Origin of the sequence: Metapseudomonas cellulosilytica (assembly GCF_049334135.1) — a bacterium.
Classification (GTDB): domain Bacteria; phylum Pseudomonadota; class Gammaproteobacteria; order Pseudomonadales; family Pseudomonadaceae; genus Metapseudomonas.
This window is the reverse complement of the sequence record NZ_JBHZGN010000027.1, coordinates 1-55825: the sequence shown is the minus strand read 5'-3', so window position 1 is coordinate 55825 and position 55825 is coordinate 1. Positions and strand designations below refer to the sequence as shown.

At 65.9% G+C, this 55825-nt stretch carries 51 protein-coding genes and 1 pseudogene; 27 read left to right on the top strand and 25 right to left on the bottom strand.

Translation table 11 applies throughout. The annotated features are described in order from the left end of the window. Nucleotides 1–426: 426 nt before the first annotated feature. The 6 genes from ACFW0H_RS25525 to ACFW0H_RS25500 form a co-directional block, all read right to left on the bottom strand. Nucleotides 427–1332: a hydroxymethylglutaryl-CoA lyase gene (locus ACFW0H_RS25525; RefSeq protein ID WP_422916645.1), complete on the bottom strand. Its 906-nt coding sequence runs from the start codon at nt 1330–1332 to the stop codon at nt 427–429. Between the two features lie 263 nt (nt 1333–1595). Beyond that, nucleotides 1596–3539 carry an acetyl/propionyl/methylcrotonyl-CoA carboxylase subunit alpha gene (locus ACFW0H_RS25520; RefSeq protein ID WP_422916644.1) on the bottom strand — a complete coding sequence of 648 codons (1944 nt, stop codon included), beginning with the start codon at nt 3537–3539 and terminating at the stop codon, nt 1596–1598. A 2-nt stretch (nt 3540–3541) separates the two neighbouring features. After that, on the bottom strand, nt 3542–4336 hold the full coding sequence (locus ACFW0H_RS25515) for a gamma-carboxygeranoyl-CoA hydratase (protein WP_422916643.1): 795 nt from the start codon (nt 4334–4336) through the stop codon (nt 3542–3544). A 92-nt stretch (nt 4337–4428) separates the two neighbouring features. Next, nucleotides 4429–6036 carry a carboxyl transferase domain-containing protein gene (locus tag ACFW0H_RS25510; protein WP_422916642.1) on the bottom strand — a complete coding sequence of 536 codons (1608 nt, stop codon included), beginning with the start codon at nt 6034–6036 and terminating at the stop codon, nt 4429–4431. 97 nt (nt 6037–6133) lie between these two features. Then, the gene (locus tag ACFW0H_RS25505; RefSeq protein ID WP_422916641.1) at nt 6134–7297 is read right to left on the bottom strand and encodes an isovaleryl-CoA dehydrogenase; all 1164 of its coding nucleotides are present in this window, start codon (nt 7295–7297) and stop codon (nt 6134–6136) included. 39 nt (nt 7298–7336) lie between these two features. After that, entirely contained in the window at nt 7337–7735 is a 399-nt protein-coding gene (locus ACFW0H_RS25500) for a MerR family transcriptional regulator (protein ID WP_422916640.1), read from the bottom strand. Between the two features lie 220 nt (nt 7736–7955). Between ACFW0H_RS25500 and ACFW0H_RS25495 the strand changes: the two genes are divergently transcribed. From ACFW0H_RS25495 to qhpG, 4 genes are all read left to right on the top strand, one after another. After that, nucleotides 7956–9863 (top strand): sigma-54-dependent Fis family transcriptional regulator, encoded by a 1908-nt coding sequence (locus ACFW0H_RS25495; protein WP_422916639.1) that lies wholly within the window; start codon nt 7956–7958, stop codon nt 9861–9863. Between the two features lie 153 nt (nt 9864–10016). Next, nucleotides 10017–11750 (top strand): ABC transporter ATP-binding protein, encoded by a 1734-nt coding sequence (locus tag ACFW0H_RS25490; protein ID WP_422916638.1) that lies wholly within the window; start codon nt 10017–10019, stop codon nt 11748–11750. Continuing rightward, nucleotides 11740–12414, top strand: a complete 675-nt coding sequence (gene qhpE / locus ACFW0H_RS25485; RefSeq protein WP_422916637.1) for a subtilisin-like serine protease QhpE — start codon at nt 11740–11742, stop codon at nt 12412–12414. Before ACFW0H_RS25490 ends, qhpE begins: the two co-directional genes overlap by 11 nt. Further along, nucleotides 12407–13696, top strand: coding sequence for a flavin-dependent monooxygenase QhpG (gene qhpG / locus ACFW0H_RS25480; RefSeq protein WP_422916636.1), 1290 nt, complete (start codon nt 12407–12409; stop codon nt 13694–13696). Before qhpE ends, qhpG begins: the two co-directional genes overlap by 8 nt. A gap of 28 nt (nt 13697–13724) precedes the next feature. Here qhpG and ACFW0H_RS25475 read toward each other — a convergent pair whose 3' ends face one another. From ACFW0H_RS25475 to ACFW0H_RS25465, 3 genes are all read right to left on the bottom strand, one after another. Then, a complete protein-coding gene (locus tag ACFW0H_RS25475; protein WP_422916635.1) occupies nt 13725–14084 on the bottom strand; it encodes an Mpo1-like protein in 360 nt (119 codons plus the stop codon). 88 nt (nt 14085–14172) lie between these two features. Further along, complete coding sequence (locus ACFW0H_RS25470) at nt 14173–15654, bottom strand: methyl-accepting chemotaxis protein (protein ID WP_422916634.1); 1482 nt, start codon at nt 15652–15654, stop codon at nt 14173–14175. 104 nt (nt 15655–15758) lie between these two features. Beyond that, nucleotides 15759–16565 carry a TatD family hydrolase gene (locus ACFW0H_RS25465; protein WP_422916633.1) on the bottom strand — a complete coding sequence of 269 codons (807 nt, stop codon included), beginning with the start codon at nt 16563–16565 and terminating at the stop codon, nt 15759–15761. 235 nt (nt 16566–16800) lie between these two features. Between ACFW0H_RS25465 and ACFW0H_RS25460 the strand changes: the two genes are divergently transcribed. Together ACFW0H_RS25460 and ACFW0H_RS25455 are read left to right on the top strand one after the other, a co-directional pair. Continuing rightward, the gene (locus tag ACFW0H_RS25460) at nt 16801–18222 is read left to right on the top strand and encodes an MltF family protein (RefSeq protein WP_422916632.1); all 1422 of its coding nucleotides are present in this window, start codon (nt 16801–16803) and stop codon (nt 18220–18222) included. Nucleotides 18223–18323: 101 nt separating this feature from the next. Then, a complete protein-coding gene (locus ACFW0H_RS25455; protein ID WP_422916631.1) occupies nt 18324–18758 on the top strand; it encodes a DoxX family protein in 435 nt (144 codons plus the stop codon). A gap of 45 nt (nt 18759–18803) precedes the next feature. Here ACFW0H_RS25455 and ACFW0H_RS25450 read toward each other — a convergent pair whose 3' ends face one another. From ACFW0H_RS25450 to thpR, 3 genes are all read right to left on the bottom strand, one after another. Then, a complete protein-coding gene (locus ACFW0H_RS25450) occupies nt 18804–19838 on the bottom strand; it encodes a lipase secretion chaperone (protein WP_422916630.1) in 1035 nt (344 codons plus the stop codon). A 54-nt stretch (nt 19839–19892) separates the two neighbouring features. Further along, complete coding sequence (locus ACFW0H_RS25445; protein ID WP_422916629.1) at nt 19893–20837, bottom strand: triacylglycerol lipase; 945 nt, start codon at nt 20835–20837, stop codon at nt 19893–19895. 209 nt (nt 20838–21046) lie between these two features. Next, complete coding sequence (gene thpR, locus ACFW0H_RS25440; protein ID WP_422916628.1) at nt 21047–21577, bottom strand: RNA 2',3'-cyclic phosphodiesterase; 531 nt, start codon at nt 21575–21577, stop codon at nt 21047–21049. Between the two features lie 197 nt (nt 21578–21774). Here thpR and ACFW0H_RS25435 point away from each other — a divergent pair, with 197 nt between their 5' ends. Next, nucleotides 21775–22083: a class I SAM-dependent methyltransferase gene (locus tag ACFW0H_RS25435; protein WP_422916627.1), complete on the top strand. Its 309-nt coding sequence runs from the start codon at nt 21775–21777 to the stop codon at nt 22081–22083. A gap of 54 nt (nt 22084–22137) precedes the next feature. Here ACFW0H_RS25435 and greB read toward each other — a convergent pair whose 3' ends face one another. Genes greB through ACFW0H_RS25420 form a run of 3 tightly spaced genes read right to left on the bottom strand, consistent with a single transcriptional unit; the run spans nt 22138 to nt 25857 of the window. After that, on the bottom strand, nt 22138–22635 hold the full coding sequence (greB, locus tag ACFW0H_RS25430) for a transcription elongation factor GreB (protein WP_422916626.1): 498 nt from the start codon (nt 22633–22635) through the stop codon (nt 22138–22140). Between the two features lie 34 nt (nt 22636–22669). Beyond that, nucleotides 22670–25174: an ABC transporter permease gene (locus tag ACFW0H_RS25425; protein ID WP_422916625.1), complete on the bottom strand. Its 2505-nt coding sequence runs from the start codon at nt 25172–25174 to the stop codon at nt 22670–22672. Further along, nucleotides 25174–25857, bottom strand: coding sequence for an ABC transporter ATP-binding protein (locus ACFW0H_RS25420; protein WP_422916624.1), 684 nt, complete (start codon nt 25855–25857; stop codon nt 25174–25176). Before ACFW0H_RS25420 ends, ACFW0H_RS25425 begins: the two co-directional genes overlap by 1 nt. 10 nt (nt 25858–25867) lie before the next feature. Here ACFW0H_RS25420 and ACFW0H_RS25415 point away from each other — a divergent pair, with 10 nt between their 5' ends. The 3 genes from ACFW0H_RS25415 to ACFW0H_RS25405 all read left to right on the top strand — a co-directional run bounded on the left by ACFW0H_RS25415 (nt 25868) and on the right by ACFW0H_RS25405 (nt 27847). Continuing rightward, entirely contained in the window at nt 25868–26473 is a 606-nt protein-coding gene (locus ACFW0H_RS25415; protein ID WP_422916623.1) for an arylesterase, read from the top strand. Nucleotides 26474–26529: 56 nt separating this feature from the next. Continuing rightward, entirely contained in the window at nt 26530–26811 is a 282-nt protein-coding gene (locus ACFW0H_RS25410) for a hypothetical protein (RefSeq protein WP_422916622.1), read from the top strand. Between the two features lie 73 nt (nt 26812–26884). Further along, nucleotides 26885–27847 (top strand): L,D-transpeptidase family protein, encoded by a 963-nt coding sequence (locus tag ACFW0H_RS25405; protein ID WP_422916621.1) that lies wholly within the window; start codon nt 26885–26887, stop codon nt 27845–27847. 197 nt (nt 27848–28044) lie between these two features. Here the strand turns inward: ACFW0H_RS25405 and oprI are convergent, their stop codons facing one another. Next, a complete protein-coding gene (gene oprI / locus ACFW0H_RS25400; RefSeq protein WP_003448337.1) occupies nt 28045–28296 on the bottom strand; it encodes an outer membrane lipoprotei OprI in 252 nt (83 codons plus the stop codon). Nucleotides 28297–28753: 457 nt separating this feature from the next. Here oprI and ACFW0H_RS25395 point away from each other — a divergent pair, with 457 nt between their 5' ends. Then, the gene (locus ACFW0H_RS25395) at nt 28754–30025 is read left to right on the top strand and encodes a hypothetical protein (RefSeq protein ID WP_422916620.1); all 1272 of its coding nucleotides are present in this window, start codon (nt 28754–28756) and stop codon (nt 30023–30025) included. 19 nt (nt 30026–30044) lie between these two features. Further along, nucleotides 30045–30329, top strand: a complete 285-nt coding sequence (locus ACFW0H_RS25390) for a GNAT family N-acetyltransferase (RefSeq protein ID WP_422916619.1) — start codon at nt 30045–30047, stop codon at nt 30327–30329. Nucleotides 30330–30387: 58 nt separating this feature from the next. Here the strand turns inward: ACFW0H_RS25390 and ACFW0H_RS25385 are convergent, their stop codons facing one another. Both ACFW0H_RS25385 and ACFW0H_RS25380 read right to left on the bottom strand, forming a co-directional pair. Then, nucleotides 30388–31464 carry a 3-deoxy-7-phosphoheptulonate synthase gene (locus ACFW0H_RS25385; RefSeq protein ID WP_422916618.1) on the bottom strand — a complete coding sequence of 359 codons (1077 nt, stop codon included), beginning with the start codon at nt 31462–31464 and terminating at the stop codon, nt 30388–30390. Nucleotides 31465–31631: 167 nt separating this feature from the next. Beyond that, nucleotides 31632–32042 (bottom strand): PilZ domain-containing protein, encoded by a 411-nt coding sequence (locus ACFW0H_RS25380; protein WP_422916617.1) that lies wholly within the window; start codon nt 32040–32042, stop codon nt 31632–31634. Here ACFW0H_RS25380 and ACFW0H_RS25375 point away from each other — a divergent pair. The 5 genes from ACFW0H_RS25375 to cysB all read left to right on the top strand — a co-directional run bounded on the left by ACFW0H_RS25375 (nt 32041) and on the right by cysB (nt 35939). Beyond that, entirely contained in the window at nt 32041–32427 is a 387-nt protein-coding gene (locus tag ACFW0H_RS25375) for a thioredoxin family protein (RefSeq protein WP_422916616.1), read from the top strand. The two genes, ACFW0H_RS25380 and ACFW0H_RS25375, sit on opposite strands and share 2 nt — an antisense overlap. Further along, nucleotides 32428–33381: a putative 2-dehydropantoate 2-reductase gene (locus ACFW0H_RS25370; protein ID WP_422916615.1), complete on the top strand. Its 954-nt coding sequence runs from the start codon at nt 32428–32430 to the stop codon at nt 33379–33381. Between the two features lie 13 nt (nt 33382–33394). Continuing rightward, nucleotides 33395–34300 (top strand): 5'-nucleotidase, encoded by a 906-nt coding sequence (locus ACFW0H_RS25365; protein WP_422916614.1) that lies wholly within the window; start codon nt 33395–33397, stop codon nt 34298–34300. A gap of 44 nt (nt 34301–34344) precedes the next feature. After that, the gene (locus ACFW0H_RS25360; RefSeq protein WP_422916613.1) at nt 34345–34845 is read left to right on the top strand and encodes a universal stress protein; all 501 of its coding nucleotides are present in this window, start codon (nt 34345–34347) and stop codon (nt 34843–34845) included. A gap of 119 nt (nt 34846–34964) precedes the next feature. Then, a complete protein-coding gene (gene cysB / locus ACFW0H_RS25355) occupies nt 34965–35939 on the top strand; it encodes an HTH-type transcriptional regulator CysB (RefSeq protein ID WP_422916612.1) in 975 nt (324 codons plus the stop codon). 155 nt (nt 35940–36094) lie between these two features. Here cysB and ACFW0H_RS25350 read toward each other — a convergent pair whose 3' ends face one another. Beyond that, complete coding sequence (locus ACFW0H_RS25350; protein ID WP_422916611.1) at nt 36095–36400, bottom strand: hypothetical protein; 306 nt, start codon at nt 36398–36400, stop codon at nt 36095–36097. 4 nt (nt 36401–36404) lie between these two features. Next, nucleotides 36405–37139: a phosphoadenylyl-sulfate reductase gene (locus ACFW0H_RS25345; RefSeq protein WP_422916610.1), complete on the bottom strand. Its 735-nt coding sequence runs from the start codon at nt 37137–37139 to the stop codon at nt 36405–36407. Nucleotides 37140–37332: 193 nt separating this feature from the next. On the opposite strand from ACFW0H_RS25345, the gene thrH reads away from it, so the two are divergent. Continuing rightward, a complete protein-coding gene (gene thrH / locus ACFW0H_RS25340) occupies nt 37333–37950 on the top strand; it encodes a bifunctional phosphoserine phosphatase/homoserine phosphotransferase ThrH (protein WP_422916609.1) in 618 nt (205 codons plus the stop codon). Between the two features lie 183 nt (nt 37951–38133). On the opposite strand, the gene pabB is transcribed toward thrH, so the two are convergent. Next, nucleotides 38134–39486, bottom strand: a complete 1353-nt coding sequence (pabB, locus tag ACFW0H_RS25335; protein ID WP_422916608.1) for an aminodeoxychorismate synthase component I — start codon at nt 39484–39486, stop codon at nt 38134–38136. A gap of 167 nt (nt 39487–39653) precedes the next feature. On the opposite strand from pabB, the gene ACFW0H_RS25330 reads away from it, so the two are divergent. From ACFW0H_RS25330 to ACFW0H_RS25295, 8 genes are all read left to right on the top strand, one after another. Next, on the top strand, nt 39654–42368 hold the full coding sequence (locus ACFW0H_RS25330; protein ID WP_422916607.1) for a LuxR C-terminal-related transcriptional regulator: 2715 nt from the start codon (nt 39654–39656) through the stop codon (nt 42366–42368). Next, the gene (locus ACFW0H_RS25325) at nt 42365–45076 is read left to right on the top strand and encodes a helix-turn-helix transcriptional regulator (protein ID WP_422916606.1); all 2712 of its coding nucleotides are present in this window, start codon (nt 42365–42367) and stop codon (nt 45074–45076) included. The genes ACFW0H_RS25330 and ACFW0H_RS25325 overlap by 4 nt, the downstream gene beginning before the upstream one ends. Before the next feature lie 230 nt (nt 45077–45306). Beyond that, on the top strand, nt 45307–45759 hold the full coding sequence (locus tag ACFW0H_RS25320; RefSeq protein ID WP_422916605.1) for a DUF6160 family protein: 453 nt from the start codon (nt 45307–45309) through the stop codon (nt 45757–45759). 86 nt (nt 45760–45845) lie between these two features. Continuing rightward, a complete protein-coding gene (locus tag ACFW0H_RS25315) occupies nt 45846–46607 on the top strand; it encodes a C39 family peptidase (RefSeq protein ID WP_422916604.1) in 762 nt (253 codons plus the stop codon). Between the two features lie 37 nt (nt 46608–46644). Beyond that, nucleotides 46645–47649, top strand: coding sequence for a transporter family protein (locus ACFW0H_RS25310; protein WP_422916603.1), 1005 nt, complete (start codon nt 46645–46647; stop codon nt 47647–47649). A gap of 24 nt (nt 47650–47673) precedes the next feature. Beyond that, the gene (locus tag ACFW0H_RS25305) at nt 47674–49260 is read left to right on the top strand and encodes an outer membrane protein transport protein (RefSeq protein ID WP_422916684.1); all 1587 of its coding nucleotides are present in this window, start codon (nt 47674–47676) and stop codon (nt 49258–49260) included. Next, a complete protein-coding gene (locus tag ACFW0H_RS25300; protein ID WP_422916602.1) occupies nt 49260–50414 on the top strand; it encodes a MalM family protein in 1155 nt (384 codons plus the stop codon). Before ACFW0H_RS25305 ends, ACFW0H_RS25300 begins: the two co-directional genes overlap by 1 nt. Nucleotides 50415–50675: 261 nt before the next feature. Further along, nucleotides 50676–51425: a class I SAM-dependent methyltransferase gene (locus ACFW0H_RS25295; RefSeq protein ID WP_422916601.1), complete on the top strand. Its 750-nt coding sequence runs from the start codon at nt 50676–50678 to the stop codon at nt 51423–51425. A 135-nt stretch (nt 51426–51560) separates the two neighbouring features. Here ACFW0H_RS25295 and ACFW0H_RS25290 read toward each other — a convergent pair whose 3' ends face one another. Continuing rightward, on the bottom strand, nt 51561–52229 hold the full coding sequence (locus ACFW0H_RS25290) for an SCO family protein (protein ID WP_422916600.1): 669 nt from the start codon (nt 52227–52229) through the stop codon (nt 51561–51563). Between the two features lie 37 nt (nt 52230–52266). Continuing rightward, a complete protein-coding gene (locus tag ACFW0H_RS25285; RefSeq protein ID WP_422916599.1) occupies nt 52267–54162 on the bottom strand; it encodes a multicopper oxidase family protein in 1896 nt (631 codons plus the stop codon). A 324-nt stretch (nt 54163–54486) separates the two neighbouring features. Between ACFW0H_RS25285 and ACFW0H_RS25280 the strand changes: the two genes are divergently transcribed. Then, complete coding sequence (locus tag ACFW0H_RS25280; RefSeq protein ID WP_422916598.1) at nt 54487–55197, top strand: lipoyl protein ligase domain-containing protein; 711 nt, start codon at nt 54487–54489, stop codon at nt 55195–55197. A gap of 157 nt (nt 55198–55354) precedes the next feature. On the opposite strand, the gene ACFW0H_RS25275 is transcribed toward ACFW0H_RS25280, so the two are convergent. Both ACFW0H_RS25275 and ACFW0H_RS25270 read right to left on the bottom strand, forming a co-directional pair. Continuing rightward, nucleotides 55355–55540 (bottom strand): hypothetical protein, encoded by a 186-nt coding sequence (locus tag ACFW0H_RS25275; RefSeq protein ID WP_422916597.1) that lies wholly within the window; start codon nt 55538–55540, stop codon nt 55355–55357. Nucleotides 55541–55719: 179 nt separating this feature from the next. After that, a pseudogene (locus ACFW0H_RS25270) lies at nt 55720–55825 on the bottom strand (IS110 family transposase); the annotation flags it as partial.

Sequence of the window (55825 nt, the reverse complement as noted above, 5' to 3'; positions counted from 1 at the left end):
AGGCAGCGCCGGCCGTGTTTCAAGAAGCGCCGGTAATCCCCAGGGAGCGGGGCCAGAGCCGGGAGAGTGTCTGGGAGGGCTGGGACGATTTGAAGGGGGTGTCCGTAGTTTCGGATCGTTCAGGGTGAAGACTTCATATCTTCAGAGTGTCGGAGGGCGGTATTCCGACGGCCTGGTCCGCCGGTCATGCCTTGAGGGTTGGGGGAAGGTGGGGCTGGCAGAGTGGGTTTGAGATTTCCACCCGGGATTTCCCTCTTCCGAACGCGGCCCGCCCCGGCCCCTCTCCCTGAAGAGGAGAGGGGTGACTCGCGCGTGATGCATTTGCGCTGGCCGGTAACTCGGAGCTGATTCGAGCTTTTTGATCCAAGGTTGCACGAAAAACTCCCCTCTCCCGCTTGCGGGAGAGGGGCCGGGGTGAGGGCTGCCTCAGCCCCGCTTCGCCAGAATGGCTCGCGCCACCCGCGAGCCATTTTCCTTGCCCAGCACCGTGCAAATGCGCTGCCCGGCGTCCACCAGCTTGTTCATGTCGATGCCGGTCTGGATACCCAGGCCATTGAGCAGGTAAAGCACGTCCTCGGTGGCGACGTTGCCGGTGGCGCCCTTGGCGTAGGGGCAGCCGCCGAGGCCGGCGACCGAGCTGTCGAACACGGCGATGCCTTCCAGCAGGCTGGCGTGGATATTGGCTACGGCCTGGCCGAAGGTGTCGTGGAAGTGGCCGGCGAGGCGGTCACGCGGCACGCGGGTGCCGACCACGTTGAACAGGTGGCGGGTGGCGCCGGCGGTGCCGGTGCCGATGGTGTCGCCCAGGGACACTTCGTAGCAGCCCATGGCGTAGAGCTCGGCGGCGACGGCGGCCACCTGTTCGGCGGGTACTTCGCCCTCGTAGGGGCAGCCCAGCACGCAGGAGACATAGCCGCGCACGCTGATGCCGTGGGCCTTGGCGGCTTCCATCACCGGTACGAAACGCGCCAGGCTCTCGGCGATGGAGCAGTTGATGTTCTTCTGCGAGAAGGACTCGGAGGCGGCGGCGAATACCGCCACTTCCTTCACCCCGGATTCCAGGGCGGCTTCGAAGCCCTTGAGGTTCGGTGCCAGGGCGGCGTAGGTGACGCCCGGCTTGCGCTGGATCTGCGCGAAGACTTCGGCGGAACCGGCCATCTGCGGCACCCACTTGGGCGAGACGAAGCTGCCCACCTCGATATAGCCGAGGCCGGCGGCGGTCAGGTCGTCCACCAGGCGCACCTTGTCGGCGACGCTGATGGGTTGTTTCTCGTTCTGCAGGCCGTCACGGGGGCCGACTTCGACCAGGCGGACCTTGCTGGGAATAGTCATTGCGTCATCTCTCGATTCGGGATGTTGGGCCTCGTTCCTCGGCGCCAACCTACGGAGGCACCACATAGGATGGGGCGGGCGGCGTTCCGCGAGTCCCGCGATACCCATCGCGGGCTTGATGGGTATCGCTCCGCTCCACCCATCCTACGGTGTCACCACGTCGCGTAGGGTGGATGTCGCTTTATACATCCACCATGGCGCCCGATGCGGACATCCATGGTGGACATGAAAAGCGATGTCCACGCTACGATGGTGCCAGCACTTCAGGCCTCTTCCAGCTCGACGAGGGCGGTGCCTTCGTTGACCAGCTCGCCTTCGCTGCAATACAGCGCCTTGACCACGCCGTCGTGGGGCGCGCGGATGCTGTGTTCCATCTTCATGGCTTCCAGCACCACCAGCGCGGTGCCGGCTTCGACCTTCTGCCCGGCCTCCACCAGGACACGCACGATACTGCCGTTCATCGGCGCCGTCAGCCCGCCGTGGTGGGCGTGGCTGGCTTCGACTTCTTCGATCGGGTCGACGCGGCCGACGCTGCGCAGCTCACCGTTCCATTCGAGATACAGGGTTTCGCCCCGGCGGATCGCCAGGTGCTGGCGGCGCAGGCCGTCCTGTTCCAGGGTGATGCGCTCGCCCAGCAGGCGGATGGGGCTGGCGGCGACGCCGCGCAGGCGTACTACCTGGCGTTCGTCGCCGCAGACCAAGTGCAGATCGGTCTCGCTGGGCAGACCGGCGCGCCAGCCGCTGTTGTGGTTCCAGAGCGAGTGCGGGTCGTCGCCGCGCACGCGCTCGGCTTCGCTCTGGCGGAAGGCCTCGCCGGCCACCTGCCAGAAGGCCTGGGGCAGGGCGGTCGGGGCGGGCAGCAGCTGTTCCTGGTGGCGGGCGATGAAACCGGTGTCCAGTTCGGCGTCGGCAAAGGCCGGGTGGGCCAGCACGCGACGGAGGAACGCCAGGTTGGTCTTGAAGCCGCCCACGGCGGTTTCGTCGAGCATGGCCAGCAGGCGCTGACGGGCTTCCTCGCGGGTTTCACCCCAGGCGATCAGTTTGGCCAGCATCGGGTCGTAGAAGGGAGACACCTCGTCGCCTTCGGCTACACCGCTGTCCACGCGGCGGCCGGGACCTGCCGAGGCTTCGCGGTAGAGGGCGAGACGGCCGCTGGCGGGCAGGAAGTCCTGTTCCGGGTCTTCGGCATAGAGGCGCACTTCGATGGCGTGGCCGATCAGCGGCACCTGCTCCTGGCTGATGGGCAGGGCTTCGCCACGGGCGACGCGGATCTGCCAGGCCACCAGGTCGAGGCCGGTGATGGCTTCGGTAACCGGGTGCTCCACCTGCAGGCGGGTGTTCATCTCCATGAAGAAGAAGTCACCGCGCTCGTCCAGCAGGAATTCCACGGTGCCGGCGCCCACGTAGCCAATGGCCTGGGCGGCGCGTACGGCAGCCTCGCCCATGGCGCGGCGCAGCTCCGGCGAGAGGCCGGGAGCGGGCGCTTCTTCCACCACTTTCTGGTGGCGACGCTGGATGGAGCAGTCGCGCTCGTTGAGGTACAGGCAGTTGCCGTGGCTGTCGGCGAATACCTGGATTTCCACGTGGCGCGGCTTGAGGACGTATTTTTCCACCAGCATGCGCGAGTCGCCAAAGGCGGACTGGGCTTCACGCTGGGCGGAGGCCAGGGCTTCGGCCAGTTCGGCTTCGCGCTCCACCACCTTCATGCCCTTGCCGCCACCACCGGCGGCGGCTTTCAGCAGGACCGGATAGCCGATGCGTTCGGCGGCGTCGCGGAAGGTTTCCAGGTCCTGGGCCTCGCCGTGGTAGCCGGGCACCAGGGGCACGCCGGCCGCTTCCATCAGCGCCTTGGCGGCGGACTTGCTGCCCATGGCGTCGATGGCGGTGGCCGGCGGGCCGAGGAAGATCAGTCCGGCGTCAGCGATGGCACGGGCGAAGCCGGCGTTTTCCGACAGGAAGCCATAGCCGGGGTGGATGGCCTGGGCGCCGCTGGCCTTGGCGGCGGCGATCAGCTTGTCCACCAGCAGGTAGCTTTCCGCCGGCTTGGCGCCGCCGAGGTCAACGGCGATGTCGGCTTCGCGCACATGGCGGGCATTGCGGTCGATGGCGCTGTGCACGGCGACGGTACGGATGCCCAGCGCCTTGGCGGTGCGCATCACGCGGCAGGCGATTTCGCCGCGGTTGGCGATCAGCAGGGTGGTGATCATTGTTATTGCTCCTGCCAGGACGGTTTGCGTTTTTCCAGGAAGGCACGCAGGCCCTCCTGACCTTCGGGGCTCACGCGGATACGGGCGATGGCGTTTTCGGTGTAGCGGCGCAGGTTGGGGGAGAGAACGCCGCTGCCGACTTCGCGCAGCAGGTCCTTGGTGGAATTCATGGCCTGCGGGCTGTTCTGCAGCAGGTTGGCGGTCCAGCTCTCCACGGCCTGATCCAGTTCCTCGGCCGGGTAGCACTCGGCGAGCAGGCCCAGTTCGCGGGCGCGCTCACCGCTGAAGCGCTCGGCGGTCAGGGCGTAGCGGCGTGCGGCGCGTTCGCCGAGGGCCTGGACCACGAAGGGGCTGATGACGGCCGGAAGCAGGCCGATGCGCACTTCGGACAGCGAGAACTGCGCGTCCACGGCGCCGATGGCCATGTCGCAGCAGCTGATCAGGCCCAGTGCGCCGCCGAAGGCTGCCCCCTGGACGACCGCGAGGGTCGGCACCTTGAGCTGGTAAAGGTTGTACATCAGCTCGGCCAGCTCGCGGGAGTCGTCGAGGTTGGCGTTGTAATCGAGCTGGGCGGATTCCTGCATCCAGGCCAGGTCCGCGCCGGCGGAGAAGTGCCGGCCACGGCCGCGCAGGACCAGGAACCGGGCATTGGTGGCAGCCTCGACGGTGTCCAGGGCGAGGATGAGCTCGCGGATCATCCCGGCGTTGAAAGCGTTGTTCTTTTCCGGACGGTTCAGCCAGAGGGTGGCGACGCCGTTGGCGGCGATGTCCAGTTGCAGGGTGGTGAAGTCGGTCATGGGATTTCCTAGCTGCAAGTTTCAAGCTGCAAGCTGCAAGTCCAGGGCCGCTGCCACTTGAAGCTTGCGGCTTGTAGCTTGCGGCTGTTCATTCACATGCGGAACACGCCGAAGCTGGTCCGCTCGATCGGGGCGTTGAGGCTGGCGGACAGGGCCAGGCCCAGCACGTCGCGGGTCTGCGCCGGGTCGATGACGCCGTCGTCCCACAGCCGCGCGCTGGAGTAGTAGGAATGCGCCTGGCGCTCGTACTGCTCGAGGATCGGCTGTTTGATGCGCGCCTCTTCCTCGGCGCTCAGACTGTGGCCGGCGCGTTCGCTCTGTTCGCGCTTGACCTGGGTGAGCACGCCGGCGGCCTGCTCGGCACCCATCACGCCGATGCGCGCGTTGGGCCACATCCACAGGAAGCGCGGGTCGTAGGCGCGGCCGCACATGCCGTAGTTACCGGCACCGAAGCTGCCGCCGATGATCACGGTGAACTTCGGCACCTTGGCGCAGGCCACCGCGGTCACCAGCTTGGCGCCGTGCTTGGCGATGCCGCCTTCCTCGTACTTCTTGCCGACCATGAAGCCGGTGATGTTCTGCAGGAACAGCAGCGGAATGCCGCGTTGGCAGGCCAGTTCGATGAAGTGCGCGCCTTTCTGCGCGGCCTCGGCGAAGAGGATGCCGTTGTTGGCGAGGATGGCGATGGGGTAGCCGTGAAGAAAGGCGAAGCCGCACACGAGGGTGGTGCCGAACAGCGCCTTGAACTCGTCGAACTCGGAGTCGTCCACCAGGCGGGCGATGACTTCGCGCACGTCGAACGGCTGCTTGGCATCCGCCGGGATCACGCCGTACAGCTCGTCTGCGGCGTAGCGCGGGGCGAGCGGGGTGCGCAGGTTCAGCTCGCCGGCCTTGCGCCAGTTGAGGTTGGCGATGCTGCGGCGGGCCAGCGCCAGGGCGTGCTCGTCGTTCTCGGCGTAGTGGTCGGCCACGCCCGAGGTCTTGCAATGTACATCGGCACCACCCAGCTCTTCGGCGGTCACCACCTCACCGGTGGCGGCCTTCACCAGCGGCGGGCCGGCGAGGAAGATGGTGGCCTGGTTGCGCACCATGATGGTTTCGTCGGACATCGCCGGTACGTAAGCGCCGCCGGCGGTGCAGGAGCCCATGACCACGGCTATCTGCGGGATGCCCATGGCGCTCATGTTGGCCTGGTTGAAGAAGATCCGGCCGAAGTGCTCACGGTCGGGGAACACATCTTCCTGGCGCGGCAGGTTGGCGCCGCCGGAGTCCACCAGGTAGATGCAGGGCAGGCGGTTCTCTCGGGCGATGGTCTGGGCACGCAGGTGCTTCTTCACGGTCAGCGGATAGTAGGAGCCGCCTTTCACCGTGGCGTCGTTGGCCACGATCATGCATTCCACGCCTTCCACGCGGCCGATGCCGGCCACCACGCCGGCGGCGGGCACGTCTTCGCCATAGACCTCATGGGCGGCCAACTGGCCGATTTCGAGGAAGGGCGAGCCCGGGTCCAGCAGGCGGTTGATGCGCTCGCGGGGCAGCAGCTTGCCGCGCGAGGTGTGGCGTTCCTGGGCCTTGGCGCCGCCGCCTTCGTGGATGCGGCCGAGCAGCGTATGCAGGGCGCCGACCTGTTCGAGCATCGCTGCGCTGTTGCGGGCGAACTCGGGGGAGCGGGTGTTGATCTGGGTGTGCAGGATGGCCATGAGACCTACTCCGTAGGGGCTGCAAGCTTCAAGCCGCAAGCTGCAAGAATGAGCACCTGGGGCTTCTGCTTGCAGCTTGAAGCTTGTGGCTTGTCGCTTACTTGGTTTCGTTGAACAGCTCGCGGCCGATCAGCATGCGGCGGATTTCGCTGGTGCCGGCGCCGATCTCGTAGAGCTTGGCGTCGCGCAGCAGGCGGCCGGCCGGGTACTCGTTGGTATAGCCATTGCCGCCGAGCAGCTGGATGGTGTCCAGGGCCAACTTGGTGGCCATCTCGGCGGTGTAGAGGATCACCGCGGCGGCGTCCTTGCGCGATTCCTCGCCGCGGTCGCAGGCCTTGGCCACGGTGTACAGGTAGGACTTGGAAGCGTTCATGCCGGCGTACATGTCGGCCAGCTTGCCCTGCACCAGCTGGAACTCGCCGATCGACTGCTTGAACTGCTGGCGCTCGTGCACGTAGGGCAGCACCACGTCCATGCAGGCGCTCATGATCCCGGTCGGGCCGCCGGAGAGCACGGTACGTTCGTAGTCCAGGCCGCTCATCAGCACAGCCACGCCACGGCCTTCGGCACCGAGGATGTTTTCCTCCGGCACCTCGACGTCTTCGAACACCAGTTCGCAGGTGTTGGAGCCGCGCATGCCCAGCTTGTCCAGCTTCTGGTGGCGGGAGAAGCCCTTGAAGTCGCGCTCGACGATGAAGGCGGTCATGCCGCGCGAACCGGCGTGGACGTCGGTCTTGGCGTAGATCACGTAGGTGTTGGCGTCGGGGCCGTTGGTGATCCACATCTTGTTGCCGTTGAGCACGTAGCGGTCGCCTTTCTTGTCGGCGCGCAGCTTCATCGACACCACGTCCGAGCCGGCGTTGGGCTCGCTCATGGCCAGCGCGCCGACGTGTTCGCCGGAGCACAGCTTGGGCAGGTACTTCTGCTTCTGCTCGTGGGTGCCGTTCTTGCGGATCTGGTTGAGGCACAGGTTGGAGTGGGCGCCGTAGGACAGGCCGACCGAGGCGGATGCGCGGCTGATCTCTTCCATCGCCACCACGTGAGCCAGGTAGCCCATGTTGGTGCCGCCGTACTCTTCTTCCACGGTCATGCCCAGCAGGCCCATGTCGCCGAACTTGCGCCACATGTCCATGGGGAACTCGTTATCGCGGTCGATCTGCGCGGCGCGCGGGGCCAGCTCGGCTTGAGCGAACTGATAGACGGAGTCGCGCAGCATGTCGATGGTCTCGCCGAGACCGAAATTGAGGGTGGGATAGCTCATCGTTACACCTGTGCTTGTCATTGTCGAAGGATGAGTGGGTCAGGCGCGGACGCCCTGTTTGCGTTCGGTTTCGGCCATCGCCGCCAGGCAGCGTTCCTCGGCCGTATCCAGTTCCAGTTGCATCTGCTGGATGTCCAGCAACTGCTGTTCAAGCTGCGCACGGCGCGCAGCGATCTTGTCCATGAAGGTCTGCAGCTGCTTGCGGTTGCCGCTGCTGGGGTCGTAGAGGTCAATCAGTTCCTTGCACTCGGCAAGGGAGAAACCGATGCGCTTGCCACGCAGGATGAGCTTCAGCGCCACCAGGTCCTTTGGGCTGTAGATGCGTTCCTGGCCACGGCGCTCGGGGCTGAGCATGCCTTGCTCCTCATAGAAGCGGATGGCGCGGGTGGTGACGTCCAGTTCGCGGGCCAGGTCGGAAATGCTGTAGGTGGTGGGCATGGTTGGGCTCGTCGCTGTGTTTACCTTTACGTTAACGTAAACCTGTGCCAACCTGACTGTCAACTACGCGCCGCAACGCCAGGCGACGGCCGGGATGGCGCGATACTTGCTGACTGCGCGGCGGTTGGCCCGCTCTTTACGGACGCGGGCCGGGGGTGTAGACATTCAGGGCGTGCGACTTGTCCGCCGGCCCATGCCGGGGCGCACGCTGGAGCGAGAGATGGCGCAAGACATTCGAATAAAAAACGCTACCGATCCCTTGCACGAATCGCGGCAGGCCCGCCTGAAGCTGGTCAGCGACGGCGAGTTGCCCCAAGGCGTGCTGCGGGACGAGATCGATGCCTCATGGCGGCGCAGCCTGGGCCACGGCCTGAATTGCCTGGAAGGCGAGCGGCTGGGCCTGGAGCAGGGCCATGACCTGCAACTGCTGCTGGACAGCAACCGCCTGCTGATCGACGCCGCCACCCCGGAACTGGAATACCTGGTCAGCCAGCAAGGCAAGGGTGGGCTGATCATCCTCGGCGACGCCCAGGCCAACGTGCTGGCCATCGAAGGCCAGACCGAGTTCCTCAAGCACTTCGGCCTGCGTGACCTCAAGCCCGGCAGCTGCTGGAGCGAAGCCATCCGTGGCACCAACGCCATCGGCACCGCGGTGGTCGAAGGCCGCCCGACCTTGATCAATTGCGGCGAGCATTACCTGGATCGCCTCAGCCCCTTTTCTTGCACGTCGGTGCCGCTGCGCGATCCCCAGGGCCGGGTGATGGGTGTGCTCGACTTGACCCGCCAGGGTGTCATGGCCCAGCCCCAGGACAACCTCGCCACCCTGATGCTGGCCGCCGGCAATATCGAGAGCCGCATGTTCGGCCTCTGCTACCCGGATCACCTGGTGCTGGCCTTCCACAGCCGGCCGCAATACCTCGGTAGCGCCTGGCATGGCCTGCTGGCGCTGAGCCTGGACGGCGAGGTGCTGGCCGCCAACGAGCGCGCCTGCGACCTGTTGCAGATCCGTCGTGAAGCCCTGGTGGGGCGGCGCTCCAGCGACCTGATCGGCGAGCGCTCGCCGCAGTTCATCGCCCGCCTGCTGCAGGGCGGGGTGAGCAGCGTGCAGACGGCCAAGGGCGAGTTCTTCTTCCGTGCGTTGCAGGTGCCGCGCCATACCAGCCTCGGGGGCGCCGTACCGACGGCCAAGGCGACCGCCACCCAGAAGCCCCAGGTGCTGGAGGAACTGGCCGGCCGCGACAGCCGCTTCGCCCGTGCCCTGCGCATGGCGCGCCAGGGCCTGGCCAACGAGCTGCCGGTGCTGCTGCTGGGCGAGACCGGCACCGGCAAGGAAGTGGTGGCCCGTGCCCTGCACCAGTCCAGTCCGCGCGCCGACAAGCCTTTCGTGGCGGTGAACTGTGCCGCCATCCCGGAGGGCCTGATCGAATCCGAGCTCTTCGGCTACCGCGAAGGCGCCTTCACCGGCTCGCGCCGGGGCGGCATGGTGGGGCGGCTGATGCAGGCCCACGGCGGCACCCTGTTCCTCGACGAAATCGGCGACATGCCGCTGAGCCTGCAGGCGCGGCTGCTGCGGGTGCTGCAGGAGCGCAAGGTGGCGCCCCTGGGGGCAGGGGAGGAGCAGGACATAGACGTGGCGGTGATTTGCGCCACTCACCGCGACCTCAAGCGCCTGGTGCAGGACAAGCACTTTCGCGAGGACCTCTACTACCGCATCAACGGCGTCAGCCTGCGCCTGCCGGCCCTGCGCGAGCGCGACGATCTGGCCGGCATGATCGGCAGCGTGCTGCACAAGTTCGGCGCCACCAACGTGAGCCTCGACAAGGACCTCGCCGAGCTGCTTTCCGGCTATGACTGGCCCGGCAATATCCGCCAGCTGGAGATGGTGCTGCGTTCGGCCCTGGCGATGCGCGATGAGGGAGAGCAAGTGCTCGGCCTGGATCACCTCACCGACAGCCTGCTGGACGAGCTGACCGCCAGCTGCCGCCAGCCCGGCAGCATCCGCGAGAACGAACTGGAGCTGATCCGCAGCTCCCTCGACCGTCACCAGGGCAACGTTTCGGCCGCCGCCGATTCCCTCGGCATCAGCCGCGCGACCCTGTACCGCAAGCTGAAGCAGTTGCGGGGATGAGCCTGTTCCCTGAAGGGGCGAAATTTCCTTGTAGGGGCGAATTCATTCGCCAAGGGCAACGCAGTTGCCCCAGACGTCCACGGGCAGCCCTTCGGGCTGCTTGGCGAATGAATTCGCCCCTACAGTGTTCCGGTTTTTCCTGGCAGTGATTTGATGACCCGCCTCTTCCTCAAGCTGGTGGAATCCAGCGACCCCGAGCTGCTGCGCCGTGCCCTGGCCTGGCTCTACGGCTTCGTCCGCCCGCACTGGCGCGCCATCGGCCTGTTGCTCGGCTTGTCCCTCGGCGCCTCCTTGTTGGTGCTGGCCCAGCCCTGGCTGACCAAGACCCTGATCGACGACGGCCTGCTGGCCAGGGACTTCGGCAGGCTGGTGCAGGTGGCCGTGGCCATGATCCTGGTAGGCCTCCTCGGCACCGTGCTGTCCGGCATCAACCGCTACCTGCACACCCGGCTCTCCGGGCGCATCCTCTTCGCCCTGCGCGATGACCTCTACCGTCACCTGCAGCAACTCTCGCCGGCGTTTTACGGGCGCAAGCGCATCGGCGACATCCTCTCCCGGCTGGATGGCGACGTGGCGGAGATCCAGCGCTTCGCCGTGGACTCGCTGTTCTCCGCCGTGTCCAGCGTGATTGGCCTGATCGGTGCGGTGACCCTGATGCTGCTGCTGTCCTGGCAGCTCTCGCTACTGCTGGCGCTCTTGATCCCCATCGAGGTGCTCTGGCTGCGCTGGATGCGGCGCAAGGTCGAGCGCGAAGTGCGCAGCCTGCGCGAGCGCTCGGCGGACGTCTCGTCCTTCCTCGTCGAAACCCTGCCGGCGATGAAGTTCATCCAGGCCGCCGGAGCGCAACAGCGCGAGTCCCTCCGCCTGGAAGGGCTGGGGCAGGGGTACATGAGCCAGTTGCTCAAGTTGCAGGTCACCGAGTTCTTCACCCAGGCCGTGCCCGGCACCCTGACTTCGCTATCGCGTGCGGCAGCCTTTCTTATCGGCGGCTACTGGGTGATCCAGGGCACCTGGCAGCTTGGCGCGCTGATCGCCTTCTCCACCTACCTCGGCATGGCCGTGGGGCCGGTGCAGAGCCTGCTGGGGCTCTATGTCGCGCTGCAACGGATGACCGTCAGCCTCGGCCGGGTGATGGAGCTGCAACAGGAACCGGTGCCGGTGCGTCAGCCCGAGGCGCCGAAACCCATGCCCGAGGGCAGGGGAGAGCTGCGCCTGGAGGGCGTGCACTTCGCCCACGAGCAGCGCGCCGGCGCCGTACTGCGTGGGGTGGACGCCTGCATTCCGGCCGGCCTCAAGGTGGCCATCAGCGGCGCTTCGGGCGTCGGCAAGTCGACCCTGATCGACCTGCTGCAACGCTTCTACGACCCCGACCAGGGCCGCGTGCTGCTGAATGGCGCCGACCTGCGCGAGCTGGACCTCTTCGCCCTGCGCCGGCGCATTGCCGTGGTCAGCCAGGACATCGTCCTGTTCCGTGGCACCCTGGCCGAGAATCTCGCCTATAGCGCCCCGGACGCCGGGCGCGAAGCCCTGGAACAGGTGGCTCGCCTGGCCCGTCTCGACGGCCTGATCGAGTCCTTGCCGCAGGGCCTGGACAGCCCCCTGGGCGAGCGCGGCCAGCAGCTTTCCGGCGGGCAGAAGCAGCGCATCGCCATTGCTCGCGCGCTGCTGCAGGACCCGCTGATCCTGGTGCTGGACGAGGCCACTTCGGCGGTGGACGAAGCCACCGAGCGTGAGGTGATTGCCGCCATCGACCAGCTCTTCGCCGGGCGCACGCGCATCCTCATCAGCCACCGGCCCTCCACCCTGGCCCAGGCCGATATCGCCTTCCGTCTGGAGCACGGCCAATTGCATGGCCTGGAGCCCGAGCAGGTGAGCCATGACCGCTGAACTTGCCATTGGCATCATCGACAGTGGCTTTGCGCCGCAACAGGCCGGCAGCGTGAGCCAGTCGCGGCGATTCTGGCTTGAAGGCGGGGAGCTGCATGAAGGCGCCGCACAGCCCGACGCCCTCGGCCATGGCAGCGTGGTGCTGGACACCCTGACGCATCAGTGCGGCCCCGTGCGCCTCTGCGTCGCCCAGGTGTTCGCCGAACGCTGGCAGACCAGCCCGCTGCAGATCGCCGCTGCCCTGCACTGGCTGATCGAGCAGGACGTGTCCCTGATCAACATGAGCCTCGGCCTGCGCAACGACCGGCCGGTGCTGCGCGAGGCCTGCGTGCTGGCCCAGGCCTCCGGCATCCTGCTCTGCGCCTCCAGCCCGGCCCAGGGCGAGCCGGTGTACCCGGCCGCCTATCCGGGGGTGATCCGCGTGACCGGCGATGCCCGCTGCGCGCCGGGGCAGTGGTCGTGGCTGAACAGCCCCCAGGCCGATTTCGGCGCCCATGTGAATGCCGCCAATGGCGTGGCAGGTTCCAGCGTGGGGTGTGCGGCGTTGAGCGGGACCATCGCCAGCTACCTGCAAGGACATCCCGGCGCAGGCCGCGAGGCGGTGCTGGGCTGGCTGCGGGAGGGGGCGGCCTTTGTCGCACCGGAGCGCCGTGGCCATGCCTGAAGTCCTCGTTCTCGGTGCCGGCCCGGCTGGCGCGGCGGTGGCCCTGGGGCTGAAGCGCCTGGGCTATGGCGTGCGCGTGGTCAGCGAGTGGCGGCGCTTCACGGCGGTGGAAGGCGTCTCCCAACGGGTGCTGGACGGCCTCCGCCAAGCAGGTCTGCAGCGCGCCCTGGCCTGTGCCGCCGCGCCTTCGCCCCGGCGCGTGCTATGGAATGGCGACGGCCAGTCCATCAACCAGGAATGCCTGCTGGACCGCCCGACCTTCGACGCCGCCATCCGCGAAGACTTGCGCGCCGCTGGTATCGACGTGCTGGAGGCCCGCGTGCTGAAAGTGGAAAGCGTCGCTGACGGCCATCGGGTCCAGATCGAACCGGGTGAGCCGCTGCGTGCCGACTTCCTCGTCGAAGCCCGTGGCCGCCAGGCGCCCCTGGCCGGTGGCCGCCTACGCGGGCCGGAAACCTTGAGCCTGCTCAACCAATGGCAGGAAGCGCCGGGTCGCCCTGGCTCGGCGGTGGAAAGCCTGGCCGATGGCTGGGCCTGGATGGCGCGGCTGGAGGATGGCCGCTGCTACTGGCAGATCACCCAGGACGCCCGCGACCTGCCGCCCAAGGACCAACTCCCCGACTACTGCGCCCAGCGCCGCAGCCAATCCGCCCAGGTCCGCGAGCTGTTCGGCGAGGCGGCGTTGCACCCCGCCAGCCTGCACGCCCGCAGCAGCACCGCCATCCTCTTCCATGAAGCCAGCGGCCCCGACTGGTTGCGGGTAGGGGACGCCGCCATGGCAGTGGACCCTCTGTCCGGCAACGGCATTTTCCAGTCCCTGTCCTCGGCCCTGCAGGCGCCGGCCGTGATCAACACAATGCTGCAACGCCCGGAGCAGGCGGAATTGGCCGGCCGCTTCCACCAACGCCGGGTGGAACACCTGTTCCTGCGCTTCGCCCGCACCGGCCGCGACTTCTACGCCCTGGAGCAACGCTGGCCCGAGCAACCCTTCTGGCGCGACCGCCGCACCTGGCCCGACGCCGCACCGATGCACGCCGCGGCGGATTTCAGCCAGGTGAGGGTGGAGCGCGCCCCGGTGATCCATGGCGACCTGATCGAGGAAGCCGAAGTGGTGGTGACGGCCGACCAACCCCTAGGCATCTGGCACCTGCAGGGCATCGAACTCGCGCCCATCGTCTCGGCCTTGAGGCGGGGTGAACTGGAGCGTGCCCTGGGGGCATTGCCGGAAGGCCAGCGGCGGATGGTCCAGGGCTGGTTGCTGGCGCAGGGGTTCAGGCCCTGACGCCAGCCAGGGGCCGCAAGTGTCGCCGTCAGTGTTTCTTCTTCCGCCAGTTGCGCCACCACTGACCGCTGAGCAGGAAGCGCGGGAAGGTGATGAATTGTTCCACCAGCAGCCGGCCAATTGCGTCCTTGCGGTCACTGAAGGGGACCGGCGGCAACGCTTCGAGCTTGTGCCCCCGGCCCTGCAGGGCCAGGGAGGCGACTATGCCGATCACCCCCAGCACCAGCGGCCGGAAGCTCAGGCTGAACAGTCCGTAGACCAGGGTGAGCGCCGCCAGGATGAACAGCGGCACGGCGATCACGTGCAGGATCAGGTTGGCGGGGTGCTGGTGGTTGTCGGAATAGGTCCGCCACTGCCAGGCGTGGATATTGGGAAGTCGTTTGGCCATGGTCGGCTCCTCGGAGGGAATGCCGGCAGTCTAGTCCGGCCCTTGCGGGCCGGCGAATGGCATGTCGCTATGGAACCCATAGTCGACCTCAGGCGCGCAGCCTGAGTTGCCGGATGGCCTGGGACAGCTCGCTGGCGAGGCCGGCCAACTCGTTGCTGGTGGCCGCGGACTCCACCGTCTGGCTGACGGTCAGTTCGGTGACATCGCGAATCCCTACCACGGCGCGGGTCATTTCTTCGGCCACCTGGCTCTGCTGCTCGGCGGCCACCGCGATCTGAGTATTGCTCTGGCGCATCTGCGCCACGGCGCCGGTGATGGCGGCCAGGGCCGCGCCGGCTTCATGGGCGGCCTGCACGCAGTCATCGGCCTTGATCGAACTTTCCCGCATGAACTCCACGGCATCGCAAGTGCCGGCCTGCAGGGCGGTGATCATTCCGGTGATTTCGTCGGTGGAGTCCTGCACCCGTTTGGCCAGGTTGCGTACCTCGTCCGCCACCACAGCGAAGCCACGGCCCATCTCACCGGCGCGGGCGGCTTCGATGGCGGCGTTCAGGGCCAGCAGGTTGGTCTGTTCGGCGATGCCGTGAATGACGTTGACCACACCGCTGATCTTCTGGCTGTCGTCCGCCAGGCGCTGGATCATCTCGGCGGTCTGTTGCACGCCGGAGGAAAGCCCGGCGATGGACTGCTCGACGCGTTCCACCACCCGTTGCCCGGTGCCGGCCAGTTGGTCGGCGTTCTGCGACTGGTCGCGGGTGTCCGCGGCGTGCTGGGCGATATGGTGGACGGTGGCGGACATCTCGTTGATGGCGGTGGCCGCCTGGTCGGTCTCGCTCTGCTGGCCGAGCATGCCCTGGCGCACCTCGCCCATGCTACCGGCCAGCCGTGCGGCGCCTTCGTCGAGGCGGGCAACGGCCTGGGCCACGGTGCCCACCACGCGTTGGTAGCCGGCCTGCATGGCGTTGAAGGCGCTGGCCATCTGGCCCACTTCGTCGCGGCTGTCCAACGGTACGCGGGCGGAGAGGTCGCCGCTGCGCTCGACGTGGAGCATCACGTCCTTGAGGGTGTTGAGGTGGCTGAGCAGGAAGCGGATCAGCAATTGCGAAGCCGCCAGCAGGGCGACCATCAGCAGGAACACGGAAATCGCGTACTCCACGGCGCGGGTACCGAACAACTGAACAAGGCTCGGACTGCTGGCCAGCACGGCGACCCGTTGGCCGTCGGCGCGGTCGAACACCTGGGCGCCGATCAGCGGATCGCGGCCGAACAGGCGGTCATGCTCCAGGTCCACCCAGCCATGGGCCTTGACCAGGGCCTCGCCGTCGGCCAGCTGTGGCGCATTGCCGCTGCCGAAGGCAATGAGCCGTGGCGAGGAGGGCAGGGCCTGGCCGGCGGGCCAGCCCCTGAGCAGTTGCGCCTGGGCCGTGGCGGCGCTGCGTGCGGCCTCGGCGCGCCCCTGCTGTTCCAGGTAGAGCGCATGCAGGACCAGCAGCAGGGTGGTGAAGAAGGCCACCGCGTTGACAGCCCAGAACTTGTATTTCAGGGAGATATCGCGAATCCAGGTACCCATATTCTTCTTCTGCACTCGATCGGTATTGGCAAGGTGCCACTATTGTCCGGCAGAAATTTCCTACCGAATTTGATCCGAATCAAGAGGGCGCTGGATCCCCTGGTTCAGCCTATGGCCGGTAGACCGAAGAAGGCGCGGGCGCAGGCGGTGGTATGACGGGCGAGTTCTTCCTGGCTTTCGCCGCGATGCAGGGCCACTTCTCTCAGCACTTCGGTGAGAAAGGCCGGCTCGTTGCGGCCGTGCTTGGGCTTGGGACGCAGACTGCGTGGCAGCAGGTAGGGCGCGTCGCTTTCCAGCATCAGGCGGCCCTGGGGGATGTCGCGCACCAGTGCGTGCAGGTGGGTGCCACGGCGCTCATCGCAGATCCAGCCGGTGATGCCGATGTGCAGGTCGAGGTCCAGGTAGCCATAGAGGGCGCGCTTTTCCCCGGTGAAGCAGTGCGCCACGACGGCGGGCAACCGGTCGCGGAACTCCCGCACTATGGCCAGCAGGCGTTCGTCGGCGTCGCGCTCGTGGAGGAACATCGGCTTGCCCAGCTCGGCCGCCAGGGCCAGTTGTTCTTCCAGGGCCTTTTCTTGCAGCGGGCGCGGCGAAAAATCGCGATTGAAGTCCAGGCCGCATTCGCCAACGGCACGTACCCGCGCCTCACCCAGCAGGTCGCGCAGCTGGCGCTGGCTGTCGCTGTTCCAGTTGCTCGCTTCGTGCGGGTGGACGCCGGCGGTGCTGAACAGTTGCAGCCCACTTTCGTCCAGTTGCTCGGCCGCCAGCAGGGCCTTCTCGCTGTCTTCCAGGTTGGTCCCGGTCAGCACCAATTGGCACACGCCGGCGGCCTGGGCGCGCTCCAGCAGGCCGCGGGCGTCGCTGGCGAGGCTGGGGTGGGTCAGATTGACGCCGATATCGATGAGTTGCATGGTGCTACCTCGGGTTGGGGGCAGGGCAGCATAACAAAGCTCGAAATAATTCAAAAAAACCAGAATTTACAGGAACTTGGCGGAACATGTTGAAGTCAATGCCACGCTTTGACTGGCATCGGATGCGCAGCTGTGACACTCTCCGCGCCCTTCGCTCGCCAGACAAGGATATGCGGCGCAGCAGTTCTACACGTTCAGGCGCGCGCTGACGCCACGCCCAGTCCCTGGAGAACCGATGACGCGACCGCTGCTCTTCCTGCTTTGCCTGCTGGCGTTGCTGCCGTACCCGGCCAGCGCGCGGCTGGCGGGCCCGCCGGAAGTCTGGCAGCAGCCGGCCGAAGCGCGCGACCTGGCGCAGATCCGTCGCAGCGGTGTGCTCAAGGTGCTGGTGAACCAGAGCCGCAACAGTTCCGGGGAGATCAAGGGCGAATCCGTCGGTGTCGAATACCATCGCATCCGCGCCTTCGAGCAGTACCTCAACCGCAACGCCCGCGACGGGCGCGACATCAAGCTGAAGATCATCCCCAGGGCCAAGGACCAGTTACTGGGCGCGCTGCAGCGCGGCGAAGGCGACCTGGTGGCGCCGGGCGAACTGCTCACCCAGGGTGTCGGCAGCAACGTCAGTGCCAGCGCACCGCTGCGCAAGGACGTGCCGCTGCTGCTGGTCAGTCGTCACGGGCAGCGGCGCTACCAGCGTCTCGAACAGCTGTCCGGCCGCAGCATCGCCTTGCCTGCGGGCAGCGCCGCCTTCGATGCGCTGCGCAAGGTCAACGAGAAACTGGCCATGCGCAAACTGGCGCCCATCGTCGTCGAGTGGGTCGATCCGTCCCTGGCGGTGGAGGATGTGCTGGAGATGGTCCAGGCCGGGATTTTCCCGTTGACCGCTGTGGAGCAGCCGATCGCCGAGCGCTGGGCCAAGGTAATGCCCAAGCTGCGCCTGGATCGGCACCTGGTGCTGGATCGCCAGGGCGACATGACCTGGTTCGTGCGCCGTGACGCGCCCATGCTGCGTGCCAGTGTCGATCGCTTCCTTGCCGATTTCCGCGCTCCGGACGATCAGGACGCCGCCTTCCTGCGCGTCTACCGTCGCCTCTACAAGGTGCACAATCCGCTGGCGCGCAGCGAACGCCAGCGCCTGGAGCGGGTACGCCCGGTGTTGCAGCGTTACGCCGAGCAGCATCGCTTCGATTGGCTGAGCCTCGCGGCGCTCGCCTACAAGGAGTCCAGCCTCAACCCCGCGGCCAAGGGGGCCAGCGGCGCCACCGGGCTGATGCAGATAACGCCCGGTGCGGCGCGCAGCGTCGGCGTAGGCAACATCCAGAATCTCGACAACAACGTGCAGGCATCGGCCAAGTACCTGGCGATGCTGCGGCGAAACTATTTCTCCAGCGCCCAGCTTACCGAGCGGGAACGCATGGCCTTCGTCCTCGCTGCGTACAACCTCGGCCCCCAGCGGGTCCAGGGCATGCGCGCGGAGGCCCGTCGGCGTGGCCTCAATCCCAACCAATGGTTCTTCCAGGTGGAGCGCATCGCCGCCGAGCAGGCGGGCATGGGGGTGGTCAGCTACGTCAACAGCGTGAACAAGTACCAACTGGCCTACGAGCGCGAGCGTTATCTGCTGGAATCCGCGAAAAAGGCCGGCAAGGCCTCCATGTGATCGATTAATTCGATCATTGCTTCGCGAATTTTGCGATTTTAATATCGATATTTTCCACTAAGCTATTGCCCATCGACTCCCCCAACACAAGGAACACCTCGATGAGCAACCCGATCAAATCCATCCTCGCTACCAATGCAGGCTACGGCATCACCCTTCTGCGTATCATCGCCGGCCTGACCTTCATGGCCCACGGTTCGCAGAAGCTTTTCGGCATGTTTGGCGGCTACGGCCTGGCGGGCACCGGTCAGTGGATGGAAAGCATCGGCCTGGCTCCCGGTTACCTGATGGCCCTGATGGCTGGCGGTGCCGAATTCTTCGGCGGCCTCGCCCTGGTGATCGGCCTGCTGGTACGTCCGGCCGCGGCGTCACTGGCCGTCGCCATGCTGGTGGCGATGTTCAGCGTGCACTGGGCCAACGGCTTCTTCATCCAGGCCAATGGCTTCGAATACGCGCTGACCCTTGCCCTGGTTAGCGCCACCCTGCTGATCGAAGGCGCCGGCAAGCTGTCGCTGGACCGCAACATCGCCAGCTGATCCATCGCTCCATCGAAAGGCCCGCTCCGGCGGGCCTTTTGCGTTTCAGGGCTGCTTCTTGCGGGCGGCCGCCAGTTCGGACGCCGCCTGCAGGCGCAGGCGCTCCTGTGGGCTGAAGCCTTCTTCTTCCAGGCGGCTGATGGCCGTCGCCTTGTCGCTGTCGCTCAGGCCTTCGCTGGCCTCGATGCGTGACTTCTCCTTCAGGTAAGCCTGCAAGCGCTGCTGCCACTGTCGGCGCTGCTGGTCCAGCGACTCCAGTCTTACCGTGGCTTCGGCGCCCACCAATTGCTGGCGCAACTGGCGGACCTGCTCGGGGTCGCCGCCGGCAGCCCGCAGCGCGCTTACCTGGGCCCTGAGTTCGGCCTGCAACTGGCTGGCGACCATGGCCTGGAGTTCTTCCGGCAGCGCGCTGCGCAATTGATCGACGGCGGCGGCCTTGGCGGCCGGCTCCAGGCTGGCATCACGCTGGATGGCCAGGCGCTGCAGGGTGAAATTGTTATAGGCCTCTTCGCTGGCAAAGAACGCCTGGTGCGTTTCGATACTGAAGATCCGCGCCCGCAGTGCCTGCACCGCCGCTTCGCGCTGACGCAGGGCGGCGAGGTCGGCCAGCAGTGGCAGATCACGTTCCAGCAGCACCAGCTGGCGCTTGTAGTCGAGGTACTGGTCGAGCAGGGCCAGGGCCTGGCCTTCGGCCGGTGCCGCCAGTTGCTCGGCGATATGGCCGCGCAGGCGCTGGATACTGCTGGCCAGGGATTCTTCACCCTGGGTGCTGAGGAAGTAGTCGAAGATGCGCCGGATATCCTCGCTGATCAGCAGGTTGCCAGAAGCGTCGACGCGAAAGCGGCCATCCACCTGGGTACCGGCAAGGGAGGCAGGTAGCGCCTGTCTCGTGCCGCTGGCGACCCGTTGCGGGCCTGTGGCCGGCGGCGCCTGGACGAGGTTGGCGGGCCCCGGGGTGTCGCCCCCCTTGGCGAGGATGGCAGGGGGCGTGGCGGCCGGGGCGGAGGTCCCACCCCACTGGAGGAGGATCGCCAGGGCAGCGGCGAAGGCAATGGGGAACAGCAACAGGAGTCTTTTCACTGGAGCCCCTTGGCAGGCTGGGTAAGCGGGACCCGAGGGTCCCGTGGGCAGGGCTCAGAGTCCGTCGTTCTTCAGGCGGTTGGCCTGTTGACGATAGACGCTGACCGGGTCGGTTTCGAACAGGCTGGTCAGTCCCAGGGTCTGGTTGACCTCGTCCAGGTGATTCATCCGGTAGTCGTCGCGGATGACCTTGCCCAGATGCGAGCTGCAACGTCCCACCAGGCCGTCGTTGGCTTCGCCGTTGAAGGGGAGGGAACTGGCGCCGAGCAGGGCGTCGCTGACATCCAGCACATTGGTCAGCGGGCTGGTGCCGCTCCACGAGTAGTAGCGCACGCCATTGACCTGGTAGGCCCCCTCGCCGCAGGCGGCAGTGGGGAGCCCCTGGGGGAAGCGCGCGTTGAACGCCGCTGCGCCCTGGCTGTTGAGGGATTCCAGGGCGCCGAGGGCGTTCTGCTCCAGGTCGCTGCCGCTGCCCGAGAGGAAGTTGATGAGCGCGCCGAGGCCATTGACGATTCCGGCCAGCATGGCTTCGCCGACGGAGCCCGGCGGCACCTGGCGGATGAAGTCGGCGGTGGCCGAGCCCTTGTGAGGGGCGCCAACGCTGGTGGCGGAGGCGACCAGGTCCGGGCGTACGGCGGCCACGTAGCGGATGGTCGGGCCGCCGTGGCTGTGGCCGATCAGGTTGACCTTGGGACTGCCGCTGATGGCGACGATTTCCTCCACCTGCTCCAGCAGCTCTTCACCACGGGCTTCGGTGGTGTTCAGCTGGCTCACCTCGGTGACGTAGACGCTGGCGCCATCGCGCTGCAGCGCGGAGGGGACGCCGTACCAGTAATCGACGCCGAGCAGCTTGTCGAAGCCGAGCATGCCGTGGGTGAGGACGATGGGGTAGCGGGTCTGGGTATAGCCGCTGGAACCGAACCAGAAGGCCTGGGCCTGTTCGGAGGCAGCCAGTCCGGCGGCGATGCAGAGGGCGATCAGGGTCTTGTTTTTCTTCATGTGCGCTCTCGACTGTTGGGCATGGGGGCCTGGGTACATTCCGTGGCGCGACCACGCCCTTCCCGGGCGTGCACCGCAGGGAGGGGCGAGGGCAGGAACCATGCCATGGCCGATGTAATCAGGGTGAGCGCTCTGGTTCGGGCTTTTCGCGGATGTTTACATCCGTTCACTGGAAGATGGCTGCCAGATCCCTGTTACGCGGCGAAACGTCAGGCTGGGGCCGAAGGCCGCAACGGCCACTGGGCGAGGGCGTGGTAATGGGTGCCCTTGATGGTGTTTTCCGAGGCGTAGAGGGCGAATTCGGTGGCCGGCCAATCGAAGGTTGGGGTGGTGGAGGCGGGCAGCCTGGGGCAGTGGCGGGCGAGGGTCAGGTGCGGCTTGAAGGGCCGGGTCTCCACGCTGTAGCCGGCGGCCAGGAGCCGTTCGCGCAGTTCGCGCTCGAGGTCGAGCAAGGCCCCCGGCACCTTGCTCGGCGCCAGGTGCAGCAGGCCGTTCTTCCAGCGGGCCAGGCGATCCAGATGCAGGGTGAAGGCGGCGGGCGTCAGGCTCGCGGCCAGTGCCGCCAGGGGCTCGACCTGGCCGCGGGGCTGGGTGCCAAGGAAAGCGAGGGTCAGGTGCAGGTTCTCGGGTGCCACGGGCTTGCCGTCGATGGGGTTGCGGACGCGCCAGTCGGCGATATCGCGGGCCAGTTGCGGGCAGCAGGGAATGGCGAAGAAAAGGCGCAGCGGCGGGGTACTCATGGGGAGCCTCGCAGGCGTGGTGGTCGCCTTGACAGTATTGCTCGGGCTTCTCTAGGATGTCGCCCCATGCGCCGATTTAGTCAGCTACTTGCGGGGCGCGGAAGTCTTCAGAGGCTTCGAAATTCCGCTAAAACGCTGGTTCGGTGTCGCCTCTCACCGCTGCCCAGCGGGACCCCACGAGGCGGAGACATGACACCATGACCTGTCCCCAACCCCTGCTCCGACTAGCCCCGATCACGTCCGGGCTGGTACTGCGCAATCCCCGAATCCTGCTTGGCGGCTCCCACCAGCCGACGCTCCTGCGTTACCTCGAAGGTTGGCCCAAACGCTTGGGGCGCCAGCGCAATTTCCTCATCCAGTTCGCCCGTGAAGGCGAGTCGCTGGCCCGCTTCGTCAGCGACGGCTTCGATATGGCGGTGATCCAGGCGCCTTCGGCAGAGGACCTCCCCGAAGTGGTCGGCCAACTGGTAAGGGTGGCGCGCCAGGGACTGATCACCCGACGCTGACCCCGGATATCGGGGTTGTCCGGCTTCCTCGCGTTCAGCTCTGGCCGGTGCTGCCTAGGGATAGTCGATCTCGACCACGTACCAGGTCTTTTCCCCGGTGGGGGCGTTGACCCGCACCTCGGCATCCAGCGCCTTGCCCACCAGGGCGCGGGCCAAGGGGGAGTCGATGCTGATCAGGTTCTGCTTCAGGTCGAATTCGTCCGGCCCGACGATGCGGTAGCGAGCCTGCTCGCCGTCGTCGTCTTCCAGGGTGACCCAGGCGCCGAAGTAGACCTTGCCCGGATCGGCTGGGCGCTCGCGCACCACTTTCAGGTTCTCCAGCCGCTTGGTGAGGAAGCGCACGCGGCTGTCGATCTCTCGCAGCATCTTCTTGCCATAGGTGTACTCGGCGTTCTCCGATCGATCGCCCTGGGCCGCGGCCTCGCTCACCGCCTGGGTGACCTTCGGGCGTCGCACGTGCCACAGCTCGTGGAGCTCGGCGCGCAGGCGGGCCTCGCCTTCCGGGGTGATCAAGGGGGTTCCGGCGGTACGGGGTGGGCGATAGCGGCTCATGGCGGTCCTGCGGGTGTTCGGGAGGCCAAGCCTATCAAGCTTCGCGCAGAACCGTCAGCGGGCTGGCGTTGAGTGCCCGGCGAGTGCCCACCAGGCCGGCGCCCCCCACCAGCAGGGCGCCCAGGACCGGCAGCAGGAGCAGCCAGGGGTGGGGCTGCCAGTGCAGGTCGAAGGCGAAGCGGTAGAGCAGGGCGCTGACCAGTTCGCAGCCGAGCGCAGCGAGCAGGCCGCTGCTGGCGCCGAGCAGGGCGAATTCCGCGCGCCGCGCCTTGAGCAGCAACTGGCGTTCCGCGCCCAGGGCCCGTAGCAGGGCGCCCTGGCGGATGCGTTCGTCCAGGGTTGACTGCAGACCGGCGAAGAGCACCGCCAGTCCCGCGGCAAGCACGAAGAGCAGGACGAACTCCACTGCCACCGTGACCTGGGCGAGGATACTGCGCAGCTGTGCCAGGATCGCCTCGACCTGCAGCAGGGTCACGGCCGGGAAGGCGCGGGACAGCTCAACCAGTTCGCGCTCATGGCGCGGCGGCAGGTAGAAGCTGGTGAGGTAGGTGACCGGCAGGTCGGCCAGCGTGTCCGGGGCGAAGATCATGTAGAAGTTCGGCTGGAAACTGTCCCAGTCCACCTCGCGCAGGCTGGTCACCCGGGCGTCGCGTTGCAGGCCGCCGACGCTGAAACTGAGGCGGTCGCCGAGCTTGACGCCGAGGCTCTGGGCGAGCTTGGCTTCCACCGAAACCCCGGGCAGCCCGGCCTCTCGCCGGTCGCTCCACCAGTGGCCCGCCACCAGGCGGTTGTCGCTGGGCAGCTGGGCCGACCAAGTCAGGCTGAGGTCGCGCTGCACCGCGCGTTCGCCCTGGGAGTCCTTGCTGACCAACTGGCGCACCGCTTCGCCATTGATGGCCGTGAGGCGCCCGGGCACCACCGGATAGAGCGGCGCGGGATGCGGCGACAGGCTGGCCAGGCGATGGGCGAAGGCGTCCTTCTCGGCGGGCAGCACGTTGAGGGCGAAATGGTTGGGCGCGTTTTCCGGCAATTGGTTCTGCCAGGTGTCCAGCAGCTCGCCGCGGAGCAGGGCGATCAAGGCCATGGCCAGCAGGATCAGGCCGAACGCCAGGGATTGCCCGGCGGCCGCCAGCGGGTGGCGCAGCAGCTGGCCGAGGCCCAGGCGCCAGGGCAGGGCGGCGCTGGCCAGCAACCGGCGCAGGGCCTTGAGGCCGGCCAGCAGGAGGCCGCCGAGCAGCAGCGCGGCGATCAGGCCTCCGCCGAGCAGGGCGAGGGTGAGTTTCAGGTCGAGGCTCAGGCGCCACATGATCAGGCCGAGGGCCAGCAGCGCGGCGCCGTAGATGAGCCAGGCACTGGGCGGGAGGGGCAGCAGGTCACGGCGCAGGACGCGCAGCGGCGGTACCCGGCCAAGGGCGGCCAGCGGCGGCATGGCGAAGCCGGCGAGGGCGAGCAGGCCCGTGGCGACGCCGGCCAGCGCAGGCACCACGCCGGCGGAAGGAATCACCGCCGGCAGCAGCCCGCCAAGCAGCTTGAACAGCAGCGCTTGCGCCAGCCAGCCGAGCAAGGCGCCGAGGAAGCTTGCCAGCAGGCCCAGCAGGGCCAGTTGCAGGCCGAACAGCAGCAGGGCTTCGCGGCGGGAGAGGCCGAGGCAGCGCAGCAAGGCACTGGCGTCGTAGCGCCGGGCGGCAAAGCGGGCGGCGGAGAGGGCCACGGCGACGCCGGCCAGCAGCACGGCAGCGAGGCTGGCCAGGTTCAGGTAGCGCTCGGCACGGCCGAGGGCCCCGCCGATTTGCCGATTGCCCTGGCGGGCATCCTCCAGCCGTTGGTTGGCCGCAAGGCCCGGTTCCACCGTCGCGCGGTAGCGGGTCAGGAGCTCGTTCGGGCCGCTCCAGAGTTCGCGGTAGCGCACCCGGCTGCCGGGCTGCACCACACCGGTGGACTCCAGGTCGTCAAGGTTGATCAGCACCCGCGGCGTCAGGCTGTAGAAGTCGCCGGCGCGATCCGGTTCGTAGGTCAGCACGCGGGCGAGGCGCAGGGTCTTCTGGCCCACGTCGATACTGTCGCCGGGCTTGAGGTTCAGGGTGGCGAACAGCCGGGCTTCAGCCCAGGCCTCGCCGGGTTTCGGGCCGCTGCCGCTCGTTTCCTCGCCATACGGCTGGGCGGCGCTCCTGAGTTTGCCGCGCAGGGGATAGGTCCCGTCGGCGGCTTTCACGCTGGCCAGCTGGATGCCGTTGTCAGTGGCGATGACGCTGGAGAATTCCACTGCACGGGCGTGCCTCAGTCCGAGGCGGACGCCGCCATCGATCTGTTCGGCGCTGGCCGGCGAGGAGCCGCTGAGCAGCAGGTCGGCACCGAGGAATTCAGTCGCGCGCAGGAGCATGGCGGCGTTGAGTCGGGCGCTGAAGTAGCCGATGGCGCTGCTGGCGGCGACCGCCACCAGCAAGGAGAAGAACAGTACCCTCAGTTCGCCGCCGTGGGCGTCGCGCCGCAGCTGGCGCGCCGCCATGGCCAGCAGGCGGGTGAAAGGCAGGCTGCCCATCAGGGCTCCACCTGCTCGACCAGGCGTCCGCCTTCCAGGCGGATCAGGCGCCGGCAGCGGTGCGCCAGGCGTTCGTCGTGGGTCACCAGGACCAGGGTGGTGCCGCGTTCCTGGTTCAGTTGGAAGAGCAGGTCGCTGATGCGTTCGCCCGTATGGCTGTCGAGGTTGCCGGTGGGCTCGTCGGCGAAGAGCACGTCGGGCTCGGCGGCAAAGGCGCGGGCGATGGCGACACGCTGTTGTTCGCCGCCGGAGAGCTGGCGCGGATAGTGGCTGAGGCGCTGGCCGAGTCCCACCCGCGCCAATAGCTGGTGGGCACGGCTGCGGGCGTCCCGGCGTCCTTCCAGCTCCAGGGGCAGCATGACGTTTTCCAGGGCGTTGAGGTTGTCCAACAACTGGAAGGACTGGAAGACGAAACCGACATGCTCGGCACGAACCCGGGCGCGCTGGTCTTCGTCCAGAGAAGATAGGGAGCGGCCGGCCAGGCGTACTTCGCCGCTGCTGGGCAGGTCAAGCCCGGCGAGCAGGCCGAGGAGGGTGGATTTGCCGGAGCCGGAGCTGCCGACTATCGCCAGGCTGTCGCCTTTGCCGAGGCTGAGGCTGAGGTCGTGAAGGATGATCAGCTCGCCTTCCGCGCTGGGAACCACTTTGCTAAGGTTCCGCGCATCGAGAATGCTTGCGCTCATGGAGAATCCAATGCGTGCCTGGTTGTTGGGCGGCTGCCTGTCCCTGTTGCTGCTGGCGCAGGAGGCCATGGCGGGGACCTTGCTGGTCGTCGGCGATAGTATCAGTGCCGCTCTTGGGCTGGAAACCAGCCAGGGCTGGGTCTCGCTGCTGGAAAAACGCCTGGCCGAACGGGGCTACAAGCAGCGGGTGGTGAACGCTTCGATCAGCGGCGACACCAGCGCTGGCGGGCTCGCGCGGCTTCCCGCGCTGCTCGCCGAGCACCAGCCGGAACTGGTGATCATCGAGCTTGGCGGCAACGATGGCCTGCGTGGCCAGCCGCCCGTGCAATTGCAACAGAATCTTGCCGGCATGATCGACAGCGCCAGGAAGCAGGGCGCCACCGTGCTGCTGCTCGGCATGCGCCTGCCGCCCAACTACGGGGCCCGCTATACCACGGCCTTCGCCAATGTCTACAGCACCCTGGCTGCGGAGAAACAGGTGCCGCTGGTGCCGTTCTTCCTGGACGGGGTGGGCGGCGTGCCGGGCATGATGCAGCCCGATGGTATCCACCCGGAGGCCAAGGCCCAGCCGCGAATGCTGGAGAATGTCTGGCCGACCCTGGAACCCATGCTCTGACGCTTTTCCCCGGGCCAGCTTTCGGCTAATGTTGCGCACCCTCCCTGGAGTCCTCCATGCCGCGCCCCGCCTGGTCCCTGTTTGGCTATAAAGTGATAGAGCCCGACGAGCAACTCGACCTGTTCGCTTGCCGCGAAGTGCGCTTGCACCTGGTGGAGCGTCAGCTCGTGCTGGGCGGTTTCGCTGACCGGACCCTCTGCGGCGGCCTGCTGCCAGCGCAGCCACGCTGGAGTAATCTGGAATCGGGCTTGTTGCGTGACCGCCGTTTGTGCGCCAACTGCCGTTCCACTCTCGAGGCCCAGCGCCAGGGGCTGCACTCGGTCTGGTCACCGGCCTGAGGGCTCCCGGTGCGGCTCGCACCGGTGTAGAATTCCGAGTCTTTTAATCAGTCGAATTGCCAAGGATTCCCGGATGTTGCCGCGCTTTCCAGCCGTCGCCCGCTCCCTGTCATTAGCGTCCCTGCTGGTGGCGGGCCCCGTTGCAGCCCTGGAGCTGCCCCTGCCTCCGCCTGGCGAAGATATCGTCGGCCAGGTGCAGGTGATCAAGGCCAAGTACGAGGACACGTTCGCCGATATTGGCGTCGCCAATGACCTGGGCTACCTGGAAATGGTTGCCGCCAACCCGGGTGTCGATCCCTGGTTGCCGGGAGTGGGCACCGAGATCATCCTGCCGACCCGCTACATCCTGCCGCCGGGTCCGCGCGAAGGCATCGTGATCAACCTCGCCGAGTACCGCATGTACTACTACCCGAAAGGGCAGAACGTGGTGCACACCTATCCGCTCGGCATCGGTCGCGAAGGCTGGGGTTCGCCCGTCGCCCACACCACCATCACGGCCAAGACCTCCAATCCGGCCTGGTACCCGCCCAAGTCGATCCGTGAAGAGCACGCCGCCGATGGCGATCCGCTGCCCACCGTGGTACCGCCGGGGCCGGACAATCCGCTGGGTCCGTTCAAGTTCAACCTGGGCGTGCCGGGTTACCTGATCCATGGTTCGAACAAGAAATTCGGCATTGGCATGCGCGTCAGCCATGGCTGCTTCCGCATGCTCAACAACAACGTGCTGGCCCTGGCGGCCATGGCTCCGGTGGGCACGCCCGTGCGCATCATGAACGAGCCCTACAAGTTCGGCGTGAGTGGTGGCAAGGTCTACCTGGAAGCCCACGCGCCGCTGGACGACCACGGCGATCCGTCGGTGGTCGACAAGCACACTGCCGTGATCAACGCGCTGCTCAAGCGTGAGGAACTGGTCAATCGCATTCGCCTGGACTGGGACGTGGTGCGTGAAGTGGTGGCGGCCGAAGATGGCCTGCCGGTGGAAATCGCCGAGCCCGATTCTGCGGTAGCGGCCACCAGCACCAATACCGAGCTCTAAGCGAGCCCCGTTTCAGGAAAGCCCGTCTGCGCCATGCGCAGGCGGGCTTTTCTTTTGCCCGCGATCCGGCGTTTCGATGCGATTCAGACCGGCCGCGCGCCGGTAGCCCGGACCTGCCAGCGAAGGGGGCAGAAAATCGTGGGCATAAAAAAAGCCGACCCAGCAAGCCGGGTCGGCCTTCATAGCCTGGAAGGCTATTACTTGCGGCTGGCTTTTTCCAGCATGCGCAGGGCGCGCTCGTTAGCCTCGTCAGCGGTCTGCTGGGCTTTCTGAGCGGCGGCCAGAGCTTCGTCAGCCTTGCGGTAGGCTTCGTCAGCACGGGCTTGAGCGCGAGCAGCTGCATCTTCAGTTGCAGTCAGACGAGCTTCAGTTTCTTTGGATACGCTGCTGCAACCGGTGGCCAGAACTGCGGCCAGAGCCAGAGCAGAGAATTTCAGAACGTTGTTCATCGTGTTCCCCTTAAGGTGGACATTTCCATAAAGCAATTCCCCGAGCTTGGGAAATTAGCCGGCGTACATACTACCCATAACTTGTAGTAAGTAAACTGACCACGCGCAAGGCAAGCACATTTTTTTCAGCCTGCCGGCTAGTTCACGAGCAAATAACGAGGTCGCTGGTCAAAAAACAGCCAGTTTGATTGTTCTTTGATCAGTCGAAATTGCAAGTGTAGGCGCGGCCCAGGGCATCGGCCGTCCCCGGCGCCATATTCGGACAAGCGTACTCGCGGATACCGAGTCGAGATATTGTCATGAGCCCGAAACAGGTTCCGAAAGTGGAACTTTCTGCAGAGATCCGAGAAATATCTTCGTCTATACAAAGAGCGGCCATGGTTGTGCCAGCAGGGCGCTGATAAGCTTGCCCCGCTTCCGAACTCCGTAGCGAAGCGCAGACTTCAAGGACGTCACAATGTCGAAGATTCTCAAGTGGGGAGTGCTGTCGATTCTGGCAGTGGGGCTGATCATCAAGTTGTCGCTCTGGTGGTCGGTCAGATCCATCATGGACGATGCGATCGGCAAGTTGTCGCCGGTGATGGATATCACCTATGGCGGGATAACTTCTTCCTTTGATGGCCGAGTCGGCCTCGAGAACCTGCAACTTCGTGTGCCGGCCCTGGGGGACAGCCTGCAGGTGAAGCAGGCCGAACTGAAGTTCCGGAGCCTGGGCGAACTGCTGCGCTTCAAGGAACGACTGGCCGAGGGCAAGTTTCCCGAGCAGATGGCGGTCAATCTGAAGGGGATCGCACTGGAAGTGCATGGTCCCTTCATGCAGCAGCTCTACAACACTCCCGCCGAACGCAGCGTCTTTACCGCGATGAGCGAAGTGGCCTGCGGTCCGGTCCGCAATATCGGCACCAGCGAGTTGCTGGACATGGGCTACCGAACCCTTGAAACGGATGCGGAGTTCTCTTATCTGTTCCAACCGGGCGCGCAGAAACTGAGCCTCAACCTGACTTCCGACACGCGCGACATGGGCGAAGTGCGCCTCAGCCTGTCCTTGTCTAACATGTCGGAGAAGCCGGGAGACCTGAAGGTCAATCCGCCGCACCTGTCCAGCGTGATCTTCGAACTGAACGACAACCAGTACCAGCGCAAGGTCCAGCAATTCTGCGCCGGCAAGCTCGGCCAGTCTGCCGAGGCCTATCAGGCGACGGCGGTGCGCCAGTTCGACACTGTGCTGCGCAGCCAGAAGATCGCCCTCGGGCAGCCACTGCTGGATGCCTACGGGCGTTATTTGAAAGACCCGCAGTCGCTGCGGGTGGAGCTGACGCCCAGTGAGGGCATGGCGTGGGATGGCCTGCAGTTCTTCGACGCCAAGGATGTGGTGACCATGTTGCAGCCGGCGGTGCTGGTGAACCAGGAGCTGGTGCAACCGGTCGAATTCGCCTGGGTCGATCCGACCGCACGGAACGAGCCGGCGGCGCTGGAGAAGATCAGCGCGGTAAAGGAGAATGGCGACGCGGAACGTGCCGTGCAGCAGTACGAGTTCGTCAAAGTTGCCGACCTGCCGGATTACTCCGGCAAGCGGCTGCAGTTCATCACCTACGATGGCGCCTATTACCAGGGTGTATTACACAAGGTGGAGAACGGGAAGGCCTATCTCAGCGTCCAATTCGGTTCCGGATCGGCGGAGATGTTCCTTCGGCTGGAAAAGATAGATAAGGTACGGGTACGGTTTTAGACCCCTCAGAGGAGTAGTGATGAGCGAGGCATTGTCCATCCACCATGACCAGGCAGGTCATCAGTTCGAGACCACCGTGGACGGTCATCGTGCATACCTGGCCTATATGGATCTGGGTAAACAGACGTTGGACATCTATCGCACCTTCGTGCCGAACGTCCTGCGCGGTCGCGGGATCGCCGCGGCACTGACCGAAACCGCGCTGGAATATGCCGAGGACCACGGCTATACCGTGATCCCGTCCTGCTCCTATGTGGAACGTTACATCGAGCGTCGCCAGCGTCAGGCGCAGCACAACGGCTGAGCTGACGCGCAATGAAAAACGCCGGGCACTGCCCGGCGTTTTCGTTTCCGCGTCGCGATCAGCCGCGCTGGCGCTTGGGCAGCACGTCCTTGAGCTTGGCGTGCATGCTGCGCAGGGCCTTCTCGGTGGTGTCCCAGTCGATGCAGGCGTCGGTGACGGATACGCCGTACTTGAGCTGGTCGAGGTCCTTCGGAATCGATTGGTTGCCCCAGCCCAGGTGGCTTTCCACCATCAGGCCGACGATGGAGTTGTTGCCTTCCACGATCTGGTTGGCGACGTTGTCCATCACCAGCGGCTGCAGCGCCGGGTCCTTGTTGGAGTTGGCATGGCTGCAGTCGACCATGACGTTCGGGCGGATGCCGGACTTGGTCAGTTCCTGTTCGCAGATGGCGACGCTGACCGAATCGTAGTTCGGCTTGCCGTTGCCGCCGCGCAGGACCACATGGCCATAGGCGTTGCCCTTGGTGGTGACGATGGAGACGCCACCTTCCTGGTTGATGCCGAGGAAGCGGTGCGGGCTGGAAACCGATTGCAGGGCGTTGATCGCCACGGTCAGGCTGCCGTCGGTGCCATTCTTGAAACCGACCGCAGAGGACAGGCCGGAGGCCATTTCGCGGTGGGTCTGGGATTCGGTGGTGCGGGCGCCGATGGCCGACCAGCTGATCAGGTCCTGCAGGTACTGCGGGGAGATCGGGTCCAGTGCCTCGGTGGCGGTGGGCAGGCCTTTCTCGGCCAGGTCGCGCAACAGTTGGCGACCGATGTGCAGGCCGTCCTGGATCTTGAAGGAGTCGTCCAGGTAAGGGTCGTTGATCAGGCCTTTCCAGCCGACGGTGGTGCGCGGCTTCTCGAAGTACACGCGCATGACCAGGAACAGGGTGTCGGACAGTTCAGCGGCCAGGCCCTTGAGGCGGTCAGCGTACTCGTGGGCGGCCTTGATGTCGTGGATCGAGCAGGGGCCCACTACCACGAACAGGCGATGGTCCTTGCCATCGAGGATGTTGCGAACCACCTGGCGACCGTTGGCGACGGTGAGTCGCGCGTCATCGGTCAGGGGAATCTCGCGCTTCAACTGCTCCGGCGTGATCAGGGTCTCGTTGGAGGCAACGTTAAGGTCGTCGATCTGTAAATCAGCCATCGTGCTTTTCATTTTTCAGGGTCGTCAGGTCACGGGTGCCGGCCGCCAGGAAACCCCGTCTGGCGGAGTGCACAGCAGTAAAAACGCGCGGGGTGGGGAACCTTAACGCTTTCCACGCGGCCTCGACAATGGCGAATGCATGCGGCGAACGTTGAATACGCAGGATTTCAGACGGGGGCGAAGCCCGCTGCGTGCCGGGCGATCCACTCCTGTGCCACTGCTTGCGCATCGAGCGGCTCGCCGGCCTCGGCTTCGCGCTGCTGGCGGTACTGCTCGATCAGGCAGATCTGCTCCATCATCCGCGCGCGGAACATGTTTTCCTCATCGGTGAAGGCAATGCCGATGATGTACTCCCGCAATTGTTTGCGGCACCAGGCCACGATCCCCGAGTAGCAGGCCTGGTCGCCCAGCAGCGGGATGCACAATCGCAGCGCGGTGCCCCGGCGGAAGGCGCGGCTGGAGTTGCACGCCACCCCACCCAGGCTGATATCGTGCAGCCGCTGCAGGGGCAAGTGCTCGCCCTTGTGCGGAACCAGCTCCACGGGCATCTCCGTGGGGTGACGCAGGAATTGACGCATGACGGTTGACTCCCGGTGCCAGGCGCCTGGCATCACTCAACACACTATAGCGGCCCAGGCCGAGTTGACGGACCTGGACGCGGATCGGCGCCTGCTCGATCTGCCCGGGACCTCCCTGGTGATATTCACCAGCACCGGCTGCGCCAGCTGCCGCTGGGCCCGCCAGCATCTGCCGGGTGCGGCCCTGCCGGTGGAGCGATTGTGCTGGATCGATGCCGGGAATAATGGTGGGCTGGTCCAGCGTTATGAGGTATTCCACCTGCCTGCGTTGTTCGTGGTCCGAAACGGCCATTTCCATGGCGCGCTGCATGCCAGCCTGCGGCGCGACGATCTGATTCAAGCCCTGGACCGGGCGCTGGCCCGGCCGGCAGAGGAGCTTCCCTAGATGACTTCAAGCAAACCGCGCATCGGCATCATCGGTACCGGTGCCATTGGTGGCTTTTATGGCGTGATGCTGGCCCGTGCCGGCTACGACGTGCATTTCCTGCTGCGTAGCGAGTACGACGCCGTGGCGGCGCGCGGCCTGCAACTGAACAGCGTGGTCCACGGCGCCCAGGCGCTGTTCCCGGTGCAGGCCTATCGTGAGGCCAGCGAGATGCCGCCCTGCGACTGGTTGCTGGTGGGTGCCAAGACCACCAGCAACGCCGCCCTGGCGCCGGTCATCGCTAAGGCCGCGGCGCCGGGCGCCAAGGTGGTGCTGCTGCAGAACGGCCTGGCGGTCGAGGATGCATTGCGTCCGCTGCTGCCCGAATCCCTGCACCTGCTGGGCGGCCTCTGCTACATCTGCGTGCACCGTTCGGCGCCGGGGGTGATCGAGCACCAGTCCCTGGGGGCGGTGAACCTTGGCTACCACTCCGGCCCGGCCCGTGACGAGGCCGAGCGGCAGGCGCTGGCGGAGGAGGGCTCGGCGCTGTTCAAGGCTGCCGGCATCGACTCGGCCGCGGTGGCCAACCTTGACCAGGCGCGCTGGCAGAAGCTGGTCTGGAACATTCCCTACAACGGCCTGTCGGTGCTGCTCAACGCCGGCACCACGGCGCTGATGGGCAACGCCGACAGCCGTGCCCTGATCCAGGCCGTCATGGAGGAAGTGGTGACAGCGGCGGCTGCTTGCGGTCACCGCGTGCCGGACAACTTCGCCGCCAAGCTGCTGGCCTCCACCGATCGCATGCCCGACTACCTGCCGAGCATGTACCACGATGCGGCACAGAGGCGCCCGCTGGAGCTCGGCGCCATCTACGAGGCGCCGCTGGCTGCCGCTTCCACCGCCGGTTTCGAGATGCCCCGCGTGCGCACCCTCTACCAGGCGCTACGCTTCATCGACGCACGCAACCAGGGTTGACGGGAGTACCGCCATGGGCGCAGGACTGGGTGACAAGTTGGTATTGGCCATTTCCTCCAGGGCGCTGTTCGACCTGGGCGAGAGCCATCGGATCTACGAGGCCCAGGGCATAGAAGCCTACCGCCAGTACCAGATCGACCACGAGGACGAGGTGCTGGCCCCCGGCGACGCCTACCCGCTGGTGGAAAAACTCCTCGGGCTCAATGAGCTGTTGGGGCAGCAGCGGGTCGAGGTCATCCTGGTCTCGCGCAACAGCGCCGACACCGGCCTGCGTGCCTTCAACTCCATCCAGCACTATGGCCTGGGCATTTCCCGCGCGGCATTCGTCGGCGGACGCAGCCCGGAACCCTACCTGCGGGCGTTCGGCTGCCACCTGTTTCTCTCCACCCATGCCGAGGACGTACGCGGCGCGCTGCAGAGCGGCTACGCCGCTGCCACTATCCTCTCCGGCGGTCCGCGCCGGGCGGCGAGCAACGAGCTGCGCATCGCCTTCGACGGCGATGCAGTGCTCTTTTCCGACCATTCGGAACGCATCTACCAGACTGGCGGCCTCGAAGCCTTCCAGGCCCACGAGCGGGACTCGGCCCGCGAACCGCTGGACGGTGGGCCCTTCAAGCCCTTCTTGTCCGCCCTCAACAAGCTGCAGCAGGAGTTCCCGGCCGAGGCCTGCCCGATTCGCACGGCGCTGGTCACCGCGCGTTCGGCGCCGGCCCACGAGCGGGTCATACGCACCCTGCGTGAATGGGATATCCGCCTGGACGAGTCCTTCTTTCTCGGCGGGCTGGAGAAGGCGGCGATCCTGGAGACCTTCGGCGCCGACGTATTCTTCGACGACCAGGCCGGGCACTGCGAAAAGGCCCGCGACGTGGTGGCCACCGGGCATGTACCCCACGGCGTGAGCAACGAGCCACAGTTCTGACTAAGCTCTGGTGAGGCCAGCCATGCAAGGCGGTAGGAGGCCTCATGATCCGCTCCATTCTCTATGCCACGGACCTCGGTCTCTATGCCCCCTATGTTCTGCAACATGCCCTATCCCTCGCCCGGGCCTTCAGTGCCCAACTCTATGTGGTACACGCCGTCGAACCCCTCGGCCTGTTCGCCGAGTCGGTGCTGCAGACCTACCTGGATGACGACACGCTGAAGGAGCTGCGGGCCAAGGGCCTGGTCACGGTGATGTCGAGCATCGAGCAGCGTGTGCTGGAAGGCTTTCGCGACGAGATGGGCGAAGCCGTCCAGGACCTGGACATGATCCGCGCCGTGCGGGTGGTACAGGGCGACCCGCCGCTGGTGATCCTGGAAGAAGTGCAGAAACTCTCGGTGGACCTGCTCGTGGTGGGGAGCCACAGCCACGGTACTTCGCTGGAGACGCCGCTCGGGCGTACCGCCGCGCGGCTGGTGCAGTTGTCCGAGGTTCCGGTCTACCTGGTACCCATGCTCCAGCATCGCGGACGCAACGACTTCTGATCGCCGCTGGTCGCACGTTGGGCAATTCAGAAAAAAACGTCTAGTTTTATTCAGCAAACCATTAATATGGTTATAAACGCCGCCGACATCCTGCGGTGTACTCGCTTTGAGGATTGCCTATGAAGCTCCAGCAACTGCGCTACATCTGGGAAGTGGCGCACCACGACCTGAACGTGTCCGCCACTGCACAAAGTCTCTACACCTCGCAGCCGGGCATCAGCAAGCAGATCCGCCTGCTGGAAGACGAGCTGGGCGTCGAGGTTTTCGCCCGCAGCGGCAAGCACCTCACCCGCGTGACCCCCGCCGGGGAACGCATCATCACCACGGCCGGCGAGATCCTGCGCAAGGTCGAGAGCATCAAGCAGATCGCCCAGGAATTTTCCAACGAGAAGAAGGGCACCCTGTCCATTGCCACCACCCACACCCAGGCGCGCTATGCGCTGCCACCGGTGATTGGTGGTTTCATCAAGCAATACCCGGATGTCGCCTTGCACATGCACCAGGGCACGCCCATGCAGATCGCCGAAATGGCGGCCGATGGTACCGTCGATTTCGCCATCGCCACCGAGGCGCTGGAGCTGTTCGGCGACCTGGTGATGATGCCGTGCTACCGCTGGAACCGCTGCGTCATCGTGCCCCAGGGCCACCCCCTGGCCAAACTGCCGAAACTCACCCTGGAAGCCCTGGCCGAGCACCCCATCGTCACCTACGTTTTCGGCTTCACCGGTCGCTCCAAGCTGGACGAGGCCTTCAGCCACCGTGGCCTGACGCCCAAGGTGGTGTTCACCGCCGCCGACGCCGACGTGATCAAGACCTACGTGCGCCTGGGGCTGGGCGTGGGCATCGTGGCCAAGATGGCGGTGGACGCCAAGCTCGACAGCGACCTGGTGGTGCTGGATGCCAGTGAACTGTTCGAGGCCAGCGTGACCAAGATCGGTTTCCGCCGCGGGACCTTCCTGCGCGGCTTCATGTGCGACTTCATCGAGAAGTTTGCGCCGCACCTCACCCGCGACGTCCTGGCCAAGGCCGTGCAGTGCCACAACAAGGCGGAGCTGGACGACCTGTTCCACGACGTGCAATTGCCCACCTACTGAGTGCGCGGTTCCCATGATCAAGCCCGGCATTCGCCGGGCTTTTGCATTCTGCGGAATACGGTGGGCGATCCGACGGCTCGTGGGTAGGGGGCGCGGCGCGCACCAGAGCGGTCGGACGTGGGTGTAGGCAACAAAGTCGGTGCGCACAGCGCACCCTACGGATGGCTCGTTGAAGAGGAGGCGGGCGAGGGCGGTTGCAGCACCTCGCGGAGGAAGGCGAGGAATACGGTGTAGACCTCTTCGCGGCCGTCGTCGTGGCGCACCACGAAGAAGGGGGCGGTGTCCACGCCGTAGTGTTGCGCGACCATCCAGCCAGCGCTGGCGGGGTTGCGCTCGTCGGCCACCAGGATGCGATCGATCCGCCCGAGGTGGCCGCCGCGTTCCAGTCGTTCCATCACATCCCGGCACTTGCGGCAGTCCTGGCCATCGGCCAGGACTTTCTTCACCAGGGTGATGCGCACGGGGTCAGGCCTTGCTGATCAGGTTGCCGGCGTGCAGCCCGCACTCCTTCTGGGTGGCTTCTTCCCACCACCAGCGGCCTTCGCGCTCGTGCTGGTTGGGCAGCACCGGACGGGTGCAGGGCTCGCAGCCGATGCTGACGAAGCCGCGCTCGTGCAGCGGGTTGTAAGGGATCTCCAGCATGCGGATGTAGGCCCAGACTTCCTCGCTGGTCATCTGCGCCAGGGGGTTGAACTTGTACAGCGGCTTGTCCGGGGTGGAGAAGGCGCTGTCCACTTCCAGCACCGCCACCTGGGAACGGGTGCCGGGGCTCTGGTCGCGGCGCTGGCCGGTGGCCCAGGCCTTGACGGTAGAGAGCTTGCGCTTGAGCGGTTCGATCTTGCGGATGCCGCAGCACTCGCCGTGACCATCCTTGTAGAAGCTGAACAGGCCCTTTTCCTTGACCAGGGGCTCCAGCAGCTTCGGGTCCGGCGACAGCACCTCGATGGCGATGCCATAGTGTTCGCGCACCTGGTCGATGAAGCGGTAGGTTTCCGGGTGCAGGCGGCCGGTGTCGAGGCTGAAGACCTTGACGTTCTTGTTCAGTTTCCAGGCCATGTCCACCAGCACCACGTCCTCGGCGCCGCTGAAGGAGATCCACAGTTCGTCGCCGAAATGCTCGAAGGCGAGCCTGAGGATGTCCTGGGGGGATTTGCTGGCGTAGGTCGTCGCCAGTTCGGCGACATCGAAGGGTTGGCTCATCAGGCTGGCTTCCTATTATGGGATGGCGCTGGGCGCGCTCTATGGCGCGCATCTTAGCAAAGCGAATTTATGCCCCTAAATAACCATGAGGAAGTAGGACTGCTTGTTTTGGCTATAAGGGCCGCGTTGCGCCATACCGGGGGAGCCGCTAGAGTGCCGCCTCCAATCAAAAAGTCATGCGGGGAAACTGCTCGTGGAAATCGCCTGTCTCGACCTGGAAGGTGTACTGGTTCCGGAAATCTGGATCGCCTTCGCGGAAAAAACCGGAATCGAAGCGCTCAAGGCGACCACCCGGGACATCCCGGACTACGACGTGCTGATGAAGCAGCGCCTGCGCATCCTCGACGAGCATGGCCTGAAACTCTCCGACATCCAGGACGTGATCGCCACCCTGAAACCGCTGGAAGGTGCCGTCGAGTTCGTCGACTGGCTGCGCGAGCGCTTCCAGGTGGTCATCCTCTCCGACACCTTCTACGAGTTCTCCCAGCCGCTGATGCGCCAGCTGGGCTTCCCGACGCTGCTCTGCCACCGCCTGATCACCGACGAGACCGATCGCGTGGTGGACTACCAACTGCGCCAGAAGGACCCCAAGCGCCAGTCCGTGATCGCCTTCAAGAGCCTCTACTACCGCGTGATCGCGGCAGGCGATTCCTACAACGACACCACCATGCTCAGCGAAGCCCACGCCGGCATCCTGTTCCATGCCCCGGAGAACGTGATCCGCGATTTCCCGCACTTCCCGGCAGTGCACACCTACGAAGACCTCAAGCGCGAGTTCATCAAGGCCTCCAACCGCCTGTTGAGCCTCTGAGATCCCGCCCATGAAAAAGCCCGCGCAAGCGGGCTTTTTTCGTTTCCGGTCCGGGGGACGAAACCTGTAGGGGCGAATTCATTCGCCAAGCAGGCCGCAGGTCTGCCCTGAGGTGCCCCAGGGGTCAGCTTCGCCGACCTTGGCGAATGAATTCGCCCCTACAAGGAAGATTCGCCCCGGGCGTCAACTGTCCACCAACCCCTCCAGCGTCTGCATCAGCACCTTCACCTTGGTGATGGACTCGCGGTACTCCTCCTGCCAGTCGGAGTCGGCGACGATGCCGCCGCCGCCCCAGCAACTGGCCTGGCCGTCCTTCACCAGCACGGTGCGAATGGCGATGGAGCTGTCCAGTTCGCCGCGCACGTCCAGGTAGAGCAGGGAGCCGCAGTAGATCGAGCGGCGGGTCGGCTCCAGTTCGTCGATAATCTGCATGGCGCGGATCTTCGGTGCGCCGGTGATGGAGCCGCCGGGGAAGCTGCCCATGATCAGGTCCAGCGCATCCTTGTCGGCTGCCAGGCGGCCGGTGATGGCGCTGACCAGATGGTGCACGTTGGGGTAGCTCTCCAGGGCGAAGAGTTCCGGCACCCGCACCGAGCCTGTGGCGCAGCTGCGCCCCAGGTCATTGCGCAGCAGGTCGACGATCATCAGGTTCTCGGCGCGGTCCTTGCGGCTGGCCAGCAAGGCTTCCGCCTGGGCGCGATCCTCTTCCGGCGTGTGGCCACGGGGGCGGGTGCCCTTGATCGGGCGCGTCTCCACCTGGCCCTGGCTGACCTTGATGAAACGCTCCGGCGACAGGCTGAGGATGGCATCGCCGTCGGCCAGGGCCTGGTAGCCGGCGAAGGGCGTCGGGCAGGCGGCGCGCAGGGCCTGGTACGCGGTCCAGGGATCGCCCTCGCAGGGGGCCTGGAAGCGCTGGGTGAAATTCACCTGGTAGCAATCGCCGGCCTGGATGTAGGCCTGGACCCGCTCGATGGCCTGCCGGTAGGTGCTTTCCTCCAGGTTTGCACGGAACGGCGCGCGCAGGCGGAAGGGGCCGGCGGGCGCGCTGCCGGGCTCGCTGAACAGGGCGATCAGGCGCTGCCGCTCGTTCCCGTCCAGGCTCGGGTGGAATACCAGTTGGCTGGTTCGTGCCTGATGGTCGCTGACCAATGCCCAGGCGTAGAGGCCAAGCCGCGCATCCGGCAGCTGCAGGTCGTCGATCGCCTGCTCAGGCAGGTGTTCGACGCGGCGACCGAAGTCATAGGCCAGGTAGCCGATCAGGCCGCCGACGAATGGCAGCTCGGTGCCCGCAGGCAAGGCGGTTTCGCCGAGGCCTGCCAGCGCCTGGCGCAGGCGATGTGTGAAGTCCTTGGCCGATTCGCCCGGCGCTGGCGCAAATTCTGCCAATGGCCAGGCGCTGAATAGGTCATAGCGTCCACGGTCGGCGACCGGGCGACCCGCGTCCAGCAATACGGCGCCGGGCGCCTGGCGGACAAGGGCGAAGCGTTCGCAAGGGGATTCGTGATAGGGGAGTGCGTGTAGATGACAGTCAGGCATAGGGGCGCGCAAGCAGGGTGCAGGGGCGAATTCTAGTCTGCCTCCAGTGTCGATCCTAGAGCCTTTTCCGAAGTTTACGAGGGAAATGCATTCTGATACTTATGTACCAATCCCACGGAGATGTAGCTCCGATCCACAACGATAACGACATATTAGGGATTCAGGCAGTGGACGCAGTTCTCAACCCCGCAGCGGGTAGCCGCCAGCGCTCCAAACTCGTGACACCCCAGGCATCTACCGATTACCTGCCCAGATCCCAGGTCCAGGCGGCCTTGGCCGCCCATCCCCATGCACGCCTCCTGTTGTTCTCGGCCCCCGCCGGGTTCGGCAAGACCACCGCCCTCGCGGCCCTGGCCGAGCAGCGCCGCGCAGCCGGCAGCGCGGTGGCCTGGTTCTCCCTGGAGGCCGAGGACGACGACCCCGCGCGTTTTTTCCAGCAACTGATCAAGACCCTCGGCGAAGCCGTGCCCGGTGTCGGCGAGCACGCCCGTGGCTATCTGCAGAACACCATGCAGGTGCCGGCCAGTGCAGTGCTGGAAAGCCTGCTGGTGGATCTCGCCCGCCACGGCGGCCCGCTGCTGCTGGTGCTGGACGACCTGCACCTGCTCAAGGAACCGGAGCTGTTCGCCGCCCTGGGCCGGCTGGTGCGCCTGGCCCCTACCGGCTTCAGCCTGGCGATCGGCAGCCGCTCCCTGCCGCCGCTCAACCTGGCCACCCTGCGGGCCAAGGGCTGGCTGCTGGAGATCGGCCTCGATGAATTGCGCCTGTCCGCCGAGGAGACCCGCGACTACCTCGCCCGCTCCGGCCTGCAACTGGATGATGCCATATTGGCGGCGCTGCACAGCCATACCGAAGGGTGGGCGATCGGGGTGCAGCTGGCCAGTCTCTGGCTCCGGCACCAGCCCCAGACCGCCGAACAGATGGAACGCCTGGGCAGCGACCAGGCCACGGTCGGCCAGTACCTGCTGGCCAGTGTCTTCGAGCAATTGCCCGCCGATCTGCAGGACGCGCTGCTGGCCCTGGGCATCGCCAGCCAACTGAGCGGCGACCTGGCCAGCGCCCTGACCGGCCGCCAGGGCGGCCAGGCCCTGCTGGAGCGGCTGGAAACCCTGCAACTGTTCCTGTTGCCGCTGGACCGCGAGCGCCAGTGGTACCGTTTCCACCAACTGTTCGCCGACTTCCTGCGCAGCCGCCTGAAGGACCGTGACCCGGAGCGCTTCAAGCTGCTGCACTTCAATGCGAGCCTCTGGTTCACCAACCACCACATGCAAAACCCCGCCATCGAGCACGCCAGCCTCGCCGAGGACCCGGAAATGCTCGCCGCGCTGGTGGACGGCTGCGGCCTGGAACTGATCAACCGCGGCCAGTTGAACAAGATCTACCGCTGGCGGCAGAAGGTCCCGGACGAGATAGCGGCGCGTTACCCCACCCTGGTGCTCGCCGACGTGTGGAACCGCGCCACCGAACTGGCCTTGCCCGAAGCCAACCGGATGCTCGACGAACTGCTGGCGCGCTGGGGCGGGACCCGCGCCGAGAGCCAGCTCAGCGACAAGTACCTGGCGACCCTGGCCGTGAAGGCCGCTGTCGCCCTGCAGAAGGACGACCTGGACCTCTGCGTGACCATCGCCCGCCGGGTCGAAGCCCAGATCGGGCGCAACCAGGCATTCCTCGAAGTGGCCATCCTGGTGATCGGTGCCATGGCCCTGGCGACCCTCGCGCAGCCGGACCAGGCGCGCCGCCTGCTGGCCCTGGCCCAGCAACGCAACCATTTCCTCGAAGGCCGTTACCTGGACATGCAGCTGGCCAACGTGGAGATCCTCCTCGCCCTTGAGCAGGGCCTGGTGAAGCAGGCGCGGATGCTGTTCGAACAGATGCGCGCCCAGGTCACGCCGCAGTTGGGCGAGAAGTCCAGGTCCATGGCGCTGCCGGTCATAGTCGAGTCCCTGATCGCCTACCAGCAGGGGCGAATCGATGGCATGGAAGAACGTCTGGCGGCGGCTCTGCACCATATCGACGTGATCCGCCCCATCGACATCTACGCCCAGGGCATGCTCTTCCTCGCGCGCATCCAGCGCATGCAGGACAAGGTCAAGGATGCCCAGGCCTCGCTGGTGCTGATGCAGAACATCGCCGCGCGCAACCAGTCCTGGCGCTTTTACGCCCTGGCGGTGGCCGACGAGATTTCGCTGATTCTCCAGGAGCCCGGCAGCGACCGCATCAAGCGCGCCGAACAGCGCTTCAAGGCGGTGGACTGGCACAAGCTGGCCAGCGGCGGCAGCCAGCACGGCGCCAACTCGGCGCTCTGGGTACAGGGGCTGATCCGCGTGCGGCTGCAACAGGCCCGTGGCCACTTCAGCGAAGCCCTGCACGAGATCACCCAGCTGCGCGGCAAGCTGCAGCCCAACTGGCACGGCCTGCAGCGATTGCGCCTGGACCTGCTGGCATCCCTCAGCTACCAGCGCCTCGGTTACCGGGAAAGGGCCCAGAGCCTGCTGGTGCAATGCCTGCTCAGTGCCGAACGCGAAGGCGTGCGCAGCCTGTTCATCGAGGAGGGCGAAGCCATCCGCCAACTGCTCCAGCAGCTGGAGGCCGCGGAGCGCCAACCGGCGTTACAGGGGTTCATCCGCGATCTGCTGGCGGCCTGGCCGGGGCAGGAAGCGCGCAGATCCCTGGAGGCGCCAGAGGAGGGCCTCACCGACCGCGAGCGCGAGGTGATCTGCCTGGCCGCCAAGGGCCTGTCCAACGAGGAGATCGGTCAGCAGCTGGCACTGGCGCTGGGGACCGTCAAATGGCATCTGCACAACATCTACGAAAAGCTCAAAGTGCGTAACCGGACCCAGGCGATCCGGCGTGCCCGCGAGCTGGGGCTGCTCGAACCATGACCGACCTCTGCCTGTCTCTCCCGCAACCGCTCCCCTTGCTGCGCACCAAGCTGTTCCCGGCCGATGCCGGGGGCCGTCCCCTGTTGCCGCGTCGCGCCCTGATCGAGCGCCTGCATGCCGCCCGTGGGCGTCGCGTGCTGGTCCTCAGCGCCCCGGCCGGTTTCGGCAAGAGCACGGTGCTCAGCCTGTTCCGCCAGCGCCTGCAAGGCGAAGGCGCGCACGTCGCCTGGCTGTCCTGCGACGAGGCCGACAGCGAGCCCCAGCGCCTGTTGCAGTACCTGGTCGCTGCCGTGGAGGCGGCCATACCGGGGTTCGGCGGCAATACCGTGGGTTTGCTGCAGGGCGACGTGAACTGGCCCATCGAAGCGGTGATCGATGCCTTCATCGGTGATCTCAAGCGCGTCGAGGGCGAGCTCTACCTGATGCTCGACGACTTCCACAACATCCGCCATGTCGCCCTTGACCAGGGCGCGCGCTACCTGATCGAGAACCTGCCGGCCAATGTGCATCTGATCAGCAGCACGCGCTTCACCCCGCGGCTGCTGTTCAGTGAAACCGAATCGTTGTTGCTCAAGGCCGAGGACCTGCGCCTGACCCTGGACGAGACCGCGGCCTACTTCCGCGAAGTGCGCCAGTTACCGTTGTCCGATGCCGAGGTGCGCCAGCTCCATGGGCGCACCGAGGGCTGGATCACCGCGCTGCACCTGGCCAGCCTGGCCCTGGCGCGGCATCCGGACCGGGCGGCGTTTCTCGCCAGTCTCAGTGGCACCGAGCGCAATATCGCCGACTACCTGACCGAGGATGTGCTCGACAGCCTGCCGCAGACGCTGCAGCGGTTCCTCGACCAGACCTCGGTGCTGGACGAGTTCTGCGCCGACCTGTGCAACGCCCTGACCGGCCGCCGTGACGGCCTCGACATGCTGATGCGTCTGCAGCGCGAACAGCTCTTCGTGATCCCGCTGGACGAGCAGGGCGAGTGGTTCCGCTACCACCACCTGTTCGCCGAGTTCCTCCAGGGGCGGCTCGCGCGCCAGGCCGACCCGGCGACCCTGCTGCATGCCGCCGCGCGTTGGTGCGAAGGCCATGACCTGCCGGACCGGGCCATCAAATACGCCCTGCGTGGCCGCGACTTCGCCTTTGCCGCCGCACTGCTGGAGCGCCAGGGGGCGCGGCTGATCGCCGGCAACCGGGTCTACGGCATCCTCTCCATGCTCAAGGAAGTGCCGGCCGAGGTGATCCGCGAACATCCGGTGTTCCAGATCTTCTATGCCTGGCAGTTGGCCTTCGAGCAGCGTTTCGCAGAATCCGAGGCGCTGATCGAGGACGTCAGCACCCGCCTGCTGCAGGGGCGCGGCAAGATGATGCATTTCGGCCTCGGCGAATTGCTGGCCGCTTCCCAGGTGCTCAAGGCCCTGGTGATGCTCTACCAGGACAAGCTGGAAAGCTGCCTGAAGGTCGCCCGCCAGTGGCTCGCCCTGGTGCCTGACAACCAGCCGGTGTTCCGCGCCAGCCTGGCCTGCGTGCAGGCCGCGGCCTACGCACTGATGGGCGAGTTCGGCGATGCGGCCAAGGCCATAGCCGTGGCTCGCGACAACCTCAAGCTGGTGGACAGCGAATACCTGCACGTGATGACCAGCCTGATCGAAGCGCTGATCTGCAAGGAAAGCGGCGATCTGGAGCGCGGGCGTGCCCTCTCGGAGGCTGCGCGGACCCGCGTGGAGCGGGTGTTCGGCCGGCGCAGCCGGGTGGGTGGGCCCTTGGCCCTGGCCTATGCCGACCTGTTGTACGAGCAGGATCGCCACGCGGTGATCCTCGCCGAACTGCCGCTGGCCACCACCTGGCGCGACGTGGCGACGCCGGTGGAGCTGATCAGTCGTGGCCAACTGGTGATGGCGCGGGCGCGCTTCTTCGCCGGAGAGCCGGAGCAGGCCCTGGTCCAGCTCGACGAATGGCTGGGCGGATTGCAGGGCGCAGGTTATGAGCGGGTGTTCGCCCATGGCATGGCCTGCAAGGTGCAGTTCCTGCTCTGGCTGCGCCGCCCCAATGAAGCCGAGCGCGTTTGCCTGCAATTGCAGCAGCACCTGGCCGTGCTGCCGCTGGCGCGCTACGCCGATGCCCATACGGTGCTGGCCCTGACCGAGGCGCGCCTGGCCCTGACCGAGCGGCGCCCCGAGCGCGCCCAGGCCAGCCTGGAGAATTGCCTGGCGCGGCAGCAGGACGAGCATCAGCGGGACCGGCGGCTGCGGCTGTCGCTGTTACTTTCTGTGGCGTATTGGCGCAGAGGTAACAGCGAGAAGGCCTTCGTCCTGTTCCAGGGCACGCTGGAAGAGGCCTGGAACCGCGGCTACCGCCGGCTGTTCCAGGACGACGCGCTCTGGCTGCTGCCGCTCTGGGACGCCTGGCGCGCCGCCGAGCCCAAGCGTGCCAGCGCCTGGCAAGGCGTCGCCGAAAGCCTTCGCGAGCAGTGCCGCCGGCTCTCGGTGGACCCGGATACTTTCGATGAAAATCAAGATGTTAGCCATCGCGAGCGGGAGATCCTGCGTTATGTCGCGGCCGGCCTTTCCAACCGCGATATCGCCCAGGCCGTGCACCTGTCGGAAGCCACCATCAAGTGGCACCTGCACAACCTGTTCGCCAAGCTCGGGGTGCGCAGCCGCACCCAGGCGGTACTGAAAGGCAAGAGCCTGGGCCTGTTGAGCGAGGCCTGAAACGGGTGGGACCGCTGCCCTCCATCCGTTGGATGGGCTGGCAGCGGGGTAGGGGGTCAGTAGTTTTGTTCCCAGGTCGAGAAGCAAGCCGCTTCACGAATCCTCGCCGGATGCGCCTAGGGAAGCAGTGGCCGGCCTGGAGATCGGCGTGAGCCGGTCCGACTGCCGCTGACAGGCGTCGGCGGCAGGCCCTGGGGGCAACCCACCTGTGAATTTTGGAGATAAAAAGAATGAAAAGCTTCAAACAACTGGCTCTGGCTGCTGCTGTACTCGCTGCACCCTTCATGGCCCAGGCCGACCTCACGGCGATGGACGACACCGCGCTGTCTGGCGTGACCGGCCAGGACGGCATCAGCATCTCCGGCAGCTTCAACGGCAGCATCGGCAGCGTGGTCTACACCGACTCCGAAACCAGCGGTGGCACCACCACCAACGGCACCCTGCGCCTGGAAACCATCTCCTTCACCGGCTTCGACATCCTCGACAGCGACCCGCTGAAGATCGACGTCATCGACGGCGGCGCCGGTGGCACCGACAAGCTGCAGATCAGCCTGCCGTCCATGACCGGCCAGCTCTCGGTCGGCGCCATCCGCGTAGGCGACGCCAGTTCCGCCAGCATCGGCGCCCTGGCCGTCAACAACATGAACATGTCCGGCTCCACCATCAAGGTCTGGGGCCACTGACAGCCCGGTTCATCCCGTAATCCGGAAAGTCCCGCCGGCCTCCGCCGGCGGGGTCTTTCTCCGCGCGCCCTGTAGTCGGAACGGCAATGATCGAAATCCTGATTGGCAGTTTGCTGGGTCTGTTCGGCTTCACCCAGGCGGTGGATACCAAGCCGCAACCGCAAGGGGCGGTGAACATCAGCCAGCCGCTCACCCCCAATGGGCCCTATCGCGAGACGGCGGTGGTGGAACCGATGAGCCAGCTGCAGTTCCGCAACGTCATCCGCCAGGCCTATGACTACAGCTGCGGCTCCGCCGCGCTGACCACGATGCTCGACTACTACCTGGGCCGCAACCTGGAGGAACGCCAGGTGATGGAAGGCCTGCTGCGCTATGGCGAGGCCGACAAGATCGTCGAGCGGCGCGGCTTCTCGCTGCTGGACATGAAGCGCTTCGTCGGCGCCCTGGGCTACAAGAGCGGCGGCTTCCGCGCCGAGTTCGCCGACCTTGATGGCCTGGAGCACCCGGCCATCGTCCCGATCCACTATGGCGGCTTCAAGCATTTCGTCGTGGTGCGCGACGTCTACGACGAGCATGTGTTCGTCGCCGATCCCGCCCTCGGCAACATCAGCTTCACCCGCGCCCGTTTCGAGGAAATCTGGGACCAGAACGTCCTCTTCGTGATCTTTCCCGCGGGCAACGAACCGCGGAACGCCATGGCCCTGACCGAGCGCGACCTGCGCCTGGTGGACGACCGCATCGTCAGCCTGCTGGCGTTCCAGGAATTTCCGCAGATCACCAAGTTCACCGAGAACGAAATCAACGAACTCGGCTCGGGGGGCGATATCCGCTACATCCGCCGCAAGTGACACCCGCACATAACAAGAAAGACCTGGGGATAGCACCATGGGACCAAGGAAATACGCATGGCTGGCCATGCTGGTGCTCTGTACCAGTCTGCCGCTGCACGCCGAGGACGCCTCGGTGGACGAGGCGCGTGACGCACTGAGCAAGAAGGAAGACGACGCCGACAGTGCCAAGGCGCTGGAAGAAGTCTTCCAGGCGTCGGAGAAGAGCTACACGCTGCTGAAGAAGGGCGAGCGCACGCTCACCTACGGCTTCGATTACTCGCTGGTGCGCGACGTCCAGATCGAAACCATTCGCACCGGCAACAACGTCTTCAGCGTGGTCGGCCAGAGCGAAGCGCAGCATACCTTCACCAACTCCTTCACCTTCGACTACGGGGTGTGGGACAACCTGACCTTCAGCGTACGCCTGCCCTTCGTCGCCAAGTACGACACCGAGCGCGACCTGAACGTCTACAGCCTCGGCGACATTTCCGCCACCCTGCGCTGGCAGCCCTGGTCCTCCACCCGCGGGCGGCCGGTCACCACACTCTTCGCCACCCTCGGCCTGCCCACCGGCGAGAGCCCCTACGACATCAACTCCGACAACGACCTGTCCACCGGCAACGGCTACTACAGCCTGGGCGTGGGCGCGAATGCGTCCTACGTGATCGACCCGGTCGTGCTGTTCGGCTCCGTCGGCTACACCTACAACCTGCCGGTGCACGATATCCACCAGGTACGCGGCGGGCGCCTGCTGGAAGACGTGGAGCCGGGCGACACCCTCAATTTCAGCATGGGGTTCGCCTACGCGCTGTCCTACGACGTGTCCCTGGCCACCTCCTACCAGATGGCCTACACGACGAAGCCGACCTACAGCTTCCAGGACACCAGCCTGGAAGGCACCGAGCAGACCAGTTCGATCATGAACTTCTCCCTCGGCCTGCGAACCTCGCCGGACTACATCGTCAACGTCAACGCCGGCTTCGGCATGACCGAGGATTCGCCGGACGTGCTCCTGGGGCTTTCCGTCCCCCTCGACATCAAGGGCTTGAAGGCCCAGTAACCGCCGAGCGAGGACCTCATGAGCATGCAACTGTCGCCGCTTGCGCAGGCGATCGCCGGGATCGGTCTGTGTTGGGCAGGCCTGGCCCAGGCGCAACTGGCCAACGACCTGACCATCGGCAACCCCAAGGCCATGGCCATGGCCAACGCCATCACCGCCGACTCCTCCGGGATCGACGCCGTGCACTACAACCCGGCTGCCCTGACCAAGCTCAAGGGCCGCCAGACCACGGTGAAGTTCCTCACCGGTGTGATGGACATCCGCGCCGAATTCGAGGCGCCGCCGGACTATGGCTTCCTCGGTTTCGACGACGACCCGGTGAAGAACTCCAGCAGCCGCACCCTGACCCCGGCCATGTACCTGCCCGGCATGGGCGGGATGACCGAGGTGCCGGCGCTCTTCGCGCCGCTGGCCGGGCTCTCGATCAATCCACCGGGCTCCAAGTTCACCTTCGCCACCAACGTCTATGCGCCCATGGCGCTCGGCTACTCGCGGGATTCGGACAGCGACCCGGCGCGCTACCAGGGCCGCGAAGTGGCGCTGCAGCGCATCACCTACTTCTCGCCCTCGCTGGGCTACCAGGTCAACGACGAGCTGGCGGTGGGCCTGTCCATCGGCTTCTCCCACCAGGCCATGGCGCTCAACCAGGACTTCCGCAACCCGGGCTTCCTCACCGGTCTGACCCGGCTGTTCAACGAGTTCCTCTGCCTGCCGGGGATGGGGGAAGTGGTCTCCGGGTTGATCAACGTCTGCGGCGGCAAGCTCGGCCCCTTCGACACCCTGGCCAACCTGGACCTGGACCTGCAGCAGTCGCTGTCGCCCACCTACAATATCGGCGTCCTCTGGGAGCCCACCGACTGGTTCGCCTGGGGTGCCACCTACCAGAGCGAGGCGCGCATGCACCTGCAGGGCAAGTACCGGGTGGACTACAGCAAGGACTGGCAGGGCTTCTGGTCCGGTCTGCAATCCTCGCTGTTCGGCCAGGTGCTCAGCCCGCTGTTCCCCCTCGGCAACATCGACGAGGAGGCGGGCAACGCCTCCCTCGACATGACCTACCCGGACAACTTCTCCACCGGCATCAAGCTCAAGCCCTTCGAGCGCTGGCAGTTCAACCTCGACCTCAAGTGGAGCGGCTACAGCGACTGGAACGAGTTCGAGATCGAGTTCGACCGCGAGCTGGATCTGTTGCGCATCGCCAAGAACTTCGGCGGCGGCAAGGCCACCGATCACAGCATCATCCTCGACCGCGGCTATCGCGACACCTGGAGCTGGGCCCTGGGTGTGCAGTACCAGTGGAACGAGCGCCTGGCCCTGCGCGCCGGCTACGAATGGCGTCCTTCGGCCATCCCCGACGACAAGGCCGATGTGCTCGCGCCCATCGGCGACGCCCACCTCTACGGCGTTGGCCTGGGCTACCGCTGGGACAAGGACACCAACATCGATATCGGCTTCAACTACTTCACCACCAGGCAGAGCACCAAGGCCGATACCAGCTGCAACCTCAACTGCACCGGCATCGACAACCTGGTCTACAACCCCTATGCCGGCCAGAACGTAGAGACCTCGGTGAAGGCCTACATCCTGGCCCTGACCTACCAGACGACCTTCTGATGAAAGCGCCCATCCTGCTTCTCGCCCTGACCCTGGCCGGGACCGCCCAGGCCAGCAGCGGCCGCTACCTGACCTGGATCGACGACCAGGGCCGGGTGCACAACACCTTCGTCGATACCCGCTACAGCGAGCAGCAACGCCAGGCGGCCAGGCGCATCGCCCAGAGCGACCAGGCGCGCCTCAAGGACAGCGACGACACCCGCTGGCCCGGCAACGGCAGGAGCGGCGAGAGCAAGCGGCGCTATTTCACCTGGGTGGATGCCGGCGGCAACCTGCAGAACAGCTTCTACGCGGCGGGGCAGGTGGGGGCGGGGCAGCGCGACGTCGTCCTGCCCAATGGCCAGCGCTCGGCGGAGTACATCGATTCCGAGGTGCTCGAAGGGCGCGGTTATTCGCGCCCGGAGCAGGGGCCGGCCTACTTCACCTGGGTCGACGAGCAGGGCCGTACCCACAACTCGCCGGTGCCGGCCCTTGGTGGGGACGCGCGCGGCGAACCAGCGCCCGGCCCCATCGCCTACACCGAGGCCCGCGAGCTGGAGTTCAAGCGCAAGGCCGCATCGCTGCCGTCCCTCGATGGCCAGCCGACTGCCGCCATGAAGGCCCTGCTGGAAGGCAGCGAAGAACAGGGCGAGGCGCTCTACCAGAACCTGGTGGACCGTTGCTGCGGGCAACTGCCCGACGACGCCTTCACCGAGGTGTCGGTTGAAGAGCCGCGATACGAGGAGCTGAACAACCTCTCGCCGAGCTTCGACTTCCCCATGGGGCGCAGCTATTACAGCGCGTTGAAGCTGCCACGTTCCCAACACGGCTACGGCCTGCGCATCCGCAGCTTCGCCATCCGCCAGGTGGTCTACCCCTCGTTGTTGTTCCTCGACGAGGCCAAGCGTCCGACGCGGCTGGTGAGCGACGCCGTCTACCAGTTGCACGGCGAAACCTGGTACCGCTACGCCTTCATCGAAGGCACGGTGCAGGTCCGCGCCAACCAGGGCGAACGCTATGTGCTGCTGCTGACCACGGACGAAGACCGCAGCCTGCGCACCCTGGACAACAAACCCTTCAAACGCCCCCTGCAGGATCTGGCCCTCGGCGAGTCGGGCATGCAGGTGCACGAGCACAGCGACCAGGGCTCCTTCGAGCTGGCGATCGTGAAGTAGCGGCACGGACTGCTCCCTCTCCCTCTGGGGCGACGAGGCACGTTTTCGGAAGCATTGCTTCCGGTGCCGATGAGCGCCAGGGCGCGAAGCGATCTGGCTGGGGCGCAGAGCGGGGCTGGGGTGAGGGCGGGTGGGAAATGCAGGGTGTCAGGGGAGACCTTTGGCCTCCTTGGCGAATGAATTCGTCCCCACAAGGTCGGCCCCACAGCTCCAGGCCGCGCTATGCTGGCAACCCCAGCGAGCAGAAGCGGATTTCCAGCCATGTCCGACACCAAATCGCTCTTCACCCGCAATTCCGACGCCTACAGCGCCAACCGCCCGACCTACGACCCCGAGCTGATCGCCTGGCTCAGCCGGCAGGCGCCGGACCTGTCCCTGGCCTGGGACTGCGGCTGCGGGACCGGCCAGGCCACCCAGGACCTTGCCCGGCATTTCCAGCGGGTGGTGGGTACCGACGTGAGCGCCCAGCAACTGGCCAAGGCCGAAGCCGGGCCCAATATCGACTACCGCTGCGAGCCGGCGGAGCAGACTTCGCTGGCCGATGGCAGCGTCGCCCTGACCCTGGTGGCGCAAGCGCTGCACTGGTTCGACCTGGAGCGCTTCTACGCCGAAGTGCGCCGGGTCAGCCGGCCGGGCGCGCTATTGGCGGTGATCTCCTACAACCGCTCGGAGATAACCCCCGAGGTCGATGCGCTGGTGAACCACCTCTACCAGGACATCCTCGGTCCCTACTGGGCCGAAGAGCGCAAGCATGTGGAGCAGGGCTATCGCACCCTGCCATTCCCCTTCGAGCGCATCGAGGTGCCGCCCTTCACCCTGGACGCCCAATGGGACCTGGCACGGTTGCTGGGTTACCTGGAAAGCTGGTCGGCCCTGGGGACCTACCAGGCCGCCCACGGGAACGACCCCCTCGATCCGCTGCGCAACGAGTTCCAGCAGGCCTGGGGCGACCCGGCGAGCACCCGCCGGGTGAGCTGGCCCCTGACGGTGAATCTCGGAAGGGTGGGTTGATACCCAGTAGGGGATGATCGCTGTAGGGGCGATTTCAATCGCCAAGCAGGCCGAAGGCCTGCCCTGCTGATTCTCCAGAGGGCAGCTGCGCTGCCCTTGGCGAATGAATTCGCCCCTACAGGTTTTCCCCGGAACCTAAACCGGCAGACTCGCATCCCTGCCATTGTGCGAGGTGTAGTCCACCGAGCGATCCACCATGTTGATGGCCGCCACCAGTTGCTCGGGCTGGGAGCGGGCCGAGGCCATGGTCCACTGGTCGAACCTGTCGTTGCCGATGCGCACCATGCGGATGTGCGTGGTGCGGTCGGCATCGACCACCGGGTCCGGGTCGTAGAAGCCCAGCTTGCGGCGCAGCTTGTCCAGGTCCGCCGGGTCGCCGGTGAGGAACAGCCAGCCCGGTCCGGCGTGGTGGGACTCGGCGTATTCCCTGAGGATCTCCGGCGTATCCAGCTCCGGTTGCAGGGTGAGGGAGTACATGAAGACATTCCGTCCGGCGCGCTCCCCGAGGAGCTTCTGGGTGCCGCGCAGGTTGGCGGTCATGGTGGGGCAGAGGCCGCCGCAGAGGGTGTACATCATGTTGAAGGCCACCACCTTGTCGCGCACCAGGTCATCGTAGAGCTTCACCCGCTTGCCCTGGTGGGTGTAGAGCGTGACGTTGGGGAAGTAACGGGCGCCGAAGCTGTCGCCTTCGGCGTATTCGGGGTCGGGGGCGCCCCAGTTGCGGTTGACCAGGCCGGCGCCCAGGGCGGCCAGCCCCGCGGCAGCCATACCGGCGCCGAGCAGCAGGTTTCTGCGAGTCTTCATCTGGCATCTCCAGTAACGATCGAGGGTTGGCTGTGACTCAGCTGACGCTGCACCCGGCTGGTGGCTCCGGCGGCGTGTCGTCCTCGATGTCCCAGCGCAGCATCATGCCGTGGTCCTCATGGATCACGTTGTGGCAGTGCATGACGTACTTGCCGATGAAATCGCGGAAACGCAGGAACACCCTGACCGTCTCGTCCTTGCCGAGCACATAGACGTCCTTGCGCCCTCGCTCGTGAACCGGAATCGCTACCGGTATGCCTTTGACCGCCTTGCTGAGGATGCGGCCCTCCTCGAAGTGGACGTGCACCGGGTGCTGCCATCCGCCACTCTCGTTGACCAGCTCCCAGATCTCGCACTGGCCTTTGTCGATCTTGGCGCTGGTGTCGAGGATGTTTTCCGGTTTGCCGTTGATCGCCCACTCGCCACCCTTGCGATCGAACACCCAGCGGCGCACCTTCGCCTGGGCAATTTCCTCGTCGCAGAGCGGCCGCAGCGGACGCAGCAGGTCGGGTACCTGGCTGAGGTCCTGCTCTGGCGGGTCGCGGTCCACCAGCAGCTTGAGCACCTTGGTGCCCGAACCGTCCACCTTGTCCGGCCCCCGGGTGGTGTCCTGGATCAGGCGGTTGGCGAGGAACAGCTCGGTGCCGATGGGATATCTGGAGAAGTCCACCACCAGGTCGGCGCGCTCGGCGACGCCAAGGCGCACCTTGCCCATGTTGCGGATGGGGGCGGGCAGCAGGTTGCCGTCGTTGGCGATGTAGGTGAAGGTCTGCGCCTTGCCCTTGCTGTCGTTCAGGTAGAGCTCGTAGAAGCGCGATGGGCCGGCGTTGAGCAGGCGCAGCCGGTACTTGCGCCGGGCGACCCGCAACACGGGCTCGATCTTGCCGTTGACCAGGGTTTTGTCGCCGAGCGTGCCATCCGGGCTGAAGCGATCGAACACCAGCTGGCCCTTCGCGTCGAAACGCATGTCGTTGAAGCTCAGCATGTAGTCGTAGGGGTAGCTGGGCAGGCGCAGGGCTTCGGGGTTCGGGTCCTTCTCGTCGCCGGAGTCCAGGTGGTCGAAGATCAGGTAGAAACCGAACATGCCGCGCACCACGTTCTGCGAGGTGGCCTGCCAGGTGTGGTCGTGGAACCAAAGCGTGCCCAGGGCCTCGCGGTAGTCGCCGATGCCGTTCTGCATTTCGTCCAGGCCGGCGTAGACGTTGGGATAGAAGTGGTCCTTGTACTCGCCCTTGTAGTCCAGCGTCAGACCCTGCTTGTCGGCGCTGAAGAAGTCACCGGGAAAGCCGTCGCTTTCCGAAGGGCAGTGCAGGTTGTGCAGGTGTACCGAGATGTAGGGAACGCCGACGCCCTTGTGGTCCTTGGGCAGTTTGCAGTGGAAGCGGCAGATCACCGGCTGGCCGTAGCGGGCGAAGATCACCGGGCTGAAACTGTCCGGTGTGGAGTCGGCGGCGCGGTAGCTCCAGACCTTGATTTCCGGCAGGTCCGGGTGGGCTTTCCAGGGGCGCTCCACTACGTTGATCTCATAGAGCGTCGGGTTTGCACCCAACTGGTCGTAGCGCTGATGGGGTTTGCGGCCGCATTCCCCGTGTTCGGCATCGGCGGTGGCGGTCGGGGCAACCACCTGTACCCCGTCGGATCCGTGCAGGACACTGACCGGGTTGAGCGGGGACATCTGGTTGGGCAGGAATTCTTTCCAGGGTGTAGTACGCGGGCTGGCGGCGTCCGAGGCCACGCTGGTGGAGTCATCGCCGTCCTTGGCCTGGCTGTCGCGCTCGGCGAGCAACAGCGGCAGGGCGCTGGCGGCAGCGGACCACTTGAGGAACGAGCGGCGGTTGGCGTTATCGAGGGGCTGGTCTGGTGGTTGGATGTCGTCTGCGGATTTACTGGCGACGAGCGGAGTTCCCCTGAACTTCAAGCGATAGATCTTCACGGCTGCGGTCCTCCACAGCTTGATTGGCGGTGAGATTCTCGATCGCTCTGACTGCTTCAGGGGCACCTCGCACCGGTCGGCCTTGTTGGCTCTGTAGTGAATGCCGGTGAAGGCGTGTACTGCGCTCCCGAAGCAGGTTGAAACAAACTTACAAGAGGCGATGCCCGGATGCCATCATTCATCCAGGTGAAAACCGTCCCTGGCGGACTGGCGGCCCAGGTCGGGTAATGAGCGGTAGGAAACCTAAAGAGATTAATGACTTGGCGTGGCAAGAGTCTGGGTTCGGTCGAGTCGCTGGAAAATTGACATCGTGCAGGAGGACTCATGCATCAGATTTCGCGCTTCGCAGTTGTCGAGGGTCTGGATGCGGAACGCCAGTTGCTGGACAGCGTTCAGCAAGGTGAACAGGAATGCGGGCTGCTGCTCTGGCGCCCGAGCGAGGCGGCGCTGGTGATGCCGCAGCGAATGAGCCGCCTGGCAGGCTTCGCCGCTGCCGAGGCCGACTGCGCCGCCCTGGGCTGGCCCATCGCCCTGCGCGACAGTGGTGGCGAGCCGGTGCCGCAGTCGCCGGCGGTACTGAATGTGGCTCTTGTTTATGCCTTGCCGCCGAAGGAAAGCGAACTGACCCGTATCGAGAACGCCTACCTGCGCCTTTGCCAGCCGATGCTCGATTGGCTGGCCGGGATGGGCCTGGCCGGTGGGCTGGGGGAGGTGGACGGCGCTTTCTGTGACGGTCGCTACAACGTCACCCTGGAGGCGCGCAAGCTGGTCGGCACCGCCCAGCGCTGGCGCCGTCGCCGCGAGGACAGCCGCCATGTGGTGCTGGCCCACGCCGCGGTGCTGATGGAAAACCAGCGCGAGCCCATGGTCGAGGTGGTCAACGCCTTCTACGAGGGCTGTAGCCGCGATGATCGGGTGCGCGCCGGCAGCCATATCGCCCTGGACGAATGCGTGGGGCAGGTATGGAGTCACCTGGACCCGCTGCGTGACTGTTACCGCCGGACGCTGGCCGAGGCCGGCCTGGAACTGGTGTGAGGGCGCGGGGGGAGAGGGTCGCTCGGGGTCAAATGGGACTGATTCACATCCGGCAACAGATAGTGCTTGACTGAAAAATGATAATCATTATTATTCATATCACTGGCCTCGCGGCCAGCCGGATAAGCTGACAAGCCCGGATTTCGGACTCATCAGATTATCTCCTCATCAGGCTAATCACGGTTTTTGACCCGGCACTTTGCCGGGTCTTTTTTGCCTGGGTCTTTTGCGTCGCAGCGCGGATTTCCAATACAGCCTGCTCAGCCTTGTAGGGTGGATCACGCTTCACCGATCCACCATCGGCGCCGGGCTCGGCCGCGCTGGTGGATGTGAAAAGCGACATCCACCCTACGCCTGACGTGGCGCCCGCGCGGTGCACCAGCCTTGTAGGGTGGATCACGCTTCACCGATCCACCATCGGTGCCGGGCGTGGCCGCGCTGGTGGATGTGAAAAGCGACATCCACCCTTGCCTGACGTGGCGCCCACACGGTGCACCAGCCTTGTAGATACCGTCTTGCCCCTTAGTGGGCAAGGGCCAGTTTCGGATCGAATGGCCGACCCGATTTCAGCACGCCATAGGCGATGTGCAGCAGCTTGCGCATCGCCGCGCAAACGATCTGCTTGCCC

Coding starts and splice junctions, on each gene's coding strand:
- ACFW0H_RS25525 (WP_422916645.1), bottom strand. CDS start 1,332: ATGACTATTCCCAGCAAGGTCCGCCTGGTCGAAGTCGGCCCCCGTGAC.
- ACFW0H_RS25520 (WP_422916644.1), bottom strand. CDS start 3,539: ATGATCACCACCCTGCTGATCGCCAACCGCGGCGAAATCGCCTGCCGC.
- ACFW0H_RS25515 (WP_422916643.1), bottom strand. CDS start 4,336: ATGACCGACTTCACCACCCTGCAACTGGACATCGCCGCCAACGGCGTC.
- ACFW0H_RS25510 (WP_422916642.1), bottom strand. CDS start 6,036: ATGGCCATCCTGCACACCCAGATCAACACCCGCTCCCCCGAGTTCGCC.
- ACFW0H_RS25505 (WP_422916641.1), bottom strand. CDS start 7,297: ATGAGCTATCCCACCCTCAATTTCGGTCTCGGCGAGACCATCGACATG.
- ACFW0H_RS25500 (WP_422916640.1), bottom strand. CDS start 7,735: ATGCCCACCACCTACAGCATTTCCGACCTGGCCCGCGAACTGGACGTC.
- ACFW0H_RS25495 (WP_422916639.1), top strand. CDS start 7,956: ATGGCGCAAGACATTCGAATAAAAAACGCTACCGATCCCTTGCACGAA.
- ACFW0H_RS25490 (WP_422916638.1), top strand. CDS start 10,017: ATGACCCGCCTCTTCCTCAAGCTGGTGGAATCCAGCGACCCCGAGCTG.
- qhpE (WP_422916637.1), top strand. CDS start 11,740: ATGACCGCTGAACTTGCCATTGGCATCATCGACAGTGGCTTTGCGCCG.
- qhpG (WP_422916636.1), top strand. CDS start 12,407: ATGCCTGAAGTCCTCGTTCTCGGTGCCGGCCCGGCTGGCGCGGCGGTG.
- ACFW0H_RS25475 (WP_422916635.1), bottom strand. CDS start 14,084: ATGGCCAAACGACTTCCCAATATCCACGCCTGGCAGTGGCGGACCTAT.
- ACFW0H_RS25470 (WP_422916634.1), bottom strand. CDS start 15,654: ATGGGTACCTGGATTCGCGATATCTCCCTGAAATACAAGTTCTGGGCT.
- ACFW0H_RS25465 (WP_422916633.1), bottom strand. CDS start 16,565: ATGCAACTCATCGATATCGGCGTCAATCTGACCCACCCCAGCCTCGCC.
- ACFW0H_RS25460 (WP_422916632.1), top strand. CDS start 16,801: ATGACGCGACCGCTGCTCTTCCTGCTTTGCCTGCTGGCGTTGCTGCCG.
- ACFW0H_RS25455 (WP_422916631.1), top strand. CDS start 18,324: ATGAGCAACCCGATCAAATCCATCCTCGCTACCAATGCAGGCTACGGC.
- ACFW0H_RS25445 (WP_422916629.1), bottom strand. CDS start 20,837: ATGAAGAAAAACAAGACCCTGATCGCCCTCTGCATCGCCGCCGGACTG.
- thpR (WP_422916628.1), bottom strand. CDS start 21,577: ATGAGTACCCCGCCGCTGCGCCTTTTCTTCGCCATTCCCTGCTGCCCG.
- ACFW0H_RS25435 (WP_422916627.1), top strand. CDS start 21,775: ATGACCTGTCCCCAACCCCTGCTCCGACTAGCCCCGATCACGTCCGGG.
- greB (WP_422916626.1), bottom strand. CDS start 22,635: ATGAGCCGCTATCGCCCACCCCGTACCGCCGGAACCCCCTTGATCACC.
- ACFW0H_RS25425 (WP_422916625.1), bottom strand. CDS start 25,174: ATGGGCAGCCTGCCTTTCACCCGCCTGCTGGCCATGGCGGCGCGCCAG.
- ACFW0H_RS25420 (WP_422916624.1), bottom strand. CDS start 25,857: ATGAGCGCAAGCATTCTCGATGCGCGGAACCTTAGCAAAGTGGTTCCC.
- ACFW0H_RS25415 (WP_422916623.1), top strand. CDS start 25,868: ATGCGTGCCTGGTTGTTGGGCGGCTGCCTGTCCCTGTTGCTGCTGGCG.
- ACFW0H_RS25410 (WP_422916622.1), top strand. CDS start 26,530: ATGCCGCGCCCCGCCTGGTCCCTGTTTGGCTATAAAGTGATAGAGCCC.
- ACFW0H_RS25405 (WP_422916621.1), top strand. CDS start 26,885: ATGTTGCCGCGCTTTCCAGCCGTCGCCCGCTCCCTGTCATTAGCGTCC.
- oprI (WP_003448337.1), bottom strand. CDS start 28,296: ATGAACAACGTTCTGAAATTCTCTGCTCTGGCTCTGGCCGCAGTTCTG.
- ACFW0H_RS25395 (WP_422916620.1), top strand. CDS start 28,754: ATGTCGAAGATTCTCAAGTGGGGAGTGCTGTCGATTCTGGCAGTGGGG.
- ACFW0H_RS25390 (WP_422916619.1), top strand. CDS start 30,045: ATGAGCGAGGCATTGTCCATCCACCATGACCAGGCAGGTCATCAGTTC.
- ACFW0H_RS25385 (WP_422916618.1), bottom strand. CDS start 31,464: ATGGCTGATTTACAGATCGACGACCTTAACGTTGCCTCCAACGAGACC.
- ACFW0H_RS25375 (WP_422916616.1), top strand. CDS start 32,041: ATGACGGTTGACTCCCGGTGCCAGGCGCCTGGCATCACTCAACACACT.
- ACFW0H_RS25380 (WP_422916617.1), bottom strand. CDS start 32,042: ATGCGTCAATTCCTGCGTCACCCCACGGAGATGCCCGTGGAGCTGGTT.
- ACFW0H_RS25370 (WP_422916615.1), top strand. CDS start 32,428: ATGACTTCAAGCAAACCGCGCATCGGCATCATCGGTACCGGTGCCATT.
- ACFW0H_RS25365 (WP_422916614.1), top strand. CDS start 33,395: ATGGGCGCAGGACTGGGTGACAAGTTGGTATTGGCCATTTCCTCCAGG.
- ACFW0H_RS25360 (WP_422916613.1), top strand. CDS start 34,345: ATGATCCGCTCCATTCTCTATGCCACGGACCTCGGTCTCTATGCCCCC.
- cysB (WP_422916612.1), top strand. CDS start 34,965: ATGAAGCTCCAGCAACTGCGCTACATCTGGGAAGTGGCGCACCACGAC.
- ACFW0H_RS25345 (WP_422916610.1), bottom strand. CDS start 37,139: ATGAGCCAACCCTTCGATGTCGCCGAACTGGCGACGACCTACGCCAGC.
- pabB (WP_422916608.1), bottom strand. CDS start 39,486: ATGCCTGACTGTCATCTACACGCACTCCCCTATCACGAATCCCCTTGC.
- ACFW0H_RS25325 (WP_422916606.1), top strand. CDS start 42,365: ATGACCGACCTCTGCCTGTCTCTCCCGCAACCGCTCCCCTTGCTGCGC.
- ACFW0H_RS25320 (WP_422916605.1), top strand. CDS start 45,307: ATGAAAAGCTTCAAACAACTGGCTCTGGCTGCTGCTGTACTCGCTGCA.
- ACFW0H_RS25315 (WP_422916604.1), top strand. CDS start 45,846: ATGATCGAAATCCTGATTGGCAGTTTGCTGGGTCTGTTCGGCTTCACC.
- ACFW0H_RS25310 (WP_422916603.1), top strand. CDS start 46,645: ATGGGACCAAGGAAATACGCATGGCTGGCCATGCTGGTGCTCTGTACC.
- ACFW0H_RS25305 (WP_422916684.1), top strand. CDS start 47,674: ATGCAACTGTCGCCGCTTGCGCAGGCGATCGCCGGGATCGGTCTGTGT.
- ACFW0H_RS25300 (WP_422916602.1), top strand. CDS start 49,260: ATGAAAGCGCCCATCCTGCTTCTCGCCCTGACCCTGGCCGGGACCGCC.
- ACFW0H_RS25295 (WP_422916601.1), top strand. CDS start 50,676: ATGTCCGACACCAAATCGCTCTTCACCCGCAATTCCGACGCCTACAGC.
- ACFW0H_RS25290 (WP_422916600.1), bottom strand. CDS start 52,229: ATGAAGACTCGCAGAAACCTGCTGCTCGGCGCCGGTATGGCTGCCGCG.
- ACFW0H_RS25280 (WP_422916598.1), top strand. CDS start 54,487: ATGCATCAGATTTCGCGCTTCGCAGTTGTCGAGGGTCTGGATGCGGAA.
- ACFW0H_RS25275 (WP_422916597.1), bottom strand. CDS start 55,540: ATGTCGCTTTTCACATCCACCAGCGCGGCCGAGCCCGGCGCCGATGGT.